Genomic DNA, 54,943 nt, shown 5'->3' on the forward strand with positions numbered 1-54,943 from the left:
CCCCGGCCGGGGGGTGGGCGGGGGGGGTGTCACAGGCTGCGGAGCAGCACCGCCGGGGATTCGACGCAGTCGGCGACGTACCGCAGGAAGCCGCCCGCCGTGCCGCCGTCGCAGACGCGGTGGTCGAAGGTCAGCGACAGCTGGACGACCTGCCGGACGGCCAGCTCGCCCTGGTGCACCCACGGCTTGGGGATGATCCGACCCACGCCGAGCATGGCCGCCTCGGGGTGGTTGATGATCGGCGTGGAGCCGTCGACCCCGAACACCCCGTAGTTGTTCAGCGTGAACGTCCCGCCCGTGAGGTCGGACGGCGTCAGCTTCCCGGCTCGCGCCAGTTCGGTGAGGCGGGCGAACTCGGCCGACAGGGACTCCGGGCTGCGCGTCTGCGCGTCCCGGACCACCGGGACCATCAGGCCGCGTTCTGTTTGCGCGGCGAAGCCCAGGTGCACGGCCGGGAGCCGGACGATCTCGTTCGCCGCGAGGTCCACGGTGGAGTTGAGCTCCGGGTACTTGGCGAGCGCGGCCGTGCAGATCCGGGCCAGCAGGGCGAGCACCGAGATCTTCGGCCCGTCCACGGCGTTCATCGCGGCGCGGGCCGCCATCAGCTCGGTGGCGTCCGCGTCGACCCAGCAGGTGGCCTCGGGGATCTCGCGCCGGCTGCGCGAGAGCTTCTCGGCCACGGCTCCGCGCAGCCCCTTGAGGGGGATCCGCTCGCCCTGCGCGGCCACGGCGCGGGCCGGAGCGGCGGGCTGGACCGCGGGCTCGGGCGCCCGCAGCGCCGCCTCCACGTCCGCCCGCAGGATCAGGCCCTCGGGCCCCGACCCGCGCAGCGCGCGCAGGTCCACCCCGTGGTCCTTGGCGAGCTTGCGCACCAGCGGCGAGACGACCGCCACCGGCCCGCTCGCGGCGGGCGCCGGAGCGACCGCGGCCGCCTTCGGCGCCGCGGACACGGCTGACACGGCGGACACGGCAGACGCCGCGGACGCCCCCGGCCGGACCCGCTTGCGCCGCGCCTGCCGGGAGTGGTCCGTGCCGTATCCGACCAGGACGTTGCCCGAACCGGAAGCCGACTCCTCGGGCTCCGGCTCCGTGACGGATCCCACCGCCACCGTGATCAGCGCAGCGCCGACCGGCAGCTCCGTGCCCTCCTCGCCGAAGCGCGCGGTGACCACGCCCCCGTACGGGCAGGGCACCTCGACCATCGCCTTGGCCGTCTCGACCTCGACCACCGGCTGGTCGATCTCGACGACATCGCCCACGGCCACCAGCCAGCGGACGATCTCCGCCTCGGTCAGGCCCTCACCGAGGTCGGGCAGCTTGAACTCCAGTACCTGCGGCATCAGTTCTCCCACTGCAGGCGGGCCACGGTGTCCAGGATCCGGTCCACACCGGGCAGGTGGTGCTTCTCCAGCATCGGCGGCGGGTAGGGGATGTCGAATCCCGTCACCCGCAGCACGGGCGCCTCCAGGTGGTGGAAGCACCGCTCCGTGACGCGGGCGGCGATCTCCGCGCCCGGTCCGCCGAAGCCGCCCGACTCGTGGACGACCACGGCACGCCCGGTCCTGCGTACGGAGGCCACGACGGTCTCCTCGTCGAAGGGGACCAGCGACCTCAGGTCCACGACCTCCAGCTCCCAGCCCTCCTCGCGCGCCGCCTCGGCCGCCTCCAGGCACACCGGCAGCGAGGGTCCGTAGGTGATCAGCGTCGCGCTCGTGCCCGTCCGCCGGACCAGCGCCTTGCCGATCCCCGGCACCGCGGCGGGCGCCTGCGGCGACCAGTCGGCCTTCGACCAGTACAGCCGCTTGGGCTCCAGGAAGACCACCGGGTCGTCGCTCGCGATCGACGCGCGCAGCAGCCCGTACGCGTCCTCGACGGTCGCCGGGGTCACGACGGTCAGGCCGGGCGTGGCCACGTAGTACGCCTCGGAGGAATCGCTGTGGTGCTCGACGCCGCCGATGCCGCCGCCGTACGGCACGCGGATGGTGATCGGCAGCGGCATCGCGCCCCGCGTGCGGTTGCGCATCTTCGCCACGTGCGAGATGAGCTGCTCGAAGGCCGGGTACGCGAACGCGTCGAACTGCATCTCGACCACCGGCCGCAGCCCGTACATCGCCATGCCCACCGCCGCGCCCAGGATCCCGGCCTCCGCGAGCGGGGTGTCGGTGCAGCGGTCCTCGCCGAACTCCTTCGCGAGCCCGTCCGTGATCCGGAAGACCCCGCCCAGCGCCCCGACGTCCTCGCCCATGACGTGGACCGTCGGGTCCTCGGCCATCGCGTCGCGCATCGCCCGGTTCAGGGCCTGCGCCATCGTCGCGGGCTTCGCCCCGGTCTTCGCTCCGGGCTTCGCCGCCACCGTCGTCACGACTGCTCCTCCGCTTCCAGCTCGGCACGCAGCATTTCCGCCTGCTCGCGCAACCGGCCGGTCTGCTCCGCGTAGACGTGCGCGAAGAGGTCCATGGGGTCCAGCACCGGATCGGCGTTCATCCGCTCGCGCAGCGTCGCCGCCATCTCCTCGGCTGCGTCGCGCGCCTCCTGGATGCCCGCCTCGTCGAGGATCCCGCGGGCCGTCAGCTCGCGCTCCAGCAGCTCCACCGGGTCGTGCGCCTTCCAGGCCTCCACCTCGGCGTCGCTGCGGTAGCGGGTCGCGTCGTCGGCGTTGGTGTGCGCCTCCATCCGGTACGTGACGGCCTCGATCAGGGTCGGGCCGCCGCCCGCGCGCGCCCGCTGGACGGCCTCGGTCAGCACCTCGTGCATGGCGGCGACGTCGTTCCCGTCGACCAGCCGGCCCGGCATGCCGTAGCCCACGGCCTTGTGGGCCAGCGTCGGGGCGGCGGTCTGCTTGGCGAGCGGGACGGATATCGCGAAGCCGTTGTTCTGGACCAGGAAGACCACCGGGGCCTGCCAGACGGCCGCGAAGTTCAGCGCCTCGTGGAAGTCGCCCTCGCTGGTGCCGCCGTCTCCGACCATGGCCAGCGCGACGACCTCGTCCCCGCGCAGCCGGGCGGCGTGCGCCAGGCCCACCGCGTGCGGCAACTGGGTGGCGAGCGGGGTGCACAGCGGGGCGATCCGGTACTCGCGCGGGTCGTACCCGGTGTGCCAGTCGCCGCGCAGCAGCGTCAGCGCCTGTACGGGGTCCAGCCCGCGCGCCACGGCGGCGAGGGTGTCCCGGTAGCTCGGGAAGAGCCAGTCCTGCTCCTGGAGGACCAGGGCGGCCGCGATCTCGCAGGCCTCCTGCCCGACGGTGGAGGGGTACACGGCGAGACGGCCCTGCCGGGTCAGCGCGGTGGCCTGGGCGTTGTAGCGGCGGCCGAGGACCAGCTCGGCGTAGTACCGGCGCATCAGCGCGGGGTCGAGGCGCTCGGCCGCCGGAGTGCCCAGCACCCGGTAGGGCTCGGGGTCCGGAAGCAGCGGCGCGGCGTCCGTACGGGGCCTCCAGGCGGGCGGCGGGGTCGGACGGTGGGACGCACCGGCACCGGGCAGCTCTTGGACCGTCATGGCGGCGTACACCTCCTCGTGGGAAGCGGGCGGGGAGAGCCCCGGGTGTGAGGCGCCTCACCTACCGATTGTTCGGTTGTCCGCGCAATTTGGCTACAGGCGGCTCCAGGCTGTGGACAAAGTGGCGCCGTGGCCCTGGGATGGGTGCAGGACGTCCAGGAGAGGGAGGCAGGGGGCAATGCCGGATGAACAAATGGCCGGAGCGGGTTCCGCACCGATTCCACCGGGGGGTGCCTCAGGGGCCTCGCCCGTCCCGCCGCGCCCGCTGGACCCGATCGACCGGTCGATCGTCCGACTGCTCCAGGCGGACGGCCGCGCGTCGATACGGTCGGTGGCCGAGCAGGTGCACGTCTCGCGCGCGAACGCCTACGCCCGGATCAACCGGCTCATCGACGACGGGGTGATCCGGGGCTTCACGGCCCGGGTGAACCACGAACGCGCGGGCCAGGGCGCGTCGGCCTACATCACCCTGAAGATCGTGCAGAACTCCTGGCGGACGGTGCGCGAGCAGCTGCGCGAACTGCCGGGAGCTGCCCACATCGCGCTGGTCAGCGGGGATTTCGACGTGCTGCTCCTGGTGCACACCCCGGACAACCGGACCCTGCGCGAGCTGGTCCTGACCCGCCTCCAGGCCATCCCGGAGGTGCTCTCCACGCGCACCCTGCTGGTGTTCGAGGAGACGGACCTCCTGGCGCCGGGCCCGCCTGCGGGCGGCCCGACGATCACGGAGGAGTAGAGGTCCAGAGGTCTACGTGGCCTACGTGGCCTACGTCGCCGTCCGCAGCCCGTCGAAGGCCAGGTGGACCACCGCGTCCGCGAGCTGGTCGTGATCCGCGCCGGGGTGCGGGCGGTACCACTCGACCAGGGAGTTCACCATGCCGAACAGCAGGCGCGTGGCGAGCCGGCTGTCCACGTCCGCGCGCAGGTCCCCTTCGGCCGCGGCGGCCTTGAGCAGGTCGGCCACCCGGTGGTCGAACTCGCGGCGGCGCTCCAGCGCCCAGCGCTCCGTGCGCGTGTTGCCGCGTACGCGCAGCAGCAGGGTCACGTAGGGCAGCTCGGTGAGCAGCACCTCGACCGTGCGCCGCGTGACGTACTCGACCCGCTCGACCGCCCGGCCGCGTATCGCCCCCGGCTCGTCGAGTACGGCGAAGAGCCCGTCGAGGGCGCGGCTGACCGCCCGCCGGAGCAGCTCCTCCTTGCCCGCGACGTGGTGGTATATGGAGGACTTGGAGATTCCGGCCGCCTTGGAGAGGTGCTCCATGGACGTGCCGTCGTAGCCGCGCTCGTTGAAGACCTGGACGGCGACGGTGAGCAGGGTCTCCGGGGTGTACGTGTCCCGTCTGGCGGTCGTCATCGCGTCTTCTCCCCCTCGTCGGCGTCCTCACCGGCGTCCTCACCAGCCGCGTAGCCCAGCTTGAACAGCGCCAGCGAGGGCGCGTAGCGGCCGCCGGGGCAGCGCTCGTCCAGGTGGTGCAGCAGGTCGTACGCCCAGTCCTGACCGAGGCGGGCGTGCCATTCGCTCGGCCCCACCGGGTAGTTGACGCCCAGCCGCATCGCGGTGTCGATGTCCTCGGCGTCGGCCACCCCGCGCGCCACGGCGTCGGCGGTGAGGTCGATCAGCATGGCGACGGTCCGCGCGACGATCATGCCGGGGACGTCCCCGATGACCGAGACCTTCTTCCCCAGCTTCTGGAAGAGGCCGACGGCCTCGGCCAGGGTCCGCTCGCTGGTGTCCTCGCTCGCCGAGAGCGCGATCCGGGTGGCGTCGCGGTAGTCGAGGGCGAGGTCGAAGTAGACGACGTCGGCGAATTCCACGGAGGTCTTGCCGTCCGCGAGCACCAGCTGGCCCTCGCCGGGGAGCTGGATGTACGGGCCCCCGTGCTCGGTGACCGTCACCGCGATCCCCGCCTCCTCGGCCAGGTCGGCCAGGACCGCGGCCGGGCCGAGGTCTCCGACGACCGTGAGGGCGGCCGGTGCCTCCTCGGGGCCGGCCGTGTGCGGGGCCGGGTCCGGCGCCTCGTCGCCGTACGGGAACCAGCCGTGGCCCGACTTGCGGCCGAGGCGCCCGGACTGGACGAGCCGGCGCTGGGCGAGCGACGGCGTGAACTTGGGGCTGCGGAAGAAGGACTCCCAGACCGAGCGGGTGACGGCCTCGTTGACGTCCTGCCCGATCAGGTCGGTCAGCGCGAACGGGCCCATTTTGAAGCCGCCGCTCTCGCGCAGCACGGCGTCGATGGTGGCCGGGTCGGCGCCCTGCTCCTCGTAGACCGCGAAGGCCTCCGCGTAGAAGGGGCGGGCGATCCGGTTGACGATGAAGCCAGGGGTGTCGGCGCAGCGGACCGGCGTCTTCCCCCAGCCGAGGACCGTGCCGTGCGCGCGCGCGGCGGCGGCCGGATCGGTCGCGAAGCCGCTGACGACCTCGACGAGCGGGAGCAGCGGCGCCGGGTTGAAGAAGTGCAGGCCGAGGAAGCGGCCGGGGTGCGCGAGGCCCGCGGCGAGCTCGGTGACGGAGAGGGAGGAGGTGTTGGTGGCCAGCAGGGTGTCCGGCGAAACCACCTCTTCGAGCGCGGCGAAGAGCGCGCGCTTGACGGTGACGTCCTCGACGACCGCCTCGATGACGAGGGCGGCCTCGGCGAGGCGGGCCAGGCTGCCGGCGGACGAATCGATCCGGCCGATCGCGTCCTCGGCCTCGGCGCGATCCAGGCGCCCCTTGGCGGCCATCCGCTCGACGCGGTCCCGCACGAGCCCGGCTCCGCTCGCCGCGAGACCGGCGTCGATGTCGTGGATCAGCACGCGGTGACCTGCGAGAAGAGCCACCTGGGCGATGCCCTGCCCCATGGTGCCGGCGCCGACGACCGCCACAGTGCGGGACCGCTCGATTGGTGTCATGTCCTGATCCTCCCGCACCGGGTTGTCCACAGGTCTCCCCGGGGCCTCTTGTCCCGACCGATCGTTCGGTTACTCTAGCTCCAGTCTGCTCTTCTTCACCCGCCCCTGCCTGATCTCAGCCTGCGAAATCAGCCTGATCCTGCCCGGCTCAACGAGGAGTTGGTCCCTGATGGCCGCCGAGCTCACCCTCCCCCAGCTGACCGAGAAGCACCGGCCCACCCTGGACCAGGCGCTGTCTGCCATCCGCAGCCGCGCCTACTGGTCCCCGCACCCCGAGCACCCCAAGGCGTACGGGGAGACCGCGCCGGCCGACGGCGTCGCCGCCTTCGAAGCCGTCCGCGGCACCCGCTTCGACCTGGGGCAGCCCGGTACCGACGGCTGGGCCGGCGGCGAGGTGTCCCCGTACGGCATCGAGCTGGGCGTGGAGTACCCGCATGCGGACCCGGACGTGCTGCTGCCCGCGATGCGGGCCGGCATGGCCGCCTGGCGGGACGCCGGACCGCTGGCGCGCGCACTCGTCTGCGTGGAGATCCTGTCCCGCATCGGGGCGCGGACGCACGAGTTCGCGCACGCGGTCATGCACACCAGCGGCCAGGCCTTCATGATGGCGTTCCAGGCGGGCGGCCCGCACGCGCAGGACCGCGGCCTGGAGGCGGTGGCCTACGCCTACGAGGAGCAGACCCGCGTCCCCGGCCAGGCCGACTGGTCGAAGCCGCAGGGCAAGCGGGATCCGCTGGAGCTCGGCAAGACCTTCACCGCCGTGCCGCGCGGCATCTCCCTGGTGATCGGCTGCAACACCTTCCCCACCTGGAACGGCTACCCGGGCCTGTTCGCCTCCCTGGCCACCGGCAACGCGGTGCTGGTCAAGCCGCACCCGCGCGCCGTGCTCCCGCTGGCGCTCACGGTCCAGGTCGCCCGCGACGTCCTCGCCGAGACCGGCTTCGACCCGAACCTGGTGGCGCTCACGGTCGAGCGGCCGGGCGAGGGCATCGCCAAGACGCTCGCCGTCCGGCCCGAGATCAAGCTGATCGACTACACCGGGTCCACGGAGTTCGGGGACTGGCTGGAGGCCAACGCCCGCCAGGCGCAGGTCTACACGGAGAAGGCGGGCGTCAACACCGTCGTCATCGACTCGACCTCCGACTACAAGGGGATGCTGTCCAACCTGGCCTTCTCGCTGTCCCTGTACAGCGGCCAGATGTGCACCACCCCGCAGAACCTGCTCATCCCGCGTGACGGCGTCGAGACGGACGCCGGCCACAAGTCGTACGACGAGGTCGTCGCGGACCTCGCCGCCTCGGTCTCGGGCCTGCTCGGCGACGACGCCCGGGCCAACGCGCTGCTGGGCGCGCTGGTCAACCCGGGCGTCAAGGCCCGGCTGGAGGCGGCGGCCGGGCTGGGCGAGGTCGCGCTGGCCTCGCGCGAGGTGGTGAACCCGGAGTTCCCGGACGCGGTCGTGCGTACGCCGGTCATGGTCAAGCTGGACGCCTCCAAGCCGGATCCGGAGGCCGCCTACTTCTCGGAGTGCTTCGGCCCGGTGTCCTTCGCGGTGGCGGTGGACTCCACCGCGGACGCGCTGGAGCTGCTGCGCCGCACGGTGCGGGAGAAGGGCGCGATGACGGTGGGCGCGTACACGACCTCGCCGGACACCGAGCGGGCCATCGAGGAGGTCTGCCTGGAGGAGTCGGCGCAGTTGTCGCTGAACCTGACCGGCGGGGTCTACGTCAACCAGACCGCGGCCTTCTCCGACTTCCACGGCTCGGGCGGCAACCCGGCGGCCAACGCCGCGCTGTGCGACGGCGCGTTCGTCGCGAACCGCTTCCGCGTGGTGGAGGTCCGCCGCCAGGCCTAGTGCGCTTCGGGGTAGGGCCCGCCCCAGTGGAACAGGGCCATGGCGACACTGGTCGCCAGGTTGTAGCTGGAGACCTGCGGCCGCATCGGCAGGGACACCAGGTGATCGGCGCGGGCGCGCAGCTCGGGCGAGATGCCGTGGCGTTCGGAGCCGAAGGCGAGCAGGGCGTCGTCCGGGAGGGTGAGGGAGCGGATGTCCTCGCCCTCCGGGTCGAGCGCGTACAGCGGCCCGGCGGGCAGCTCGTCCAGTTCGACCCGGTCCACGGTGGTGGCGTAGTGCAGCCCGGCCCCGGCCCGGACCACGTTCGGGTGCCAGGGGTCGAGGTCGCCGCGGGTCAGGACGCCGGTGGCGCCGAAGCCCGCGGCGAGACGGACGACGGCGCCGACGTTGCCGAGGTTGCGGGGATTGTCGAGCACGACCACGGGCGCGGCCCGGGGCGTCTTCGCCAGCGCGGCCCGCCGGGCCTCCTTGTCGGGCCGTACGGCGAGGGCGGCGACCCCGGTGGGGTGCACGCGGGGCAGCAGCTCCTTGAGCGGAGCCCGCCGCACCAGCCGGGCCACGTCCGCCTCCACGTCCGCGGCCAGCCCGGCGGCGAGCGCCCGCACCGCCTCGGGGTCGTCGGCGACCACCGCCAGGACGTCCGCCCCGAAGCGCAGGGCGTGCTTCAGCGTGTGAAACCCGTCGAGCAGCACGACCCCGTCCCGCCCGGCCACTTCCCGCCAGGCCCGCACCACGTCATCGCCCCTCAGCTGCTCACTCATACCGCCGACCCTACGGTCCCCCGCGTCCACGACCGGCCCGGCCCAGCCCCTGCACCCTGGCCAGCCCGCACGCAGGGCACCACACCCGCCTCATTCAGCTCCGCCAGGGGGTATCCCCGGACGGAGTCTGGGGGGTTTGAGGCGCGGCTCGGCTCCACCCTGGGCCGGGATCGGGATCGGGATCGACTCGGCGCCCAACGGGGGCACCCGTACGGCGGCCCGGCGGCGCCGCACGGCTCCGAGCCACACCAGGAACCCGGTCGGCAAGAACACCGCATCGGCGGCGATCATCGCCAGAGAAAAGAACGGCAGCCCCAGCAGCACCGCGATCCCCGCGTGCTCCAGCATCATCACCGCCAGCAGCACGTTCTTGACCCGCCGGTTGAACAGCGCGAACGGGAACGCCACCTGCACCGCCACCGTCCCGTAGGTCAGCAGCATCACCAGCGTCCCGCTCCCCGCCAGCAGCCCGGACAGTCCGGGCCACGGGCTGAAGTAGTCCAGCCCGAGGGGGTAGTACAGCGCGGTCCCGTCCTGCCACCGCGAGCCCTGGATCTTGTACCAGCCGGCCGTCGCGTAGATCAGGCACACCTCCGCCATGATCACCAGCATCCCCGCGTTGTGCAGCAGGTTCGCCAGCACGTCGAGGACCGCCCGCTCCTCCCCGCCCGCCTGCCACCGGTCGACCATCCACCACAGCGCCGACCCCACCCACACCGCCGCGAACGCCGCCAGCCAGCCACCGCTGAACCGCCCCGTCGCCGCCCCGTACGCGAAGACCCCGCCCAGCACGGCCCACAGGACCGGCCCCGCCGGCCCCGCCGACGCGGACCCCCGCAGCCTCGCCCGCCGCGCGTCCAGCGACCACACCTGCGCGCACCGTGTCAGCACCAGGTAGATCGCCATCAGGTGGATGACGTTGTCCCCTCCGTCGCCCATGAACACACTGCGGTTCTGCAGCGACAGCACCCCGACCATGAAGACCACGGACGTCGCCCGCGTCCGCCAGCCCAGCACCAGCAGCGCGCTCGCGAGCACGGAGAGGGCGTACACCGTCTCGAACCAGAGCGTGGAGTCCGACCACAGCAGCACGGTGAAGGCCCGGTTCGAGGCGATCAGCCGCTCCGCCAGCTCCCAGCTCCAGGGGCCGTCGGGCCCGTACAGCTCGTGCCGCCGCGGCAACTCCCGCAGCAGGAAGAACAGCCACGTCCCGGCGAAGCCGATGCGGACCACGGCGCTCTGGTACGGGCCCAGCGCCCGGCCCGTCACCTTCCCCAGTGCCTGTCCCACCAGGGCCCGCCCCGCCGAGATCCTCGGCCTCATACCGTCCACCACGGCAGCTCCCGGTAGTACGTCCGGGTGTCGGTCGTCTCGGTGCTCCAGCTCGGCGCGGGCACGGCCGTCGTCGCCGAGCGCAGCTGGATCCGCACGATCTCGTCACCCTCGCGGGCCGGGGGGAGCCGGTGGATCACGATCCGCCGCAGGTACTCCTGCGACAGCGCGCCGCGGTCGCCGTTCGGGTTGTCGTCCTCGTCGTGGGAGCCGGTGAAGAAGTCCCAGGCCCGCCGGAGCTCGTTCTGGTCGGTGTGGCTCGGCAGCAGGCTGTGCCGGATGGCCGCGCCGTCCTCGGCGGACAGGTCGCGCCAGTCGCTGGTGACGAGGCCGCCGCCGGCGGTGCGCACCTGGGTCCGGACCTCGACTGCGATGTTCTGCTGGAGGGGGTTGGGGGCGAAGAGCTTCCAGTTCTGTTCGAACTCGGGGTAGACCCACGAGTCGACCAGTTCCGCGTGCCGCTTGCTCAGCGTGTTGGACGGGGCGACGTGCAGGAAGACGAGGCCGAGGTGCACGCAGGCGCCGACGGCCACGGCTGCCAGGGCGAGGGCCGCCACGACCCGGTACGGGGCGGAAAGACCCGCTATGCCGGGCGGCCGGGGCGGTGGCGGAAGGGCTGTTTCCGCGAGTCCGCGCTCGTTCGAATCCATCCCGCCCCGATCATCGGCGTCCACAGGGTTGCCCACAGAGGTTGACACCCTACGGGCCGTCGTCTCACCATTGAAGAAGATGAACCGAACGATCGGTCGGTCGGGCGGACGGCAGACTCTGACAGGGGGCCGGGATGGTCGCAGTGACCCCGGAATCAGGCCCGGGCACAGCGGGCGGCGCAGGCACAGCGGGCGGCGCAGGCCCAGCGGGCATGACGGGCGCCGCGGACGAGCAGCCCGCGGACCTCGGCGCGCAGCTCGCCGCGGCCTTCGACGCCGCTGTGGCGGCGGACGAGCGCGTGGAGCCGCGTGACTGGATGCCCGACGAGTACCGCGCTTCCCTGGTCCGCCAGATGGCCCAGCACGCGCACTCCGAGATCATCGGCATGCAGCCCGAGGCCAACTGGATCACCCGGGCGCCCTCGCTGCGCCGCAAGGCGATCCTCATGGCCAAGGTGCAGGACGAGGCGGGCCACGGCCTCTACCTCTACAGCGCCGCCGAGACCCTCGGCACCAGCCGCGACGAACTGCTGGACAAGCTCCACGCGGGGAAGCAGAAGTACTCCTCGATCTTCAACTACCCCACCCTGACCTGGGCCGACGTGGGCGCGATCGGCTGGCTCGTGGACGGCGCGGCGATCACCAACCAGGTGCCGATCTGCCGCTGCTCCTACGGTCCCTACGCGCGTGCCATGGTCCGGATCTGCAAGGAGGAGTCCTTCCACCAGCGCCAGGGGTACGAGCTGCTCCTCGCCCTCTCGCGTGGCACCGAGGCGCAGCACGCGATGGCCCAGGACGCGGTCGACCGCTGGTGGTGGCCGTCGCTGATGATGTTCGGCCCGCCGGACGACGAGTCGGCGCACTCCGCACAGTCGATGGCCTGGCGGATCAAGCGCCACACCAACGACGAGCTGCGCCAGCGCTTCGTGGACATCGCCGTCCCGCAGGCCGAGTCGCTGGGCCTGACCCTGCCGGACCCGGACCTGAAGTGGAACGAGGAGCGCGGGCACCACGACTTCGGCGCCATCGACTGGGCCGAGTTCTGGGACGTGCTCAAGGGCAACGGCCCGTGCAACGAGCAGCGGATCAGCCAGCGGCGTACGGCCCACGAAGAAGGCGCCTGGGTCCGCGAGGCGGCCGCGGCGTACGCCGAGAAGCACACCAGCACCGGACGAGAGGTACAGGCATGACGCAGAACTGGCCCCTGTGGGAGGTGTTCGTGCGCTCGCGCCGCGGCCTCTCGCACACGCACGCGGGCAGCCTCCACGCCCCCGACGCGGAAATGGCCCTGCGCAACGCCCGCGACCTCTACACGCGGCGCGGCGAGGGCATCTCGATCTGGGTGGTGCCCTCCACCCAGATCGTCGCCTCCTCGCCGGACGAGCGGGACCCGTTCTTCGCCCCGTCCGCCGACAAGCCGTACCGCCACCCCACCTTCTACGAGATCCCCGAGGGGGTGCGCCACCTGTGAACAAAAACAGCACCACGAGCGGAACGCACACCGCCACCGCCACCGCCACCGGCTTCACTGCCGCCGCCGCCCTCGCGCTCGGCGACGACGCGCTGATCCTCTCCCACCGCCTGGGCGAGTGGGCGGGCCACGCCCCCGTCCTGGAGGAGGAGGTCGCGCTCGCCAACATCGCCCTCGACCTGCTCGGCCAGGCCCGCATCCTGCTGTCCATGGTGGGCGACGAGGACGAGCTGGCCTTCCTGCGCGAGGAGCGTTCCTTCCGCAACCTCCAGCTGGTCGAGCAGCCGAACGGCGACTTCGCACACACCATCGCCCGCCAGCTCTACTTCTCCGTCTACCAGCACGAGCTCTACGGGGAACTGGCCACCGGAGACGGCCCGTTCGCCCCGCTCGCGGCCAAGGCCGTCAAGGAGACCGCGTACCACCGCGACCACGCCGAGCAGTGGACGCTGCGGCTCGGCGACGGCACGGACGAGAGCCGCCGGCGGATCCGGACCGCGCTGGACGGGCTGTGGAAGTACACCGGCGAGATGTTCCAGCCGGTCGACGGGCTGGACGTGGACCTGGCCGCCCTCGAAGGACGCTGGCTGGCCGCGCTGGGCGGCGTACTGGAGCGGGCCGGGCTCGATCTGCCCGAGGGCCCGCGTACGGGGGCCTGGGCCGCCGGAGCGGGCCGGCAGGGGCTGCACACCGAGCCGTTCGGGCGGCTGATCGCCGAGATGCAACACCTGCACCGCAGCCATCCGGGAGCGTCGTGGTGACCGGCACCGGAGCCGCCGGGGCGGCGAGCACGACCCGTCTGGAGGCGGAGCTGACCGAGCTCGCCGGCTCCGTCCCCGATCCCGAGCTGCCCGTGCTCACCCTCGCCGAGCTGGGCGTCGTGCGCGGCGTGCGGATGCACGAGGACGGCCACGCCGAGGTCACCCTCACCCCCACCTACACCGGCTGCCCTGCCATCGAGGCGATGTCGGCCGACATCGAGCGGGTCCTGACCGGCCACGGCATAGCCGAGGTGCGGGTCACCACGGTGCTTTCCCCGGCCTGGTCGACGGATGACATCAGCGCCGAAGGCCGCCGGAAGCTGGCCGAGTTCGGCATCGCCCCGCCCCGCCCGCACGCCGCGGGCGGACCGGTCCCCCTCACCCTGTCGGTCCGCTGCCCCCACTGCGGATCGACCGACACCGAACTGCTCAGCCGGTTCTCCTCCACCGCGTGCAAGGCGCTGCGCCGCTGCGTCGCCTGCCGCGAACCGTTCGACCACTTCAAGGAGCTGTGAATGGCCGTGTCCGCGCCGCAGGCGTCCCCGGGCCCCGCGCGCCCTGCCCGCCACGGCGCCTTCCACCCGCTGACGGTGACGGCGGTCGACCGGCTCACCGACGACTCCGTGGCGCTGACCCTGGCCGTCCCCGAGGAACTGCGCGCCGAGTACCGGCACGCGCCCGGCCAGCACCTCACCCTGCGCCGCAACGCGCCGGAGGGCCCGGAGATCCGCCGCACCTACTCGATCTGCTCGCCCGCCCCGGCCGCCGACGGCCCGGGCCCGGCGGAGCTGCGGGTCGGGGTGCGACTGGTGGAGGGCGGCGAGTTCTCCACGTTCGCGCACAAGGAGATCGCCGCCGGGGACGTGCTGGACGTGATGGTCCCGGCCGGCCGGTTCGTGCTGGATCCGGCCGCCGCCCCCGCCGGCGCGCACTACGCGGCGGTCGTCGGCGGCAGCGGGATCACCCCGGTGCTGTCGATCGCCGCGAGCCTGCTGGCGGCGCGGCCCGACGCCCGCTTCTGCCTGGTGCGCAGCGACCGGACGGCCGCCTCGACGATGTTCCTGGAGGAGGTGGCCGACCTCAAGGACCGCTACCCGGCCCGCTTCCAGCTGGTGACGGTGCTCTCCCGCGAGGAGCAGGAGGCCGGACTGCCCTCGGGCCGGCTCGACGAGGCGCGCCTGACGTCCCTGCTGCCCGCGCTGCTGCCGGTCCCGGAGGTGACGGGCTGGTTCCTGTGCGGTCCGTACGGGCTGGTGCTGAGCGCCGAGCGGGCGCTGGGCGAGCTGGGGGTCGTACGGACCCGGGTGCACGAGGAGATCTTCCACGTCGAGGACGCCGCCGCGGCGGCCCCGGCCCGGTCCGCGGCGCCCTCCCACGGCCGGGTCACGGCCCGGCTCGACGGCCGCTCGGGCACCTGGCCGGTCCAGGACGGCGAGTCGCTGCTGGACGCCGTGCTGCGCAACCGCGCGGACGCCCCGTACGCCTGCAAGGGCGGGGTCTGCGGCACCTGCCGGGCGTTCCTGGTGGCGGGCGAGGTGCGGATGGACCGCAACTTCGCGCTGGAGGCGGAGGAGACGGAGGCCGGATTCGTCCTGGCCTGCCAGTCCCACGCGGTGACGGAGGAAGTGGAGATCGACTTCGACCGCTAGCCGTCGGCCCAGGCCTGTGCTTTTTCGGAAGCGTGCCCTATCTTGACGCCCCGTCAGAGACGAACGGGATCCGGTGCGCGCGGGAGGACAGGCAGTGGACTTCACCTTCACCGAGGAACAGCAGGCCGCCGTCGAGGCGGCGAAGGCCGTCTTCGCGGATGTCGCTCCCGACCGCGTCCCCAGCCCCGCGCTCACGCCCGGGGCCGTCGCCCAGGAGTTCGATCGCCCGCTGTGGGCCAAGCTCGCCGGATCCGACCTGCTGAGCCTCGTCCTCGCGGAGGAACACGGCGGGGCCGGGCTCGACACCATCGCGCTGTGCCTGGTCCTGCGGGAGGCGGCGAAGGTACTGGCCCGCGTGCCGCTGCTGGAGCACTGCGCCACGGCCATGGCCGTCCAGGCCCACGGCAGCGCCGAACTGGCCGCCGCCCTGCTGCCGGGAGCCGGGCGCGGCACGCTCGTCCTCACCGTCGCCGCGCACGGCCGCACCGGGCACGATCCGGCCGAACTGGCCGTCACCGCACGCCGCGAGGGCGAGCAGTGGATCCTGGACGGGGTGCAGACCTCCGTCCCGTGGGCGCACAGTGCCGACTGGATCGCCGTACCCGCCCACCGCGGCGACGGCGAGGCGGTCCTCGCGCTCGTGCCGCGGCTCACCGAGGGGCTTGACCTCGCCGACCAGTACTCCACCAGCGGCGAGCGGCTCGCCGAACTCAGCCTGGACGGCGTCAAGGTGCCCGGGAACCACCTCGTCGACACCCCCGGCGCCTGGGACCGGCTCCACCAGCTCCTGGCCACCGGCACCTGCGCCCTCGCGCTCGGCCTCGGCGAGGCCGTCCTCACCATGACCAGCCAGTACACCGGCAAGCGCGAACAGTTCGGCTTCCCGGTGGCCACCTTCCAGGCCGTGGCCGTGCAGGCCGCCGACCGCTACATCGACCTGCGCGCCATGGAGGTCACCCTCTGGCAGGCCGCGTGGCGGCTCGACGCGGCGACCGGCGGCGCGGGCGGACCGCTGCCCAGCGCCGGTGATGTCGCGGTCGCCAAGATCTGGGCCTCCGAAGGCGTACGCCGGGTCGTGCAGACCGCACAGCACCTGCACGGCGGCTTCGGCGCCGACACGGACTACCCGCTGCACCGCTACCACGCCTGGGCCAAGCAGCTGGAACTCCAGCTCGGGCCGGCCGCGGCGCACGAGGAGGCATTGGGCGACCTGCTGGCCGCCCACCCCCTCGCCTGATCCGCTGACCGCTACAGCACGAAGGCCGGGGTCCCGTTGTCCGTGACCATGGGGCGCCCGGCGCTCTCCCAGGCCTGCATCCCCCCGTCGACGTTGACGGCGTCGATGCCCTGACGCACCAGGTACTGGGTGACCTGCGCCGAGCGCCCGCCCACCCGGCACATCACGTGCACCCGGCTGTCCTCTGCGACGGCCTCCGTGAGCTCGCCGAAGCGGGCCACGAAGTCACTCATCGGGATGTGCAGCGCGCCCTCGACATGCCCGGCCGCCCATTCGTCGTCCTCCCGGACGTCCAGGACAAAGCCCTCGGAGGGCACCGCGGCGGCGTCCACCGAGGGAAGCGGTCCGAAGTTCATAGCTGTCGCCTTTTCTCTTCGCGGATCTGGCTTGCCAACCTATCCGAGGAGGGTGGCCCGACACCCCCTACTCGGTGCCGAGGGCCGCGAGCTCCGCCTCGCGTTCGGAGACCTGCGCCAGCAGCTGCTCCGCGATCTCCTCCAGCAGCCGGTCCGGGTCGTCCGGAGCCATCCGCAGCATCGACCCGATGGCGCTGTCCTCCAGCTCCCGGGCCACCGCCGCCAGCAGCTCCTTGCGCCGCGCCAGCCACTCCAGCCGGGCGTACAGCTCCTCGCTCTCGCTCGGCCGCACGGCCTCCGGCGCGGGACCGGCCGCCCACTCCTCGGCCAGCTCCCGCAGCAGCTGCTCCTCACCGCGCCCGTACGCGGCATTGACCCGCGCGATGAACGCGTCACGCCGGGCCCGCTCGGCCTCGTCCTGGGCCAGATCCGGATGCGCCTTGCGCACCAGCTCCCGGTAGAGGCGGCGGACCTCCTCCGGAGGACGCACCCGCTCCGGCGGCCGCACGGGCCGGTCGGTGAGCATCGCGGCGGCGTCGTCGGAGATCCCGTCGGAGCCGAGCCAGTCGTGGAACAGTTCCTCCACCCCGGGCATCGGCATGACCAGCGCGCGCGCGTCGCGCGCCCGCCGCAGATCCTCGGGGTCGCCACTGCGGGCCGCCTTCGCCTCCGCGATCAGCGCGTCCAGCTCGTCCAGGCGCGAGTACATCGGGCCCAGCTTCTGGTGGTGGAGCCGGGAGAAGTTCTCGACCTCCACCCGGAAGGTCTCCACCGCGATCTCGAACTCGATCAGCGCCTGCTCGGCGGCCCGCACGGCCCGGTCGAGCCGCGCCTCGGGCCGCTCGTCACCGGCGTCACTGAAGGCCCCGGCTGACCCGTCGGTCCCGGAGGTCGGGGAGGCCGGGGATGCCGCGGAGTCCCCGGGGACTGTCTGCTCGGGCTGCTCGGTCTGCTCGCTCACCCGGCCAGCCTACGGCCCGCCCGCACGGGCGATGTTTCACGTGAAACATCGCCCCGGAAGCGACGGGCGGGAAGAAGGGGGCCCGACCCGCCTCGAGGCGCCCGTCAGACCCCGGCCTCCGCCGCGATCCGCCCGCTGCGTACCGCCGCCACCAGGTCCGCGTGGTCGGCCTCGGTCCGGTCGGCGTAGGCCACGGCGAAAGCGGCCATCGCCTCGTCCAGCTCCTCGTTCTTGCCGCAGTAGGCGGCCAGCAGCCGCGGATCGGCGCTGTGCGCGTGCGCCCGGGCCAGCAGGGCGCCGGTCATCCGCCCGTAGTCGTCGATCTGCTCCACGGCCAGCGCCGCCGGGTCCACGCTGCCCTTGCGGTTGCGGAACTGGCGTACCTGGAAGGGCCGCCCCTCCACCGTGGTCCAGCCCAGCAGGATGTCGGAGACCACCTGCATCCGCTTCTGCCCGGCCACCACCCGGCGGCCCTCGTGCTCCTCCACCGCGGCGTGGAAGCCCAGCGCGGGCAGGTACGGCAGCAGCACCGACGGCCGCGCCTCCTTCACCTGGAGCACCAGCGGCTCCCCCCGGTGGTCCAGCAGCAGCACCACGTACGAGCGGGTGCCCACGCTTCCCGTGCCGACGACGCGGAAGGCCACGTCGTGGATCGCGTACCGGGCCAGCAGCGGCAGCCGGTCCCCCGGCAACGTCTTCAGGTACGGGCCGAGCGCGGCGGCCACGGCCGCCGCCTCTCCGTCGCCTACACGGCGCAGCACCGGCAGCGCGTCGACGAACCGCCGCTGGGCCGATTCGCCGTCGGGCCGGTTCCCGTCGGCCTCGCCGTCGGGAACCACCTCGGTCGACTTGGCGGCGAAACGCGCCGAGGTGTTGTTGCGGGCCTTCGCCGAGACCCGTTCCAGGGTGCCCAGCAGGTCGCGGGCGTCGGTGTGGGAGACCAGTTCCTCATCGGCGATGGCGTTCCACGCGTCGAGCGCGGGGAGCCTCGCCAGCAGCCGCATGGTGCGCCGGTACGCGCCCACCGCGTCCAGCGCCGCCGCCCGGCAGGTGTCCTCGTCGGCGCCCGCCACCCGCCCGGCCAGCACCAGCGAGGTCGCCAGCCGCTTCACGTCCCACTCCCACGGGCCGAAGACGGTCTCGTCGAAGTCGTTCAGGTCGATGACGAGCCGGCCGCGCGCGTCCCCGTACAGGCCGAAGTTGGCGGCGTGCGCGTCTCCGCAGATCTGCGCGCCCACCCCCGTCACCGGACCGCCGGACAGGTCGTGCGCCATCAGCCCGGCCGCACCGCGCAGGAACGCGAAGGGGTTCGCGGCCATCCGGCCCACCCGTATCGGGGTCAGCTCGGCGACCCGGCCGACGTTGGACTCCTCCACCGCCCGCACGGCGTCCGGCCGCCCGGCCGGAGCCTCGAACCGTGCGTGCGCCGCGCGCGGTACCCGCACCCGCAGCGCCTTCCCGGCGTCCTTCGGCGAACTCGCCACGGTCCGGCGCGCGAAGCCCTCGACGCGCGGTATCCGCCCGCCGCCCGGGCCCGCCGCCCCGTCCACGCCGCCCACGCCGCCCACCGCGCACTGCTCCGGTACCGTCACCATCCGCGCCGCCCCCACCCACACCTGTCGCGCCACACCGGCCGCCCCGGCCGATCTTCGGCCCGAACCGTATCTACAGCCCGGCGTCCCTGGCCAGCAGGGCGGCCTGGACCCGGTTCTCGCACTCCAGCTTCGCGAGGATCCGGCTCACGTACGTCTTCACCGTGCCCTCGCTCATGTGCAGCCGCCGGCCCGCGTCCGCGTTCGACAGCCCCTCCCCCAGCAGCGCCAACACCCCGCGCTCCCGTTCGCTGAGCTCCGCCACACGCCGCCGGGCCGCCTCGCCGCGACCCGCGGCCTGACCGGCCGCCAGCTGGTCGACCACGTGCCGGGTCGCCGAGGGCGAGAGGTACGCGTCCCCGGCGGCCGCCGCCCGGACCGCGCCGATCAGCTCACCGGGCGCCGAGTCCTTCAGCAGGAAGCCGGCGCCTCCCTGGCCCAGCGCCCGCAGCACGTTCTCCTTCTCCCCGAAGGTGGTCAGGATCAGCGCCCGCACGCCCGGCACCGTCCGCACCAGCTCGCCCAGCGCCGTCAGCCCGTCCATCACCGGCATCTGGATGTCCAGCAGCACCACGTCCGGGGCGTGCGACCGGACCAACTCCACCGCCTCCCGGCCGTTCGCCCCCTCCGCGACGACCTCGATGTCCGGAGCCGAGGTCAGGATCATCCTGATCCCGGCCCGGATCAGCGGCTCGTCGTCAGCGATCACCACTCGGATCACCTTGGCTGTCACCCGCGCTCCTACTGCTTGACCTCGTAAGCCTGCTTCTCGACGAGCTTGCCGTCCTTGAAGCAGAACCGGAAAACGGCGTCGGTGGTCAGCTCCGGCGTGCTCTGCGTCGACAACAGCACCAGACAGTCCGTCCCCGGCGGCTGCTTCGGTCCCTTGCCGCCCAGGCCCGTCGTCAAAAGACTGTCCCCGTCCGGCAGCCGCTCGCGCACGGCCTGCTCCGGCTCGCCCACGTGCACCGCGTCGTACTGCTCCTCGGAGATCATCGCCTTGTCCGCCGAGCCCACCAGCATCACCACTCCGGCCCCGAGCACGATGATCAGCAGCACCATCGCCGCGACGGCGATCCCACAGCCCATCGCGACGCCCCCGCTCCGGCTGCGCACCGGACCCGTCAGCTCGCGGTCCACCGCCGCCCAGTCCATCGTCGGCACGCCCGCCGCCCTCTGCGCCTGGACCTGGTACTGGGCCTGCGACTGCTGGCCGAAATCGTCGGCCACGTCCTCGACGAGCCCGGCCGGCTCCGTCCCGTACGGCAGCACACCGGCCACCCGGAATCCCCCGCCCTCGGCGGCGCCGGCGTGCACCATGCCGCCGACCAGCCGCGCCCGCTCCCGAAGCCCCGTCAGACCCTGCCCGCCGGACACCACCTCACCGGCGCCCGGTCCGACCGCCGGGCCGTTGGCGATCTCCACCACCAGCGAGTCGTCCTCGTACCGCAGCGCCACCGTGATCGCGGCCCCCGGTGCGTGCTTGTAGGCGTTGGTCAGCGCCTCCTGCACGATCCGGTAGGCCGCGTGGTCGCAGGCCGCGACGAGCGGCCGGGGCCGGCCCGCCGTGGTGAGCCGTACGTCGGTCCCCGAACCCCGCGCCGCTTCGACGATGCCCGCGATTCCGGCCACCCCGCGCGCGGCCGGCTGCGGCTCCTCCACGGGGACCGGTGCCTCCACGCCGTCCCGCAGGATCCCGACGACCTCGCGCAGTTCGTGCATCGCCGCCACCGAGGCCGCCCGCAGCACCCCCACCGCCTCGCGCTGACGGTCGGTGAGCACGGGGTCCACCTCCAGTGCCCCCGTGTGCACCGAGATCAGCGCCAGCTGGTGGCCCAGGCTGTCGTGCATGTCCTGGGCGATCCGCTGCCGCTCCCGCAGCCTGGCCTGCCCGGCCACCATCGTCCGCTCGCGCAGCAGACGGCTGTTGCGCTCCTGGAGCGCGCTCAGCAGCGTCCGGCGCTGATGCCAGTACCGGCTGGCCAGCCCCGGCATCGCCGTCAACGCCAGGAACATGAGGGTGGAGAACACGATCAGCAACAGGGCCCGCGTCTGCGACCACTCGGCGACCAGGCCGAGACCGACCGCCGCGAGGAAGGCCAGGACGAAGGCGCCCAGTGCGCGGCCCACTCCGACGATCCGGTGGCCTGCGGACCAGCCCAGCAGGATCGTCACCAGGAGCACCCCGGGCAGGAACGCCGTCGCCGCCGACGCCGCGACCAGCGTGGTCGCCGGCAGGCGTCGGCGCAGCAGCGTCAGCACCACGACGGTCACGACGGCCGCGACCATCTCCGGCCGGGAGCTGTTGCTCAGCTCGTCGAGACCGACGCCGAGCAGCGCCATCACCGCGGCAACGGTCAGATCCCCCGCCACCCTGCGCCGGGACCAGGGCTCCGGGCCCTTCAGCCAGTCCCAGCCCGCACGCATCCTCGCCGTCGCATCCACGCGACCGACCCTAGACACGGGGGTACGCCGACGGCCGCCCTCTTTCGTCGTGCGCCGCGCGACGAAAGTCGGACGGCCGGAAAACGTGTCCAGGCCCACAATGCGAGAAGCCCCGATCCGGATTCCGGATCGAGGCTTCCCCGATGTGGGCGAGGGGGGATTTGAACCCCCACGTCCCGAAGGACACTGGCACCTGAAGCCAGCGCGTCTGCCGTTCCGCCACTCGCCCGAGCAGCTCCCCAGTGGTTCTTCCCTTTCGGGCCGTTCCCCTGGCGACGTCGAAACATTAGCACGTAGAACGGGGTGGAATCACATCGCTTTCCCGCACCTCCGCACCCCCGCCACGAAGGCCCCTCCCGCAGTCCGCGCCGGGTGCGGGACACTGTCCCTGGAGCCCCCCTACGATCCCTTGTGAGGACCAACACTCCTGCACACAGGACTGATGGGGAACCAGCCGAATCCGCCACGCGTGGATACGATCAGTAAGCAGTACAGGGCGACAACGACGGAGGAGGTGCCCCATGGGAGTCCTGAAGCGGTTCGAGCAGCGACTCGAAGGTCTGGTGAACGGCACCTTCGCCAAGGTGTTCAAGTCCGAGGTCCAGCCGGTGGAGATCGCCGGCGCCCTCCAGCGTGAGTGCGACAACAACGCCACCATCTGGAACCGCGAGCGGACCGTCGTCCCCAACGACTTCATCGTGGAGCTGAGCGCCGGTGACTACGACCGCCTGAGCCCCTACTCCGGCCAGCTCGGCGACGAGCTCGCGGGCCTCGTCCGCGACTACGCCAAGCAGCAGCGCTACAGCTTCATGGGGCCCATCAAGGTCCAACTGGAGAAGGCCGACGACCTCGACACCGGGCTCTACCGGGTCCGCAGTCGTACCCTGGCCTCCAGCACCTCCCAGGCGGCCCCGCAGGCCCCACAGGGCCAGCAGCAGGGCGGTTACGGCTATCCACCGCCGGTCGCCGCCCCGCCCATGCCTCCCGGACCGCCCCCGGGCGGACCGGGTGCCCGTCCCGGCGCGGGTGCTCCCGCACCCACCGGTGCCCCAGGCACCACGCGCCGCTGGATCGAGATCAACGGCAACCGCCACCAGATCTCGCGCCCCACGCTCGTACTCGGCCGAAGCACCGAGGCCGATGTGCGGATCGACGACCCCGGCGTATCGCGCCGGCACTGTGAGATCCGGACCGGAACACCCCCGACGATCCAGGATCTCGGGTCCACCAACGGCATCGTGGTGGACGGACAGCACACCACCCGCGCTACGCTCCGCGACGGCTCGCGGATCGTCGTGGGCAGCACCACCATCATTTATCGGCAAGCCGAAGGGTGAAGCGGGGGCAATGTCAGAGCTGACCCTGACGGTCATGCGGTTGGGTTTCCTGGCCGTTCTGTGGCTGTTCGTCATCGTGGCCGTACAGGTCATCCGCAGCGACCTCTTCGGAACGAGAGTCACGCAACGCGGCTCCCGCCGTGGCGGCGCCACCAGCGCGCCGCAGCAGACGGGGCGGCAGGCCGCCGCGCCTCCGCAGCAGCGCCAGCGCCGCGGTGCGCCGACCAAGCTGGTCGTCTCCGAGGGCACCCTCACGGGAACCACGGTGGCCCTCGCCGGCCAGACGATCACGCTGGGCCGTGCCCACGACTCCACGATCGTGCTGGACGACGACTATGCCTCCAGCAGGCATGCCAGGATCTACCCCGACCGTGACGGCCAGTGGATCGTCGAGGATCTCGGGTCCACCAACGGCACGTATCTCGACCGGACCCGGCTGACCACCCCGACGCCCATTCCGCCGGGCGCACCGATCCGCATCGGCAAGACCGTCATCGAGCTGCGGAAGTAGTAACAGAATGAGCGAGCGGAGCGAGCGAGCCGCGGCGGTCCGTCCCCCCGGGGACACGGACCTGTGCGCGCTCCCGACCGGAGGGTGGGCAGTGTGGCTCGAGACCGGTTGTACCCGGAGCCGACAGGCGAGGTGCGCATGAGTCTGTCCCTGCGCTTCGCCGCCGGATCGCACAAAGGCATGATCCGCGAGGGCAACGAGGACTCCGGCTACGCCGGTCCCCGGCTCCTCGCGATCGCCGACGGCATGGGCGGCCAGGCCGCCGGCGAAGTGGCCAGCTCCGAGGTGATCTCGACGCTCGTGCAGCTCGACGACGACGTCCCGGGCTCCGACATCCTCACCGCGCTCAGCGTCGCCGTGCAGCGCGCCAACGACCAGCTGCGGCTCATGGTCGAGGAGGATCCCCAGCTCGAGGGCATGGGCACCACGCTCACCGCCCTGCTGTGGACCGGCCAGCGGCTCGGGCTCGTCCACGTCGGCGACTCCCGCGCGTACCTGCTGCGCGACGGCGTCCTCACGCAGATCACCCAGGACCACACCTGGGTGCAGCGCCTCGTCGACGAGGGCCGGATCACCGAGGAAGAGGCCACGACCCACCCGCAGCGCTCCCTCCTCATGAGGGCGCTCGGCAGCGGCGACATCGTGGAACCGGACCTGTCCATCCGCGAGGTCCGGGCGGGCGACCGCTACCTCATCTGCTCCGACGGCCTGTCCGGCGTGGTCTCCCACCAGACCCTGGAAGAGACCCTCGCCGACTACCACGGCCCCCACGAGACGGTGCAGTCCCTGATCCAGCTCGCCCTGCGCGGCGGCGGTCCGGACAACATCACCTGCATCGTGGCGGACGTGCTCGACACCGACAGCGGCGACACCCTCGCCGCCCAGCTGAGCGACACCCCGGTCGTCGTCGGCGCGGTCGCAGAGAACCAGCACCAGCTCTTCGACGGCGGCAACGCCATGCAGACCCCGGCCGGCCGCGCCTCGGGCCTCGGCCGCCAGGCCGCGCCGCCCGCCGGCGCCTTCGGCCCTCCCGGCAGCGGCGAGACCCCCGGCTACGGATTCCCCGACCAGAGCCAGGGCGGCGGCGCGTACGGAAGCTTCGGCGAAGCGGACGCCTACGACGGCGACTCGAGTTACGAGGACACGTACGACCACCCGCGCAGGCGTCGCGGCAAAGGGCGCAAGTGGGCCACCCGCACGCTGATCCTGCTCCTCGTGGCCGGTGTCGTCGGCGGCGGCCTCTATGCCGCGCACCGCTGGACGCAGACCCAGTACTACGTCGGGATCAAGGGTGATCACGTCGCGCTGTACCGCGGCATCAGCCAGAACCTGGCCTGGATCCACCTCTCCAAGGTGGAGACCGACCACCCCGACATCGAACTGAAGTACCTACCGCCCTTCAAGCGCAAACTGGTCGAGGCCACCATCAGCGAGGACAGCCTCGACGGCGCCCGCAAGAAGATCGACGAGCTCGGCACCCAGGTCTCCGCCTGCAAGAAGGACGAGGCCCGCCGCGCCGCCGAAGCGCAGAACACCCAGCCACCCGGCCCCGGCCTGACCCCTGCGGAGCAGCAGCTGGTCGGCCTGTGCGAAAAGCAGTAGACATACGCGGGCACAGGGGGCCTGCCACACCATGAGCGTTGTCACCAACACGACCACCATCGGCGCCATCGAGGCGCCGAGCCGGCGGAACACCGAGCTCCTGCTGCTCGGCTTCGCCGTGGTCATCCCGATCTTCGCCTACGCCAATGTGGGCCTGGCCATCCACGGCGAGCTGCCCCCGGGCATGCTGCTCTACGGACTCGGCTTCGCCGTTCTCGCCGGCATCGCCCACCTCGTCGTACGCCGCTACGCCAAGTACGCCGACCCGTTGCTGCTGCCGCTCGCCACCCTCCTCAACGGACTCGGCGTCGTACTGATCTGGCGGCTCGACCAGTCCGAGCGGCTGCAGAACCTCGCCAAGAACAGCTTCGGCGCCTTCACGGAGTCCGCCCCGCGCCAGATGCTCTACACGGCGCTCGCCATCGCCCTGTTCGCCGTGGTGCTGCTGGTCCTGAAGGACCACCGCGTCCTCCAGCGGTTCACGTACATCTCCATGGCGGCCTCGCTGATCCTGCTGATCCTGCCCGTCATCCCGGGTCTCGGCGCGGACGTCTTCGGCGCCAAGATCTGGATCAGCGTCGGCGGCTTCTCCATCCAGCCCGGCGAGTTCGCGAAGATCGTCATCGCGATCTTCTTCGCCGGCTACCTGATGGTCAAGCGCGACGCCCTGGCCCTGGCCAGCCGCCGGTTCATGGGCCTCTACCTGCCGCGCGGCCGCGACCTCGGCCCGATCCTGATGATCTGGGCGATGAGCCTGCTCGTCCTCGTCTTCGAGAACGACCTCGGCACCTCGCTGCTCTTCTTCGGCATGTTCGTGATCATGCTGTACGTGGCCACCGAGCGGACGAGCTGGATCGTCATCGGCCTGCTCATGTCGATGGGCGGGGCCGTGGTGGTGGCCTCTTTCGCCAGCCACGTCCAGGCCCGCGTGGACGCCTGGCTCGACCCCTTCGGCTGCTACGCCGACTCCGGTGCCTGTGAGCAGGTCGGCCAGTCGATCATGAGCTTCGGTTCGGGCGGAGTGCTCGGCACCGGCTGGGGACAGGGCAACTCCGACCTCATCGGATTCGCCGCCAACTCCGACTTCATCTTCTCCACCGTCGGCGAAGAACTCGGCCTCACCGGCGTCATGGCCTTCTTGCTGCTCTACGGGCTGATCATCGAGCGGGGTGTCCGCACCGCCCTCGCCGCCCGCGACCCCTTCGGCAAGCTCTTCGCCATCGGGCTGTCGGGCGCCTTCGCCCTCCAGATCTTCGTCGTCGCCGGCGGGGTCATGGGCCTCATCCCCCTGACCGGCATGACCATGCCGTTCCTCGCGTCGGGCGGCTCCTCCGTCCTCGCGAACTGGATCCTCATCGCCGTCCTCATCCGGATCAGCGACACCGCACGCCGCCCGGCCCCGGCCCCCGCCCCGTCCCCCGACTCCGAGATGACCCAGGTGGTCCGCCCGTCATGAACAAGCCCCTGCGCCGCATCTCGCTGTTCTGCGGGCTGCTCGTCCTCGCGCTGCTGATCCGGACCAACTGGCTGCAGTACGTCCAGGCCGAGGAACTCAGCACCCGCAAGGAGAACCGCCGGGTCCAGATCGCCCAGTACGCCACCGAGCGCGGCAACATCATCGTCGAGGGCCAGCCCATCACCGGCTCGGCCGTCACGGACGGCAGCGACTACAAGTTCAAGCGGACCTACCTCGACGGCCCCCTCTGGGCGCCCGTCACCGGGTACGCCTCGCAGGCCTACGGCTCCACCCAGCTCGAGTCCCTCGACGACGGCATCCTCACCGGCAACGACGACCGGCTCTTCTTCGACCGGACCATCGGCATGTTCACCGGCGAGAAGAAGCAGGGCGGCAACGTCGTCACCACCCTGAACGCCGCCGCGCAGAAGGCCGCCTACGAGAAGCTCGGCAGCAAGAAGGGCGCCGTCGCGGCCATCGACCCGCGCACCGGCGCCATCCTGGCCCTGGTCAGCACGCCGTCCTACGACCCGTCGAGCTTCGCCGGCAACTCCAAGAACGACGAGAAGGCCTGGATCGCGCTCAAGGACAGCGAGGACAAGAACCTCGTCAACCGCGCCCTGCGCGAGACCTACCCGCCGGGCTCCACCTTCAAGGTGGTCACGGCCGCCGCCGCCCTGGAGAACGACGTCGTCACCGACATCGACGCCCCCACGGACACCCCTGAGCCGTACATCCTGCCCGGCACCAGGACCCCGATGGTCAACCACGCCACCGGCTGCGAGAAGTCCAGCCTGAACAACGCGCTGCGGGTCTCCTGCAACTCGGTCTTCGCCAACCTCGGCGACAAGGTCGGCCGCGACAAGATGGTCGAGACGGCCCAGAAGTTCGGCTTCAACAACGACAAGATCGACACCCCGGTCCGCGCCTTCGCCAGCGTCTACGACAAGACGATGGGCAAGGACGGCAACGCCCAGAGCTCCATCGGCCAGTTCAACACCGCCGCCACCCCGCTCCAGATGGCCATGGTCACCGCGGCCATCGCGAACGACGGCAAGCTGATGAAGCCGTACATGGTCGACCAGCTCACCGCGCCGAACCTCGACGTGATCGAGAAGCACGAGCCGGCCGAGATGAGCCGTCCGCTCAGCGCCGCCAACGCGCAGAAGCTCCAGCAGATGATGGTCAACGTCGTCGAGAACGGCACGGGCGACAAGGCCAAGATCAAGGGCGTCACCGTCGGCGGCAAGACCGGCACCGCCCAGCACGGCGAGAAGAACGCCAAGCGCCCCTACGCCTGGTTCATCTCCTACGCCGAGAACCCCGACGGCTCCTCGCCCGTCGCCGTCGCCGTCGTCATCGAGGACAGCGCCGCCGACCGCGAGGACATCAGCGGCGGCGGCCAGGCCGCGCCGGTCGCCAAGGCCGTGATGGAAGCCGTGCTGAAGAGCAAGGCATGAGGAGCCGAGACAGGATCCGAGCGCTCGGTACCGGTCCGATATCAGCCTGTGGTCACGAACCGATCACCCTCGATCGGCCGGTAGCCTTGCCGCGAACAGCACACCGCCGGACCACACACCGGTGCGGTCGGGACTGACGGAGAGGGCTGCAAGTTATGGAAGAGCCGCGTCGCCTCGGCGGCCGGTACGAGCTGAGCCACGTGCTCGGCCGTGGTGGCATGGCCGAGGTCTACCTCGGTCACGACACCCGGCTCGGCCGTACCGTCGCCGTCAAGACCCTGCGCGCCGACCTCGCCCGCGACCCGTCCTTCCAGGCCCGGTTCCGCCGCGAGGCCCAGTCGGCCGCATCGCTCAACCACCCGGCGATCGTCGCGGTCTACGACACCGGCGAGGACTACGTCGACAACATCTCCATCCCGTACATCGTGATGGAGTACGTCGACGGGTCCACCCTGCGCGAGCTGCTGCACTCCGGCCGCAAGCTGCTGCCCGAGCGGACCCTGGAGATGTGCATCGGCATCCTCCAGGCCCTCGAGTACTCGCACCGCGCCGGCATCGTGCACCGCGACATCAAGCCCGCCAACGTCATGCTCACCCGGACCGGCCAGGTCAAGGTCATGGACTTCGGCATCGCCCGCGCCATGGGCGACTCCGGCATGACCATGACGCAGACGGCCGCCGTCATCGGCACCGCCCAGTACCTCTCCCCGGAGCAGGCCAAGGGCGAGCAGGTCGACGCGCGCTCCGACCTCTACTCCGCGGGCTGCCTGCTCTACGAACTGCTCAGTGTCCGGCCGCCGTTCGTCGGGGACTCCCCCGTGGCCGTCGCCTACCAGCACGTACGCGAAGAGCCCCAGCCGCCGTCGAACTTCGACCCCGAGATCACGCCCGTGATGGACGCCATCGTCCTCAAGGCACTGGTCAAGGACCCCGACTACCGCTACCAGTCGGCCGACGAGATGCGGGCCGACATCGAGGCCTGCCTCGAAGGCCAGCCCGTCGCCGCCACCGCCTCCATGGGCGTCGGCGGATACGGCTACCCCGACCAGGGCCACGGCTACGGTCACCAGGGCTACGACCAGCCCACCACCGCCCTGCGCTCCCCCGACGCCGGCCAGACCTCCATGCTCCCGCCGATGCCTCCGGGCGACGGCGGATACAGCGGGTCCGCCGGGTACGCGGGCCAGGGCCACGGCGGGTACGACCAGGGCCACGGCCGCCGCCAGAAGAAGAGCCGGGCCTCGACGATCCTGCTCGTCCTCGCCGGTGTCCTCGTGCTGGTCGGGGCCATCCTGATCGGCCAGTCCCTCTTCGGCGACAAGGCGGACAACCGTCCCAACGTGCCCAAGCTCATCGGCGAGACCCTCGAGGCGGCGCAACAGCGCGGTACGAGAGTCGGCCTCAAGGTGGAGAAGGAGGGGGACGAAGCCTGCGACGGCCAGCCCAAGGGTCGCATCTGCTCGCAGAACCCACCCCCTGACACCAAGGTCGACTCCGGCTTCACGATCAAGGTCAAGGTCTCCTCGGGCGCGCCCAAGGTCAAGGTGCTCGACGTCCTCAGCATGAAGTTCGAGCAGGCCGAGGCCGAGCTGAGGGAGAAGGGCTTCCAGGTCGAGAAGAAGACCCAGGAGTCCGAGCGGACCGTCGACACCGTGCTGGACCAGGACCCCAAGAGCGGCAGCGAGGCCGAGAAGGGTTCGGTCGTCACGCTGACCGTGGCCAAGGCGGTGTCGAAGGCCGCTGTGCCCGACCTCACCGGCAAGACCAAGGAGCTGGCCTCCAAGGCCCTCACGGACGTGGGCCTCAAGCTCGGGAGCGTCACCGAGGCCGACAACCCGGCGGTCGCGCCGAAGACGGTCTTCTCCCAGCAGTTCCCGCCCGGCGAGCAGGTCAAGCCGGGCAGCTCGGTCAATGTCACGATCTCCAAGGCCGCCGCGGCGCCGACCACCGTCCCGCCGCTGGCCGGCAGGACCGTCGCGCAGGCGAGGGCCATCCTGATCAGCAAGGGCCTGGTCTTCGGCACGGTCCTGGCGGGCCCGAACGACGAGAACGCCAGGGTCCTGACCTCCGACCCGCCGGTCAACGCCCCGGTCCAGCCGGGCTCGGCCGTCAACGTCACCACCATGGCGGGCGGCGGCGGCCAGGACGACGGCGGCAACAACAACGGCGGCAACAACGGCGGCTTCTTCGGAGGCATCGGCGGCCGCTAGCCGGTCCCCCCACCCCCGCGATGCGACACAGCGCCGTCGGGCCCGGCTCCCCGCTCCGCGGGGGCCGGGCCCGACCCGTTGTCGCGCCAGCCTCGGCTCAGCGCAGCTCGGCCGGTAGCGTGCGCTTCGCGTCCACCTTCTCGGTCCGTACCAGCTCGCCCCACACGATGTAGCGGTACTTCGAGGTGTACACCGGCGTGCAGGTCGTCAGGGTGATGTAGCGCCCGGGGCCGGTCTTGCCCGACTCCTTCGGGACCGGGTTGAGGACGTCCACGTTGTACTTCGAGGTCTGGCGCAGCTCGGCGAAGACCTTGTACACGTACCAGGTGTCCCGCGTCTCGAAGACGATCGCGTCGCCGTTCTTCACCTTGTCGATGTTGTGGAACTTCGCCCCGTGCCCGTCCCGGTGCGCGGCCAGCGAGAAGTTGCCCTTCTGGTCCCAGGGCAGCGCCGACTTCACCGGCTCCGTGTAGTACCCGGCCACGCCGTTGTTCAGGGTCTCCGGCGCCGTGCCCGGCTTGACGAGCACCTCGCCGCTGTCCATCGCCGGCACGTGCAGGAAGCCGATCCCGTCCTTGGTGTCGAGGGCCCCCGGCTGCGCGGGCGCGTCCGGGGCGGGCGCCGACGTCTGCCACTGCCGGCGGATCGCGTCGCCGCGCGCCGACGCCTGCCGGTCGGCGAGGACGTTCGTCCACCACAGCGAGTACGCCACGAACAGGGCCAGGACCAGGCCCACCGTGATCAGAAGCTCCCCCAGCAGACTCAGGAAACCGGCGGTCACACTGCGGTTGCGGGGCGGCGCTGCGGAGCGGCGGCGGGCACGAGACACTGCGGATTCGTCCTTACGGGCTGGTCAGCGCGGGCGGAGCACCCTGGCTGCGGGGGCGTTCTTCGGTCATCCTGCCCCATACGATCATCCGGTAGGTGCTCGTGAACTCGGGAGTGCAGGTCGTCAGCGTGATGTACCGGCCCTCGCCGGTGAATCCGGACCCGTCGGGCACCGGCTTGATCACCGAGACGTTCGTCGGCGGGGTCTGCGGCAGCGCCGAGGTCATCTCGTACGTGTAGTACGCGTCCCGCGTCTCCACCACGATCGGATCCCCCGGCACCAGCTTGTTGATGTAGCGGAACGGCTCGCCGTGCGTGTTCCGGTGCCCGGCGACCGCGAAGTTGCCCTGCTTGTCGGACGGCATCGCCGTCTTCAGGGCGCCCTCGCCGTAGTGTCCGACCATCCCCCGGTCCAGCACCTTCGGCTTGCTGATCCCCTCCGCCACCGGCACCTTCAGGTCCAGCTTCGGGATGTGCAGGATGGCGAAACCCTGCCCCGGCTCGAAGGCCGTCACCGGCGGCGCCGCGGCGGTCCCCGCGCCCTGCGGAGCCGGATCCCGTTCCCAGGTCTGCCGCAGCGAGCCCGCGGCGCCGTTCGCGGTCCGCTCCGCCAGCAGGTTGGTGTACCAGAGCTGGTAGGTGACGAACAGCAGCATCACCAGGCCCGTGGTGATGAAGAGCTCCCCGACCGCGCGGCTCAGCACCACAACCGGCCCGCCGGAGCGTGGGCGGGCCCTCCTGCGGCCCCGCCCGCGCCCACCGAAGGCCGAGCCGCGCGCCCGCGCGTGCGTACGCTTCGCGGCCTCCTGCGCTGCCTTGCGCCGCGCGGCCCGGCCCCCGGTGGGCGCGGACGGCGCGACCGTCGTCACGCGACGGCCTTGCCCACCACCGGGGCCAGCCCCACCGACCGCTCGACGGCGCCGGCGTCACCGCAGCGCACGAGCCAGTTCGCGAGCATCCGGTGGCCCCACTCGGTCAGCACCGACTCGGGGTGGAACTGCACACCCTCCACGTCGTGCTCGCGGTGCCGCAGGCCCATGATGATCCCGTCCTCCGTGCGCGCCGTGACCTCCAGCGCGTCCGGCAGGGTCCCGGGCTCGGCCGCGAGCGAGTGGTAGCGGGTCGCGGTGAAGGGCGACGGGAGCCCGGCGAAGACGCCCAGCCCCTCGTGCACCACGGGCGAGGTCTTGCCGTGCAGCAGCTCGGGAGCCCGGCCCACGACGCCTCCGTAGGCGACCGCCATGGACTGCATGCCGAGGCAGACTCCGAAGACCGGGACGCCCGTGTCCGCGCAGTGGCGGACCATGTCGACGCAGACGCCCGCTTCCTCCGGCGTGCCCGGTCCCGGGGAGAGCAGCACGCCGTCGAAGCCGTCCTGGGCGTGCGCCGGCTCGACCTCGTCGTTGCGCAGCACCTCGCATTCGGCGCCGAGCTGGTAGAGGTACTGCACGAGATTGAAGACAAAGCTGTCGTAATTGTCGACAACCAGAATGCGCGCGCTCACGGAGTGGCTCCCGATCCCTCGTCCACCGTCACATCGTTGAACGGAAGGAGCGGCTCGGCCCACGGGAAGACGTACTGGAACAGCACGAACACCACCGCCAGGGCCAGTACGAGAGAGATCGCCGCGCGTACCCACGCGTTGCCCGGCAGATGCCGCCAGATCCAGCCGTACATTCCGTCCGCGTCCCTCTCGCTCCACGCACCGCGGGGGCGGTACCGCAACAGCCTAAAGGCAGCGGCCCCACGGAGGGGGTCACCTGGGCAATCCCTCTGTTCTGACCGGCGCCGCCCTGCGGCTTCCCGTGAGCTCGGCCCAGACGATCAGCCGGTGGCTGTGGCCCCACTCCGGCTCGCAGGTGGTCAGGGTCAGATACCGGCCGGGAGTGGTGAAGGGGGATTTCTCCGGCACCGCTTCGACCACTCCGACGTCGGTGGGCAGGGTGCGCAGCGGCTCGGCCCGGACCGTGTACGTGTACCAGTCGGTCGCGTCCCGGACGATCACGGTGTCCCCGGGGCGCAGCCGGGGGATGTCCTTGAAGGGGTCCCCGTACGTCCGCCGGTGGCCCGCGACGGCGAAGTTGCCGGCGCCGCCGGGGCGGGCGGTGCCCGTGTAGTGGCCGAGGCCCTTCTTCAGCAGTTCGGCGTCCGTGCCCTCCAGGACCGGCTTGCTCCAGTCCCGGCCGAAGCGGGGGATGTACATCTCGGCGAAGGCCTGTCCCGCCGGGTGGGCCGGGGGCGGCGGCTCGGGGGACGCCCGCACCGGGGCAGCAGCGGGGGCCGGGGCCGCCGCCCAGCGGTCGCGCAGCCCGTCCCGCTCGGCGTCCATGGCCCGGTCGGCCTTCACGCCGGTCCACAGCAGCACGTAGGCCACGAACAGCACGATCAGCGTCCCGGCCGTCAGGCACACCTCGCTGAACGTCCGTACCACCAGGCGCAGTACGACGTCAGGGTGCGGCGGACTCCAGCGGCTTCGCATAGTGGAGGTCCACTGTGCCGGAGTAGCCCGGCAGTGTCAGCGCCTTGTGCTCGTCCACTTTCCAGCCGAGCCCGTACGCGTTCACGTACAGCTGGTAGTTCTGCAGGGCGGGCGAGGCATCGAGGGCCTTGCGCAGCTCACCCGGGTCGCCGACCGCCGCCACCGTGTACGGGGGCGAGTACACCCGGCCCTGGAGGATCAGGGTGTTGCCCACGCAGCGCACGGCGCTGGTGGAGATCAGCCGCTGGCCCATGACCTCGATGCCCTGGGCCCCGCCCAGCCACAGGGCGTTCACCACGGCCTGGAGGTCCTGCTGGTGGATCACCAGGTCGTTCGGCTGCGGCTCGGGGACGCCCGGGACACGGGCGGTGGCGTTCGGCGGCGCGTCGTTGAGGGTCACCCTCAGACCCTTGCCGGAGAGCTCCTCGGTGCCCGAGGCGGTGCGCAGGGCGGCCAGCCTGGCGTCCTCGGCCTTGGTGCTGCCGTCGTCCCGTTCGGCGAGGGAGTCCACCTGGCCGCGCAGGGCCGCGGCGCTCTTCTCGAGCGCGGCGTTGTTCGCGCTGCGCTCGTGGATGAGGTCGGACAGCTTCAGGAGTGATGCGTCCGTGCGGATGTTCGTACCCTTGGAGGTGTTGAAACTGGTGACGAAGATGAGACCGGCCAGGGCGAAAACGGCGGCCGTCAGCAACCGGACCGGTCTGGCCCGGCGACGGGGACCCGCGGAGGAGTCGTCGGAATCGCTCAACGTACCCTTCTCCTTCTACGCCACAGGTCCACTACGCTAACGGACGCCCGGGGCGGGCAAGGTCCCCAGCGCATCGACAGGAGAGCCCCTCGTGCCGAAGTCACGTATCCGCAAGAAGGACGACTACACGCCGCCGCCGGCGAAGCAGATGCAGACGATCAGGCTGACGAACCGCAGCTGGGTCGCCCCGGTCATGCTGGCGTTCTTCCTGATCGGCCTCGCGTGGATCGTCGTCTTCTACGTGACCGATACCCAGCTGCCCATCGAGACTCTGGGCAATTGGAACATTGTGGTCGGTTTTGGATTCATCGCGGCGGGATTCGGCGTCTCCACGCAGTGGAAGTAGCGCCGTAAAGCAAGCTCTCCCCATGAGTTATCCACAGCGTCATCCACACCTGAGGAAAAGACAGAAGATCTGTGGATAACCCTGTGGAGAGTTGACGCCGGTGTGATCAGGTGAGTTCGGCGGTCCGGGCCACGATCAGGGCCACTGCCAGCAGGAACACCGCCACGCAGGTCCCCCCTTGGACGAGTGTGCGGTTCCTGCCGGTGGTGGTCGTGAGCATGCCCACAGCGACCAGCGCGCCGGTCACCAGACCGCCCATGTGGGCCTGCCAGGACACCGACCAGCCACCGAACGGCACGAAGGTCACCAGCAGCATGAACCCGAGCGTGATCATGACCGGCCGCATGTCGTACCGCAGCCGGCGGGTGAGCACCACGGTGGCGCCCAGCAGCCCGCAGACGGCGCCCGAGGCGCCGAGCGTCGGGGTGTTCGGCGCCGTCAGCAGGTAGACCACGGCGCTTCCGCCCAGCCCTGACAGCAGGTAGAGGACCAGGTAGCGGGCGCGGCCCAGGGCCGCCTCCAGCGGCCCGCCGATCACCCACAGGGCCAGCATGTTGCCGATGACGTGCCACCACTGGACATGCAGGAACACCGAGGTCAGCAGCCGGTGGTACTGGCCGGTGGCCACCCCTTCCACAGGGGCGCCGAAGTACTCGACGTAGCGGCCGAGCAGCTCCAGCTGGATGGCCAGCTCCGGCATCCGGTACACGGCGAGGAACACCACCGCATTGATCCCGATCAGGATCTTGGTGACGAGGTGCGGGTCGGCGGTGACCAGGCCGCCCGCGATCGTGCGCGGCGCGTTCGCGACGCGGGCGTGACCGGCGGCGGAACCTCCCCGCACGCACTCGGGGCACTGGTAGCCGACCGAGGCGCTGATCATGCACTCCGGGCAGATGGGACGCTCACAGCGGGTGCAGCTGATCCCCGTGTCGCGGTCCGGGTGGCGGTAGCAGCCCGGCAGACGGTCGGTGTCCATCGGTCCCCTCGGTCGGCGGCGGGAGGCAGGGGTGCGCCCCTCGGTCCGGTACGGCGTGCCGTCTCCGGCTACATGACGTACGGACGGGCAGGGCGGAAAGGTTCCCGGCGTCGGCGTTCGGCGGCGTCAGCGCTTCTCGACGACGACCGAATGGATGATCACGTCGTCCAAGGGGCGCTCGGTGCGCGGGTTGGTGGCGCTGGCGGCGATCTCGTTCACGACCTTGCGGCTCTCCCCGTCGGTGACCTCGCCGAAGATGGTGTGCTTGCGGGTCAGCCAGGCGGTGGGCGCGACGGTGATGAAGAACTGCGAGCCGTTGGTGCCCGGGCCCGCGTTGGCCATCGCGAGCAGGTAGGGCTTGGTGAAGGCCAGGTCGGGGTGGAACTCGTCGGCGAACTGGTAGCCGGGACCGCCGGTGCCGTTGCCCAGGGGGTCCCCGCCCTGGATCATGAAGCCGCTGATGACGCGGTGGAAGACGGTGCCGTCGTAGAGCGGGGCGGTGGTCTTCTGGCCGTCGGTGGGACGGGTCCACTCGCGGGCGCCGGTGGCCAGCTCCACGAAGTTGCGGACCGTCTTCGGAGCGAAATTCTCCAGCAACTCGATCTCGATGTCGCCGTGGCTGGTCTTCAAGGTGGCGTAGAGCTTCTCGGCCACGGTTCTGCCTTCCATAGTCATCGCTTGTCGGTTCCGATCCTCCCATGCGGGGCAGGAGGGGGACAGAAATCGTCCGTATGCCCTGTCACGCATGCCACGCGGCGTTATGACAGGCATGATCCGACAAAGGGTGGAAAGGTGAACTGTGTCCGCCACCGAGGAGGAGGATCCCGTGACCCGCAAGGACAGCGTGCGCCTGGCCGCCGAGAGCGCCAGGGAGAGTGTCCGGCACGCGGCGGAAGTGGTGGCGCCGTACGCAGAATCCGCCAAGGATGCCGCGGTCCACTACGCGCATGAGGCGAATGAGCGGTTGGCGCCCAGGGTTTCGCATGCGGCCGAGGAAGCCGCGCGGCAGGCCCGAACGACGTACGACAGGCATCTGTATCCCAGGATGAAGTCGGCGCGCTGCCACGTGCCGCCCCAGGTGGACCGGGCGGCGACCAAGGCGGTCAAGCAGACCCGCCGGGCCGCGCGCCAGGCGGCCGCGTACACGCAGCCGCGCATCGAGAGCGCGCTCGCCGCGGCCACTCCGGTGGCCGAGGAGGCCGCTTCCCGGTCGACGGCGGCGCTGGCGGCGCTGCGCGGCCAGGTGTCGGCGAAGGAGGTGCGGCGGCTCGTACGGCGCCATGAGCGGCGGGCGCGCACCGGCCGGCTGCTCCGCGGTATCGCGGTGGTCGGCGTACTGGCCGGCGGCGCCTACGCGGCGTGGAAGTGGTGGGACCAGCAGTCGAACCCGGACTGGCTCGTGGAGCCGCCGGCGGCCACCGAGCTGTCGGCGCAGGACAGCGAGCCCGCCGGACTCGACGAGGAGCTGGCCGAGAAGGAGCGCGAGACGGGGGGGCCGGGTCCGACGACTTCCGAGGACGGGCGGCCCTGACGCACGCGGCGGGCAGAACGAGGGGCCCGGATCCACCAGGATCCGGGCCCCTCGGTCGCGCCCTGTCCGGTGCGGCTCAGCCGGGGAGCGTGAGCTCCATCCCCGGCTGGATCATGTCGGGGTTGGAGCCGATGACGCGCTCGTTGAGGGCGTAGAGCTCACGCCAGCGGCCCTCGTTGCCGAGTTCCTCCCGGGCGATCGAGGAGAGCGAGTCCCCCGCCTTGACCGTGTACGTACGCCGCACCGCGCTCGCCGGCGGTGCGGGCGGTACGGGGACGGCCTTGTGCGCGGCGGACGCGGGGGTCGGCATCGCGGGCCCCGTGGGCCTGGGCGGCATCGCGGGCGCCGCCTTGGGCGGAGCCGGGGCGGCCATCCGATCGGTGGCGGCCTTGTTGGCCGCGGCGTCGGTGTACCTCGTGCCGGTGCCGGAGGGCGCGTTCGGAGCGGCGGGCCCGGCCTGGGCCCGCTGCTCCCGCTGCTCCTTCGCCTTCTCGGCGGCCTCGTGTTCCTTCTTCTTCTCGGACTTCAGAAAATCGAACAGTCCCATGTGTCCATGCCTCCGGCGTGGTGGTGCCCCCTGGCTCGGTGCCTGCACCCACTCTCGGCCACCCGGCGCGGGGCGGCCCTGCGGCGCGGCCGTCCGGGGGACGGCGGGGCGGTCGCTACTGGCGGGCCCGCCGGGCCGGGCGGGGGCTCTCGGCTGATGTTTCACGTGAAACCTCGTTTCGGCGCGTGAAGTTCTCATGTGGGCGGAGGCGTTGCTTCACGGCCAAGTGGTGTCGGCGTAACTGTCCCGACGGTGGGTGCGGGTGGGAGCCTGATGACGTCACCGAAGGGAGAGTGGGCACATGGAGCGGCTGGAAATCGGGCTGTTGGGACCTCTCATCGTCACGGTCGGCGGCAGGTCCGTCGTCCCCAGCGCCGCGAAGCAGCGCAGCCTGCTCGCGCTGCTGGCCGTGAACCTGGGGCGGGAGGTGAGCATGGGGGCGATCGTCGAGGAGTTGTGGGGCGGGTGCCCGCCGAACGGGCCGGCCGCCGCCGTGCAGACCTACGTGAAGCACCTGCGGCACCGGATCGGACAGGTCTGCGGCGCCGACCCCAAGGAGGTCATGGCGCGCGGCCACAGCGGGTACCGGCTGGGGTCTGCCGGGGCCGGCATCGACGCCAAGGACTTCGAGGCGGCCGTGTCGGAGGCCCACCGGGCGCTCGCGGCCGGGGACGACGAGCAGGCTGCGCGGCTGCTGGGGGCCGGACTCGCCATGTGGAGGGGGCCGGCGCTGGACGACGTACAGCAGAGCGGGGCGCTGCGGGCCGAGACACTGCGGCTGGAGGAGGTGCGGCTGGCCGCGCTGGAGGCGCGGATCGGCGCGGAGTTGCGGCTCGGTGCGCACACCCGGCTGGTGAGTGAGCTGACCGCACTGACGACGCTGTACCCGCTTCAGGAGAACCTGCACGCCCAGTTGATCCTGGCGCTGTACCGCAGCGGACGGGCGTCGCGGGCGCTGGAGGTGTTCAGGCGGCTGCGGTCGACGTACGTGCAGGAGTTGGGGATCGAGCCGTCACGGCGGTTGCAGGAGCTCCACCGCTCGGTGCTGGGCTGCGATCCGACGCTGGACGTCCCCGCGTCACGCCTGGTCGCGATCTGATGGGCGTGCGCGCCCGACGTGAGAAGTTCATGGTCACTGTATGACTCAGTGGCTGTCGTGAGGCTCGGGCCGGGCCTCATACTCGACGAATCCCGCCGCCGGGCAAGAGAGGTGCGATATGCGGCGCACGACTGGGGATGCCCCAACCGTCCACCTCTGGTCGCTGTCCGAGGACGTGGTCGTCGACCAGGCCACGGGCGGCGACTCCTTGCTCCTCACCAGCCGCTGGGGTCAGGAACGCCTTGAGCGGCCGGCTCCGGTGGTACGTGAGGTGCTGCGGCGGATGGAGCTGGGGCCGGTCCTGCTGGCCAACGCCCTGAGCGGGCCCGAGGACCTGTACGTGCTCATGCTGCCGACGCTGAGCAGGCTGTCGCACCTGGTGGTGCGCACGCTCGGGGTGGACGATCTGAGGGGACCGCTGCTGTCGGTCTTCCCGTTGTCGCCGGGCGCCTCCTTCGTGCTGGCGCGCCAGCCGGGTGAGCGGCGCGTACGGCTGCCCCGGCACGTGGCGTTCAAGGTGCCGGAGTCGGGCATCGGGTGTGTGCTGGAGTCGGTGAACTCGCCGCACCGGGTGGTGCTGCACCGGCCCGAGGCGGCGTGGGTGGCGACGATGCTGGCCTGGCCGACCACGCCCGACGCGGCGTCGGCGGCGCTACCGCTGCCGCGGGAGGTGACCGAGGACATCATCGGGTACCTGTCCGCCGCCGGGATGGTGGCACCCGTGGACGACCTGGTGGACGAGCCCGTCACCGGCCACGGCAGCGCCCCGGGCGGCGGACGCCAGGCCGTCTGACAGCCTTAGACCAGCCAGCCCGCGTCCCGGGCGATGCGGATGGCATCGACCCGGTTGCGCGCGTTCAGCTTGGCCACGACGGTCGTCAGGTAGTTGCGCACCGTCCCGGTGGACAGGTGGAGTTCCGCGGCGATCTCGGTGGCCTCCGAGCCCTGGGCCGCCATCCGCAGCACCTCCGTCTCGCGCTCCGTCAGAGGGCTTTCCAAGCCGCTCCACGCGGCCAGGGCCAGCTTGGAGTCGATCACCCGCTGGCCGGCCACCACCCTGCGGACGGCACTGGCCAGTTCCTTCGGCGAGTCGTCCTTGAGGAGGTACCCGGACACCTGGGCGGCCAGGGCGCGGCGCAGCGTTCCGGGACGGCCGAGGCTGGTGAGTATCAGCGTCCGGCATTCCGGCAGGTTTTCGTGCAACTGGACGGCGGCGCTCAGCCCGTCGAGCCCCGGAAGGTCGATGTCGATGATCGCGATGTCCGGCTTCACCTCGAGCGCCGCGGCCAAAATCGCGTCTCCGCGCTCCAGTTCGCAGACGACTTCGAGGTCGTCTTCCAGGTTGAGCAGGGCGACGAGCGCCCCGCGCACCATGTTCATGTCTTCGGCCAACAGAATTCTGATCACCGTTGCGAGCTCCCCCGTCCGCGCGGTCGATCTTGTTCTCGCGAGCATATCAAGGGGGCTGGTTTCGGCTACCTGTTGACCGGTGCCCGATGGGAAGACGAGATGCGCGTCAGACGGCGAGCGGGGCCCCTTCGTCCTCCGGATCGCGGGCGTCGTAGTCCCCTTGGGCGGGCACTCGCGCGACCACCCGGAAGCGGTCGGGTCCCCGGTCGACCGTCAGCACCCCGCCGACGGCACGCAGCCTCAGCTCCAGGTTGCCCAGGCCACTGCCGCTGTGCGGGGAGCTGTCCCGGTAGCCCGCGGTGACGCCGTCGTTGGTGACCGACAGGGTCATCAGGCCGTCGTGTTCGACGGCGGTGATCTCGCAGCGGCCGGCCCGGCTGTGCCGCAGGACGTTGGTGACGGCCTCCCGCAGCACGGTGGCCAGAACCGTATCCACCGGACGGCTGACCTCGCTCAGCCGGATGTCGGTGACCGTCTCGACCTCGGCGGCGCTGAGCACCGACCGGGCCGAGCCGATCTCCTCCTCCAGGGACATGTCCCGGTAGCCGCTGGCGACCCGGCGCACATCGGCCAGTGACTGCCGGGAGATGGCCAGGACGTCCTCGATCTCCTGCTTGGCCTTGGCCGGGTGGGCCGCGATCAGCCGGTGGATCAGCTCGCCCTTGAGGGTGATCGCGGACAGGCTGTAGCCGAGCAGGTCGTGCAAGTCGCGTGCGAAGCGCAGGCGTTCACGGGTGACGGCGGCCCGGGTCAGCTCGCCGCGGCTCTCGTGCAGTACCCGGACCAGCTCCGCCAGCCGGGTCAGGCCGAAGGTGACCAGTCCGGTCAGCAGGGTGGTCTGGACGAGATAGACGCTCTCGACCGGCGTCCGGCCCTCCAGCACCGGCGGCACCAGCATGCTGACACCCACCAGGCCGTACAGGGTCCAGCCGAGGCGTGGGGGCAGGAGGAGCAGGAGGGAGCCCGCGAGGAATCCCGCCATGGCGCCCCATTGCGACTTCAGCGTGATGAGCGGCAGATAGGTGAAGAGGGCCTGCGCGCTCAGGGTCAGGGCCTTGCGGGCGGCCGGGACGTGTCGGGCTCCCTGCCGGGAGTGCAGGAGCTGGAGTGCGAAGACCGCGCCGAGGCAGCCCACGGCCGCCGCGAGGCCCCGGCCCTCGACTCCGGCACTGAGGATGTTGAGGGTGGTGACTCCCACGTAGCACGAGATCGCGACGATCAGGATGACTTGGGCCATCCGCGGTGCCGGGAGGTCCCGGCTGCGCCGCAGAATGCCCTCGACTCTCACCGCCTCCGCCACTTCACCCGCGGAGTCGTGGCGGTGCGTCATGTCAATCCCCCTTCGACACATCCTGTTTTCAAGTCCAGCGCGAGCATAGGCGAATGACGTGAAAAGGGGGGTGAAAATCGACCCTTCAGACGAACAGCGGGATGGGGTTGAGCTGGTCGTATGGCGTAGGCTCGGCCAGCCGCCCGAGAGCGACCGGTACGTCGAAAAGTCGGCCAGGGGCATATCTCGCCCAGAAGTGCCGCAGCCCCGGAACGATTACTTTCACAACTGGAAGACTTAAATCCGGGCGGGTCTGGTCCAATACCAACAGGTCCATCCCCTTATTCCGCACCAGTTCCGTGATCGCGTGAACGTCGTCGAGCAGATCTCCGCCGCGCGGGGCCGGCCAGTGCGCCGGGACCCTGGGCGCCACCACCGGATCCGGCACCAGATATGGCTGATTCACGACGGTCGCCAGATGCCACCAGGACAACGGCTCCGGATCGGTGATCCGGTATCCGGAACCGTCCGGCCGTACTCCGGACACCGTGGGCAGCAACTGCCCCATTTCGGACAGGGCACGGCGCAGCGCCACCCGGGGGTCGAAGTGCGCGCCGAAGCCGAAGATCACGTCCTGCTCGGGCTTGTCGGTACGGCGGGACAGCGCCGCCATGACCGGGATCCCCAGGTCCGAGGTCAGGTCGAGGACCCACACCTCGCGGTCCGCCCGCCGGTACCCCTCCCGCACCCGCTCGATCCACTCCTCGCCGAAGGCGTCGAGGTCCACCTCCGGCTGACGGGTGCGGTTGTACCACCACAGGGCGACCGCGTCCCGCTCCACCAGCTCCAGGAAGCCCTGGACCAGCGCGTCCTCGGGGCTGCTGCCCGCCGCGTTGCCGTTGGAGTCGGCCCACAGGCCGTCCTGCGGCCCGCCCGCCGAGGTCTCGCCGCGCGCGAAGTACAGCATCGAGGTGGGCAGCAGCCGCTGGGCGCCCTCGGTGAGCGACCACACCGGGGTCCATTCGGTGGGCCGCCGCTCGTCGAACGGCGTGGAGACGTAGTGGAACCGGGAGTGCTGCGCGTTCCAGTAATCCCGCGAGGCGTACTGGCGGCCGTCGTACAGCTGGCAGGCGTTGGGATGCAGGGCGGTCGCGCCCAGGCCGCGCAGGGAGTCGCGCACCACGGGTTCGTCGCCGTGGCGGGTGCCGCTGTAGCGCTCCACCGCCTCGCACAGGGCGCTGGTGCGCGCCTCCTCGTCGGTGCGGCCCTTGCCGCCGTTGAGGGCGCGCAGCCCGGAACTCAGGCCGGCGAAGGACGCCGCCTCCATGGCCAGGTTGTGCCCGGATATGTAGGAGTTGACGAAGTCGGGGGCGCCGGGGGCCCGGCGGATCTCCTTGACCACACCGGTCACCGGGTCCACGAGGTGGCCGTACGCGCGCAGCATCTGCGCGGGGGTCAGGGCGCGGTCCCCGCTCCCCGTGGCTTCCGCCTTGGGGCGCGGGCGGGGGACGAAGGGGGCCCCGACCCGGCGTGCCACGAGCCCGGGGTCTCCGCATGCCCCGCACTGCGGGCGCCGGCTCACGGCGTGGGAGGCGGTCCGCAACCGCAGCGTGTCCAGGGTCTGGATGTGCCCCTGCTCGGGGGTGCGCAGCCCGGCCAGCCACTTCGCGGTCTCCAGCACGGCCAGGTTCACGGCGAGGGCGATCCCGGCGGCCAGCCCGGTGGCGGGCCGCGGAACCGGCCCGGCCAGGCCCAGCGCGCGGCGCACCGGCAGCTCCGAGTGGCGGTGCCCGCGCAGCCGTACGGCGAGGCAGTGCCAGCAGGGTCCGGTCCCGGGCTGGAAGAACGGGCCCACCCAAGGGTCCGTGCCGCACAGCTTCACCGGCAGCCAGGGACGGCCGGCGGCCCGGTGCGCGGCGTCGGCGGCCGCGAGTTCCGGAGAGAGGTAGTCGTCGCACAGGACGAGGGCCAGGCCGGCCGCGAGGGGGTCCCGGGTGACCGTGATGCCGGACTGCCGGCAGGCCTCGGCCACCGCTTCGGGGCCCAGGCCGGCCTGGGCCTCGATGGTGACGGCGGCCAGGGCCAGGGCGGCGGTGGCCTGTCCGCCGTCCAGGCCGGCCAGGTCCCAGTAGGCCTCGGCTTCGGCCTTGCGGGGCGTCGGCACCCGGCCTGCCGCCGCCGCGGCACCCGTACCGGCCGCTCGGGCGGTGAAGCGGATCAGCCCGGCGTCGGCCAGGGCGAGGAGGGCCGTCTCGATGTCCTCGGTGTCCAGCGTCCGTGAGGCTTCCCGCTGGACGGCGGCCAGGGTGCGCGTCCCGTCGAGCAGCGGCACGAGGATCTCGGCCTCGCTGCCGTGCAGGGCGGTCACACCGCGGCGGGACATGAGATAGGTGGCGTCATCGGGTACGACCATCGGTCGCAGATGGGATTTGAAGCCCACCAGTACGTCGTCGTCCGCGAGCGGCGCTCTCGGCCGCTCACTCCCGGCAGCGGTCATGCCCCCAGCCGTCCGGCGGGCGGGGCCACCGGGCCCGTCACCTGCGTCACGGCGCAGATGCTGAGCAGGACGAGCGGGTTGTCGGGCAGGGCGTCGAGATGCTCGATCACCAGGCCCCGTCCGAAGGAACGGGCGGGCCCGAGGGCGGATTCGGTGGAAAGAATACCGGCGCCGGCCGAAATGCTGGTCATGGCGGTGAGTTCCCTCTAGTCGTCGTTGAGCGGTTCCTGACCGTTCGTTGACGATTCTGCGAGGAACGGCTGACCCCTGACAGTGCCGCGCTCACCACCGCGAGATGAAGTTTTCACATGGGCCCCACGGGCCGCGCGCCGCGCCCGGCGCGGGCGGGGCCCGGCCCGTGCCACGGCGGGGCGGTGCCCGGGACCGCGGCGGACGGCGGGACGGCGGTACGGCGGTGACCGGGCGGCCACGGGCGATTAAGTGAGCGCTTGATGAGGATGCCGCCCGAACGCCGACTCTTTACGCTCGAATTCGCATTCCGGCGCCTGCCGTCTCATTTCCCCCTTGTATTCGCAGAAGCCGCGTCTCTGCGAGGAAGAAGGCCCACGTGAACGCCACCTCCGACGCCCCTCCGTACGGCCGGATCCTGCGGCTCGAAGAGCTCCTGGAGGCCGCCCGCGTCCGCGAGGACGACGTGGAGCGGGTCCTGTTCCTCGCCACCCACCAGTCCTGCGAGATCTTCTTCGCCGTGGTGCTGCGCCACCTCGAGGACGTACGGGAGGCCCTGGACGCGGGCGACGGCGTGCTGGCGGCCCGCCGCGCGGCCCCGCTGCCGGTCATCTTCCGCACGCTCATCGGGCAGTTCGACGGGCTGGCCACCCTCACCCCGACGGCCTTCGAGGTCATCCGCACCGCCCTGGGCGAGGCCAGCGGCTTCCAGTCCGCGCAGTTCCGCGAGATCGAGTTCCTCTGCGGACTGCGCGACACCCGCTTCCTGAACACCGCCGGGTTCAGCGCCGCCGAGCGCGACCGGCTGCGGACCAGGCTGGAGGAGCGGTCCGTGCAGGAGGCGTACCGCGACTACGTGGCGGGCGGGCCGGACCGGGAGAGCGCCGACACCGCGCGCCGGCTGCTGCTCGACTTCGACGAGGCGATGGCGATGTGGCGGGCCCGCCACGCGGTGCTCGCCGAGCGGTTCCTCGGCGGCGGTTCCGGTACGGCCGGCTCCGACGGGGCCTCGTACCTGTGGATGGCGGCCCGCCGCCGGGTGCTGCCCGAGGTCTGGGCGGAACTGGCGTGAGCACGACGGGCCTCGACCTCGACTACTCCCCCAGTTCCCTGGTCCCCGACCTCGACGTCCACCTGGCCCGCTACACGACGGACAGCGCGCGGGCGCGCGCGACCTTGACGGTGCACCGCGACCTGCCGTGCGGGCCGCTGCCCGAGCAGCGCCTCGACCTGTTCCCGGCGGCCGGACCGGGGGCTCCGCTCATGGTGTTCGTGCACGGCGGCTACTGGCAGGAGCTCAGCAAGTCCGAAGCCGCCTTCGCGGCGGCCCCGTTCGTCGCCGCCGGGGTGTCGTTCGCCGCCCTCGGGTACGGGCTGGCGCCCCGCCACGGGATGCGCGCGATCACCGCCATGGCCGCCGACTCGGTACGCCGGATCTGCGCGGGCCGCGCCGAACTGCCTGGTGCCCCGGGCTCCGTGCACCTCAGCGGACACTCCGCCGGGGCCCACCTGGTGGCCTCGGCGCTCCTCGACGCGGCGGGCTGGCGGGCCGCCGGGCTGGACCCCGCGGCCGAGATCGCCTCGGCGACGCTGATCAGCGGGGTGTACGCGCTGGAGCCGCTGACGCACACCTACGTCAACGACGCCCTCGGCATGGACGCGGCCCAGGCCCGCGAGCTCAGCCCGCTGGGGCGGCTGCCCGCCGGGGCCGGGGCACTTCCACCGCTGGTGGTGGCGCGCGGGTCGCGCGAGACCGAGGCGTTCGGCCGCCAGCAGGAGGCCTTCGCCGAGGCGGCGCGGGCGGGCGGCGCGGACGTGACGGAGCTGGTGGTGTCCGGCCGGCACCACTTCGACCTGCCCTTCGACCTCGCGGATCCCGCCACCGAGCTCGGTGCGGCGGTCGCCCGCCTGATCCGGGGATGATCGCGCGGCTGCTGCCCGGCGCGGCCGTGGGCGTGGACGCCTTCGCGGACGCGCCGCCGGGGGTGCTGCTGCCCGCGGAGGAGGCGGTGGTGGCCGGGGTCGCGGCGGGCCGGCGGCGGGAGTTCGCCACCGTCCGGCACTGCGCCCGCCGGGCTCTGCGGGCCCTGCCCGGCGGAACGGGCGGCCCGGCCGTGGCGCTGCTGCCGGACCCGGACGGACTGCCCCGGTGGCCCGCCGGGGTGGTGGGCAGCATGACCCACACCCGGGGGTACCGGGCCGCCGCCGTGGCCCGCGCGGCGGACGTGGCGCGGCTGGGGATCGACGCGGAGCCGGACCGGCCGCTGCGGGCCGGGGTACTGGAGACCATCTCCACACCGGGTGAGCGGGCCGCGCTGCCGTGGCCGGGCGGGGCGTCCGTCGACGCGCCCGGCGCCGTCCCCGGCGGGGTGTGCTGGGACCGGCTGCTGTTCTGCGCCAAGGAGGCGGCGTACAAGGCGTGGTTCCCGCATGCCCGCGTCCGCCTCGCCTTCCCCGACGTGGAGGTCTTCTTCGACGGCCCGGCCGGGCGCGGCTTCACCGCGCACGTGCGGGGCGCCGCCGGTCCGGGCGCCGGGGAGCGGCTGCGCGGGCGCTGGGGAGCGGGCCGCGGGCTGCTCGTCGCGGCCGTGGCGATGCCCGCTCTGGGGTGCCGGTGAGGGGCGTTGGCCGCCGCCCCCGGCGACCGGACGCGGGAGGCCGGGCGCCCGCCGCCCGCCGCCCGCCGCCCGCTCCGGCCCGGAACAGGACGGCCGATCGCCACCCGCCGCGCGCATCCGGCGCGGCCGTTGGCGGGGAGCCTCGCCCCGGCTCCGGCCCGGCGGACCCGGTGGCGTGACGCGCTCGCCTCCCGCTCCCGCCCGGAGCACGACGGCACGGCCGTCGGCCGGGCGCCACGCGCATCCGGCGCGACCGTCGGCGGCCAGTCGCCTCGCCCGGCCCCGTCCCGGCGACAGGAACCCCGCCGCCCCCGGCTCCGGCCCGGCCGGACAGCCCAGCCGCCGCCTGGGCGGCGCGCGCATCCGGCGCGGTCATTGGCGGGGAACCTCGCCCAAGCTCCGGCCCGGCCGGACAGCCCAGCCGCCGCCCGGGCGGCGCGCGCATCCGGCGCGGTCATTGGCGGGGAACCTCGCCCAGGCTCCGGCCCGGCGACAGGACCCGGTGGCACGACGCGCTCGCCTTCCGCTCCGCCCGGAGCGGGACGGCCCGGAACGGCCCTGGCGCCGGGCGGGTGTTGGCGGGGGAGCTTGGCACGGGCGATGTCCGGGTGGTCGGACCCGGTGGCCGGCGCCGGCCCGCGGCCGTACGGGCGGGCAGGGTGTGGACCGCAGACATTAGCCGGGCGCTTAAGAGCCTGGTGGGGCCCGGACCGGCACTCCTAGCCTCGCGGGGAACGAGGTCCTTGCGAGACGGCCAGGGCCGCCACGGCGAACCCAGGAGGAGCGATGGTCCCAGCACCCCACCCCAGCTCGATCGCCGGCGAGGTCCGGCCGGTCGCGGCGGAATCGATCGTGCACCTGGTGCGCGGCCACGCGCGGACCCGGCCCGACGCGGTGGCGGTCCACCGCGGCCAGGAGCAGGTCACCTACCGGCAGTTGTGGCAGCGGACGCTCGCCGTCGCCGCCGCGCTCGCCGAGGCGGGGGCCGGCCCGGGGGACCGGGTCGCGCTGTGGGCCGACCGCACCGCCGGCGCGGTGGCCGGCGCCCTGGGGGCGATGGCCCTCGGCGCGGCCTACGTCCCGATCGACCCGGCCCACCCCGGCGAGCGGACCGCCTCCGTACTCGCGGGCGCCACGCCGGCCGCGCTGCTCCACGACGGCGCCGGCCCGGCCGGGGCGCTGCCCCCGGTGGGCGTGCCCGTGATCGACGTACGGGAGCTGCCCGAGCACCCCGGGCTGCCGGAGCCGGCGCTGCCTCGGGCGGGTGACATCGCGTACGTCGTGTTCACCTCCGGCTCCACCGGCACCCCGAAGGGGGTCATGGTCGAGCACGGTTCGCTCGTCAACTACACGGGGTGGTGCGGCGATCTGGTGGGCGGCGCCGGCGCCGGCAGCCCGCTCTTCGGCAGCCTCGGCTTCGACCTGGCCATGACCTCGCTGTGGGTGCCGCTGGCCCAGGGCAACGCGGTGACCACGGTCGCCGGGATCTGGGACCAGGCGACGCTGTTCGGCGAGCGGGAGCGCGAGGCGGCCTACACCTTCGTGAAGATGACGCCCTCGCACGCCCGGTTCTTCGACGTGCTGGCCGAACCGCCGCGCTACGACCGGGTGACGCGGCTGCTGATGTTCGGCGGGGAGGGCCTGGACCCGGCGCTGATCGCCTCGCTCGGCGCCCGACTGGACGGGGTCCGGCTGGTCAACCACTACGGCCCGACCGAGACGACGATCGGCTGCTGCGCGTACCGCTTCGACCGCCACAGCGTGCCCGCCACCCCGACCGTGCCCATCGGCCGGCCCGCCTGGAACACCCGGGCGTACGTGGTGGACGAGCAGCTGCGCCCGGTGGCGCCGGGCGCGCCCGGTGAGCTGGTGATCGCCGGGCGGGCGGTGGCCGCCGGGTACCTGGGGGGCGGCGCGGTCGCCGGGAAGTTCCTCGACGAGCGGGAGCTGGGCGGCCCGGCGGGGGGACGCGCGTACCGCACCGGGGACACCGTGGAGCTGCTGGCGCAGGGCGCCCTGCTGTATCTGGGGCGCGGTGACGACCAGTTGAAGGTGAACGGGCACCGGGTGGAGCTGGGTGAGCTGCGCCATCACGTCCTGGCCGTGCCGGGGGTGGCGGACGCCGCCTTCGACATCGTGCGCGGGCCGGTGGACACGCTGGAGCTGTTCGTACGGCTCGGCGGGCAGGGACCGCGGACCGGCGCCGAGGAGTTCGCGGCGCTGGTCCGCAAGACGCTCGCGGAGGTGCTGCCCTCGGCCCTGGTGCCGGGCGCCGTGCACGTGGTGGACGAGATCGTGGTGAACGCCAACGGGAAGACGGACCTCGCCGCGACCCGCGCCCGGGCGGCCCGGTAACCGGAATATTTCACACCGGAGGGGTTACGAGGTCACCCCCGGGCGTCAGACACAGCTCAGCGGACCGTCAGAGCGGTCCGGGATTCTCACAGGGCGGGCCATGGCCCCCTGCCGTTGCCACGGCAGGGGGCCGCGCCCGTCCCTGACGACTCGGATGACGGAGTGAGCGACGTGTCGAACCCCTTTGACAACCCGGACGGAACCTTTCTCGTGCTGGTGAACGACGAGGGCCAGCACTCCCTCTGGCCTGCCTTCGCCCAGCGCCCCGACGGCTGGACGGTGGCTCTCCCCGAGGGGCCCCGGGAGGCGGCCCTGGCCTACGTCGAGGAGCACTGGACGGACATGCGTCCGGCCTCGCTCCGCGAAGCCGCCGCCGCCGCGGGATCCACCGCCGATTCCGCCGCCTGATCCGGCGCCGGTCCGGGGCGGAGGAGGAACTGTGGACGTGGACATGGCGATACGCGCGGAAGGACTGCGCAAGAGTTACGACAGCCACGAGGCGCTCGGCGGTGTGGACCTGGAGGTCCCGGCCGGCACCGTGCTGGGCCTGCTCGGGCCGAACGGCGCGGGCAAGACCACCACCGTACGGATGCTCGCGACGCTGCTCGAACCGGACGGCGGCCATGCGACCGTCGCCGGTTACGACATCGTGCGCGAGCCCCACGAGGTGCGCCGCCGGATCGGCCTGGCCGGCCAGTACGCGGCCGTGGACGAGATGCTCACCGGCCGCGAGAACCTCGAACTGATCGGCACGCTCGTGCACCTGGGCCGGGCCGGTGCCCGTGCCCGGGCCCAGGAACTGCTGGAGCGGTTCGACCTGACCGAGGCGGGCGACCGTATCGCCCGCACCTACTCGGGCGGTATGCGGCGCCGACTGGACCTGGCCGTGTGCCTGGTCGCCACCCCGTCGGTGCTGTTCCTGGACGAGCCGACCACCGGGCTGGACCCGGTGAGCCGGATGGGCCTGTGGACGGTCGTACGGGACCTGGTCGAGGACGGCGTGACCGTCCTGCTGACCACCCAGTACCTGGAGGAGGCCGACTTCCTCGCCGACCGCATCGCGGTCATCGACTCCGGCCGCGTGATCGCGGAGGGGACCCCGGACGAGCTGAAGCGGAAGGTCGGCGAGGAGCGGCTGGAGGTGTCCGTGGCCGTGCCCGGACGGCTGGCGGACGCGGTCACGGCGCTGCGCCGGGTCGCGGCGGCGGAGCCGTCTGTGGACAGCGGCCGGGCCGTGGTCTCCATCCCCGTCGGCGACGGGCTGGGCACCATCGCGGCGGCTGCCGAGGCGCTGCGGCAGGAGGGCGTGGAGGTCGCGGACTTCGCCCTCCGCAGGCCCACCCTCGACGACGTCTTCGTCACTCTCACCGGCACGCCGGCCTGACCTGGCGCCGGCCGGCCGCGCGCGGCGCACGCTCTTCGGTCAAGCGCGGCCTTTCGATCAAAGCGGGACTACGGGGGCTTCACTGTGCAAAGAATCCATTTCACCGCTGCTGATGTCGCCCGGACCCGCCTGAAGATCACCGCGGGCCCGCTGGTCGAGTCGGCCTTCGCCTACGGGCTGCTCGGACGGGGCGTCAGCGCCCCGTTCGCACGGTGGCGCAGCCAGGTCGGGGACCGGCTCTCGCCGTGGCCCGGCCGACTGCCCGCCGCGACGGCCGGGCCGGGCGGCCCGAGCCGTCCCGGCGCCGGTCCCGGCGCCGACGCCGACGCCGGTCTCGGCGCCCTGCTGCGGATCATCGAGCAGGGCGCCGCGGGCGGTGAGCTGACGCGGGTCTGGCAGGCCGCGGTGGCCCCGTACTGGGAAGCGCTGCTGGCCTTCCTGGAGGTCGAGTGCGAGGCCCGGGGCAGGGTGCTGATGGGCGGCGGAGCCGAACTGCTGCTGGCCACCCTGCACTCCCGGATCACCTGGAACGCGCCGGTGCTGGAGATCCACGACGGCCCCGACGAGGACATCCACCTGGAGGGCCGCGGCCTCGTGCTCGCCCCCTCGGTGTTCCTCGCGCACCGGGCGGGCCGGGTCACCCGGCGCCTGGACCGGAGCGCGCCGGTGGTGCTGGCGTTCGCCGCGCCGCCTGACACGTACCAGGCAGCCGGGCTGTGGGACAAGGCGGACGGCAGCGGTCAGTCGCTGGGCGCGCTGGTCGGGCAGACCCGGGCGGCCGCACTGCACGTGCTGCGGGCCAGCTGCACCACCACCCAGCTCGCGGACCGGCTCGGCATCTCGGCGGCCGGCGCCAGCCAGCACACCGCCGTGCTGCGGCGGACCGGGCTGATCACCACCCGGCGGATCCGCAACACCGTGCTGCACACCCTGACCCCGCTCGGCGCGGCGCTGCTCAAGGGCATGGCCGCGCAGTCCCCGGCGGTCGCCCCGCACCGGGTGCCGGCCGTGTCCGCCGCCTTGCAGCACGCGTCCTGAACACCGGCCCGGCGCGGGCCCTGTCGTCGAAGTAGCACCGTCGAAGTGGCACCGCACCCGTACGAACAGCCGCCCCCGGCACGGATCTCCGTGCCGGGGGCGGCTGTTCGTGGTGCCCGCGCGGGCAGGCGGGTCACTCCTTGATGCCCGCCAGGTCGCCGGGGCGGCTGCGCAGGACCGCGCCCGCCGACAGCAGGGTGGTGACCAGGGTCAGGCCGAGGGCCCCGCCGACCACCGTGACGAAGATCCACGGGGAGCCGGTCGGGAGGGTGGTGCCCAGCACGCTCATGCTGAACGGCACCAGGGTCAGCCCCGCCACGATGACGCCGAGCACGATGCCCGCCACCGAGACCAGGACGGCCTCCATCGCCATCATCTGCATCACCTGCCGGCGGGTGGCGCCGATCAGCCGCTGGAGCATGAACTCCCGCCGCCGCTCGGTGGTGGCCAGCACCTGGGTGTTGACCAGCGCGATGATCGCGTAGCCGACGACCACCGCGAGGACCAGGTACGCCATCCACGCCTGGGTGTCGCCCTCGTCCGCCGCCACGGCGGTCAGTGCCTGCCGGTCGGTGACCCGCAGTCCGGGCTGCCGGTCGGCGAGGGTGGCCAGCGAGGCCTCCAGCGCGGCCCGGTCCGTGCCCGGGGCGGCGCTCACCATGATCTGCGGGACCAGGCCCGCGTCGGTGTGGCCGACCAGGACGGACGCCGGGACCAGGGCGGTCTCGTAGCCGCGCCGGCCGTCGACCGTGGCGACCAGCTTCAGCTCCACCCGGGTGCCGTCGCCCAGCCGCATCGGAACGCCGTCGCCGATCTTCCGGTCACCGGCGTACCGGGCCGGCAGGGCGATCGTGTCACCGCGCAGTCCGTCGAGGCTGCCGGAGGCGGCCGTGAAGGAGGTCGTCCTCGCGATGCCCTCGGGGGTGACGCCCTGCAGGGACACCTCGGTGGGCTGCGGTGCGGAGGACTCCCCGTCACCGCCGTTCAGCGCCGGGTCGATCGGTACGTCCGGCTCGATGAAGCCGAGGCTCGGGACCTGGGCGGAGGCCGCCGCGACCCCGGGCAGCGCGCGGATCGCGTCCACCGTCTCCAGCGGCATGCCGCCCGCGACGGAAGTGACCACCGCATCGGCCCGCAGGCTCTCGTCGAACGCCTGCTTGGCGCCCTTGGACTGGGTCGTCTGCATGTAGACCAGGCCGATGGCCAGGCCCGTGGCGAGCATCACCGGCATCACCGCCGCCGCCAGCCGGGCCGTACGGGCCTTGGCGTTGCGGTTGGCGAGGTGGCCGGAGAGGCCGGCCGCGCTCACCGGGCGGCGCAGTCCGGCCGTGATGCCACGGGCCAGAACCGGGCCGAGCAGGCCGAAGCCGGCCGTCCAGACCATCGCCGCCGGGGTGGCGACGCTGCCCGCGTGCGGGCCGTCCATGCCCGCCGTGCCGACGGCCAGGGCGACCCCGCCGATCAGGCACAGCAGGCCCACGATCGACCGGAACCCGCTGAACCAGCGGCGCTGCAGGCCCGCTTCGGCCAGGGCCTCGGTGGGCCGGGTCCGGGCGGCGCTGTTGGCGGCGATGAACGCGGCGCCGACCGCGGTGACCAGGGCGGTGCCCACGCCGACGATCAGCGGTACCGAACCGGCCCGGTAGACGATCGAGTCCGGCACCACGCCGGCGTCGGCGAAGGCGCCGAGCAGCCAGCGGCCCACGCGGGGGCCCGGGATGCAGGCCAGAGCGGTGGCGATGGCCGCCAGCAGCACCGTCTCTCCGAGGATCAGCCGGCGCAGCTGCCCGGGGGTGGTGCCGATGGCCCGCAGCAGCGCCATCTCGCGCTGCCGCTGCTGGATGGAGAGGCCCAGGGTGGAGGAGGCGACGAACACGGTGACCATCGCGGAGAGTCCGCCGAACGCCGCGGCCAGCGGGATCAGGTCGGCGCCGTCGTCGATCACGCCCGGGTTCTCGGCGCGGCCGCGCTCGTCACCGGTCAGGACCGACACCGGCTGTCCGCCGACCGCCGTGCGGATCCCCTCGGCGATCGCGGCGAGGTCGGCGCCGGAAGCCGGGAAGACCCCGATGTTGTCCAGCGTGCCGGGCAGCCCGGCGGCGGTCTGGGCCTCCAGCGCCGCGGAGTCGGAGAGGAAGACGCCGTTCGCCTCGCCGTCACCGGCCGCCAGGCCCGAGACCTCGTACGACTTCGACGTGCCGCCGGAGCGGAGCTCGACGCGGGAGCCGGGCTCCAGGCCCGCCTTCCGCGCGAGCCGGGTGTCGAGGACGACCTGTCCGGCCGTGGCCGGCGCGGCGCCCTCGGTGATCTCGTACGGGGTCAGCGCGGCGGAGGACCAGCCGTGGCCGGTGACCTCCCCGGCCCGCCCCTTGCCGCCGGCGGGCGCCAGGGCCGCGGGGAAGGACACGTCCGCCGCGGTGCGCTCGACCCCCGGCACCGCCGCGATCTTCCCGGCCAGGGCCGCGTCGAGGCGCACCCGCTCGGGGAAGACCAGCTCGTGCGAGGTGCCGAGGTAGCGCTGCTCCCCCGTGACGACGATGGGGGCCGCGGCCAGCCGCTGGGGCGGGGCCGCGTTGTGCACGCCCGTCTCCAGCAGTCCGCCGCAGGCCACGACGATGGTCGCGCCGAAGAACAGCGCGATGAACGAGGCGATGAAACCGCCCTTGTGGAAGCGCAGGGTGCGCAGCGCGATCCTGATCACCGCTGCGCCCCGTGTCCTGCCGGGGCGGCCGCCGGGCGGGTGCCCCAGGCACCCAGGTGGGTCATGCGCTCGGCGACCTGGTCGGCGCTGGGCCGGTCCAGGTGGTCCACGATCCGGCCGTCGGCCAGGAACAGCACGCGGTCGGCGTGCGAGGCGGCGACCGGGTCGTGGGTGACCATCACGATGGTCTGGCCCGCCTGCTCGACGGACTCGCGCAGCAGGGTCAGCACCTCGCGCGCGGTGTAGGTGTCCAGCGCGCCGGTCGGCTCGTCGCCGAAGATGACGGCGGGCCGGGTGATCAGCGCGCGGGCGATGGCCACGCGCTGCTGCTGACCGCCGGACAGTTCGCCGGGGCGCCGGTTCTCCCGGCCCCCCAGACCGACCCGCTCCAGCACCTCGGCGACCGCGCCCTTCTTGGGGCGGCTGCCGGCGAGCCGCAGCGGCAGGGTGACGTTGTCGAGGACGGTCAGCGCGGGCAGCAGGTTGAACGCCTGGAAGATGAAGCCGATCCGCTCGCGCCGGAATTTGGTGAGCTCGCGCTCCTTGAGCCGGGCCAGGTCCACGCCGTCCAGCAGCACCGAACCGGCGGTGGGCCGGTCCAGGCCCGCCGCGCAGTGCAGGAAGGTGCTCTTGCCGGAGCCGGAGGGACCCATCACCGCGGTGAAGGTCCCCCGGTCCAGGCCGATGCTGACGTTGTCGAGCGCGGTGACCTCGTTCTTCGAGCCGCCGTAGACCTTGCGTACGGATTCCAGGCGGACGACGTGGCGACCCTGCGGGTCCGGTGTCCCTGTCATGGCTTTTCCTTCTGCTGGGCAGCCGGACCACGCCGGGCCGACTGGAAACGTGAGGGGTCAGGTCTGGAAGCGGCTCAGGTCTGCGACCAGGAACGGAATTGGCGCT

General features: G+C 72.4%; 53 protein-coding genes, 1 tRNA gene and 1 pseudogene (1 of these 55 cut by a window edge). 25 read left to right on the top strand and 30 right to left on the bottom strand.

Annotated elements, in window-relative coordinates:
- Positions 1-29 precede the first annotated feature (29 nt).
- The 3 genes from ACWDYJ_RS00005 to pdhA are packed head-to-tail and all read right to left on the bottom strand — an operon-like array spanning position 30 to position 3,495.
- A complete protein-coding gene (locus tag ACWDYJ_RS00005; RefSeq protein ID WP_451563120.1) occupies positions 30-1,340 on the bottom strand; it encodes a dihydrolipoamide acetyltransferase family protein in 1,311 nt (436 codons plus the stop codon).
- A complete protein-coding gene (locus ACWDYJ_RS00010) occupies positions 1,340-2,308 on the bottom strand; it encodes an alpha-ketoacid dehydrogenase subunit beta (protein ID WP_451563348.1) in 969 nt (322 codons plus the stop codon). The genes ACWDYJ_RS00005 and ACWDYJ_RS00010 overlap by 1 nt, the downstream gene beginning before the upstream one ends.
- Before the next feature lie 50 nt (positions 2,309-2,358).
- Positions 2,359-3,495: a pyruvate dehydrogenase (acetyl-transferring) E1 component subunit alpha gene (pdhA, locus tag ACWDYJ_RS00015; protein ID WP_451563121.1), complete on the bottom strand. Its 1,137-nt coding sequence runs from the start codon at positions 3,493-3,495 to the stop codon at positions 2,359-2,361.
- 178 nt (positions 3,496-3,673) lie between these two features.
- Between pdhA and ACWDYJ_RS00020 the strand changes: the two genes are divergently transcribed.
- On the top strand, positions 3,674-4,231 hold the full coding sequence (locus ACWDYJ_RS00020) for an Lrp/AsnC family transcriptional regulator (RefSeq protein WP_451563122.1): 558 nt from the start codon (positions 3,674-3,676) through the stop codon (positions 4,229-4,231).
- Between the two features lie 30 nt (positions 4,232-4,261).
- Here the strand turns inward: ACWDYJ_RS00020 and ACWDYJ_RS00025 are convergent, their stop codons facing one another.
- Both ACWDYJ_RS00025 and ACWDYJ_RS00030 read right to left on the bottom strand, forming a co-directional pair.
- Positions 4,262-4,849, bottom strand: a complete 588-nt coding sequence (locus ACWDYJ_RS00025) for a TetR/AcrR family transcriptional regulator (protein ID WP_451563123.1) — start codon at positions 4,847-4,849, stop codon at positions 4,262-4,264.
- Complete coding sequence (locus ACWDYJ_RS00030) at positions 4,846-6,384, bottom strand: 3-hydroxyacyl-CoA dehydrogenase (RefSeq protein ID WP_451563124.1); 1,539 nt, start codon at positions 6,382-6,384, stop codon at positions 4,846-4,848. The genes ACWDYJ_RS00025 and ACWDYJ_RS00030 overlap by 4 nt, the downstream gene beginning before the upstream one ends.
- A 169-nt stretch (positions 6,385-6,553) precedes the next feature.
- Between ACWDYJ_RS00030 and paaN the strand changes: the two genes are divergently transcribed.
- Positions 6,554-8,236: a phenylacetic acid degradation protein PaaN gene (gene paaN / locus ACWDYJ_RS00035; protein ID WP_451563125.1), complete on the top strand. Its 1,683-nt coding sequence runs from the start codon at positions 6,554-6,556 to the stop codon at positions 8,234-8,236.
- Here the strand turns inward: paaN and ACWDYJ_RS00040 are convergent.
- From ACWDYJ_RS00040 to ACWDYJ_RS00050, 3 genes are all read right to left on the bottom strand, one after another.
- Positions 8,233-8,997: a TrmH family RNA methyltransferase gene (locus ACWDYJ_RS00040; RefSeq protein ID WP_451563126.1), complete on the bottom strand. Its 765-nt coding sequence runs from the start codon at positions 8,995-8,997 to the stop codon at positions 8,233-8,235. The genes paaN and ACWDYJ_RS00040 overlap by 4 nt on opposite strands.
- Positions 8,998-9,087: 90 nt before the next feature.
- The gene (locus ACWDYJ_RS00045) at positions 9,088-10,320 is read right to left on the bottom strand and encodes an HTTM domain-containing protein (protein ID WP_451563127.1); all 1,233 of its coding nucleotides are present in this window, start codon (positions 10,318-10,320) and stop codon (positions 9,088-9,090) included.
- Complete coding sequence (locus ACWDYJ_RS00050) at positions 10,317-10,979, bottom strand: DUF5819 family protein (RefSeq protein ID WP_451563128.1); 663 nt, start codon at positions 10,977-10,979, stop codon at positions 10,317-10,319. Before ACWDYJ_RS00050 ends, ACWDYJ_RS00045 begins: the two co-directional genes overlap by 4 nt.
- Before the next feature lie 134 nt (positions 10,980-11,113).
- Between ACWDYJ_RS00050 and paaA the strand changes: the two genes are divergently transcribed.
- From paaA to ACWDYJ_RS00080, 6 genes are all read left to right on the top strand, one after another.
- Positions 11,114-12,169, top strand: coding sequence for a 1,2-phenylacetyl-CoA epoxidase subunit PaaA (paaA, locus tag ACWDYJ_RS00055; RefSeq protein ID WP_451563129.1), 1,056 nt, complete (start codon positions 11,114-11,116; stop codon positions 12,167-12,169).
- Complete coding sequence (paaB, locus tag ACWDYJ_RS00060) at positions 12,166-12,450, top strand: 1,2-phenylacetyl-CoA epoxidase subunit PaaB (RefSeq protein WP_451563130.1); 285 nt, start codon at positions 12,166-12,168, stop codon at positions 12,448-12,450. Before paaA ends, paaB begins: the two co-directional genes overlap by 4 nt.
- 92 nt (positions 12,451-12,542) lie before the next feature.
- A complete protein-coding gene (gene paaC / locus ACWDYJ_RS00065) occupies positions 12,543-13,211 on the top strand; it encodes a 1,2-phenylacetyl-CoA epoxidase subunit PaaC (protein WP_451563349.1) in 669 nt (222 codons plus the stop codon).
- Entirely contained in the window at positions 13,205-13,726 is a 522-nt protein-coding gene (gene paaD, locus ACWDYJ_RS00070) for a 1,2-phenylacetyl-CoA epoxidase subunit PaaD (RefSeq protein WP_451563131.1), read from the top strand. The genes paaC and paaD overlap by 7 nt, the downstream gene beginning before the upstream one ends.
- Positions 13,727-14,860: a 2Fe-2S iron-sulfur cluster-binding protein gene (locus ACWDYJ_RS00075; protein ID WP_451563132.1), complete on the top strand. Its 1,134-nt coding sequence runs from the start codon at positions 13,727-13,729 to the stop codon at positions 14,858-14,860.
- Between the two features lie 94 nt (positions 14,861-14,954).
- Positions 14,955-16,097 (top strand): acyl-CoA dehydrogenase family protein, encoded by a 1,143-nt coding sequence (locus ACWDYJ_RS00080; protein WP_451563133.1) that lies wholly within the window; start codon positions 14,955-14,957, stop codon positions 16,095-16,097.
- Between the two features lie 11 nt (positions 16,098-16,108).
- On the opposite strand, the gene ACWDYJ_RS00085 is transcribed toward ACWDYJ_RS00080, so the two are convergent.
- The 6 genes from ACWDYJ_RS00085 to ACWDYJ_RS00110 form a co-directional block, all read right to left on the bottom strand.
- Positions 16,109-16,453, bottom strand: a complete 345-nt coding sequence (locus tag ACWDYJ_RS00085; RefSeq protein WP_451563134.1) for a rhodanese-like domain-containing protein — start codon at positions 16,451-16,453, stop codon at positions 16,109-16,111.
- A gap of 67 nt (positions 16,454-16,520) precedes the next feature.
- Positions 16,521-17,414, bottom strand: coding sequence for a J domain-containing protein (locus tag ACWDYJ_RS00090; protein ID WP_451563135.1), 894 nt, complete (start codon positions 17,412-17,414; stop codon positions 16,521-16,523).
- Positions 17,415-17,518: 104 nt separating this feature from the next.
- Positions 17,519-19,009: a DUF2252 domain-containing protein gene (locus ACWDYJ_RS00095; RefSeq protein WP_451563136.1), complete on the bottom strand. Its 1,491-nt coding sequence runs from the start codon at positions 19,007-19,009 to the stop codon at positions 17,519-17,521.
- A 70-nt stretch (positions 19,010-19,079) separates the two neighbouring features.
- Positions 19,080-19,739 (bottom strand): response regulator transcription factor, encoded by a 660-nt coding sequence (locus tag ACWDYJ_RS00100; RefSeq protein ID WP_451563137.1) that lies wholly within the window; start codon positions 19,737-19,739, stop codon positions 19,080-19,082.
- Between the two features lie 8 nt (positions 19,740-19,747).
- Positions 19,748-21,433: a sensor histidine kinase gene (locus ACWDYJ_RS00105; RefSeq protein WP_451563350.1), complete on the bottom strand. Its 1,686-nt coding sequence runs from the start codon at positions 21,431-21,433 to the stop codon at positions 19,748-19,750.
- 164 nt (positions 21,434-21,597) lie between these two features.
- A tRNA-Leu gene (locus tag ACWDYJ_RS00110) sits at positions 21,598-21,680 on the bottom strand.
- Between the two features lie 292 nt (positions 21,681-21,972).
- On the opposite strand from ACWDYJ_RS00110, the gene ACWDYJ_RS00115 reads away from it, so the two are divergent.
- From ACWDYJ_RS00115 to pknB, 6 genes are all read left to right on the top strand, one after another.
- The gene (locus ACWDYJ_RS00115; protein ID WP_451563138.1) at positions 21,973-22,788 is read left to right on the top strand and encodes an FhaA domain-containing protein; all 816 of its coding nucleotides are present in this window, start codon (positions 21,973-21,975) and stop codon (positions 22,786-22,788) included.
- 10 nt (positions 22,789-22,798) lie between these two features.
- Positions 22,799-23,299, top strand: coding sequence for an FHA domain-containing protein FhaB/FipA (locus ACWDYJ_RS00120; RefSeq protein ID WP_451563139.1), 501 nt, complete (start codon positions 22,799-22,801; stop codon positions 23,297-23,299).
- 138 nt (positions 23,300-23,437) lie between these two features.
- Positions 23,438-24,901, top strand: a complete 1,464-nt coding sequence (locus ACWDYJ_RS00125; RefSeq protein WP_451563140.1) for a PP2C family protein-serine/threonine phosphatase — start codon at positions 23,438-23,440, stop codon at positions 24,899-24,901.
- Positions 24,902-24,932: 31 nt separating this feature from the next.
- Entirely contained in the window at positions 24,933-26,357 is a 1,425-nt protein-coding gene (locus tag ACWDYJ_RS00130; RefSeq protein WP_451563141.1) for an FtsW/RodA/SpoVE family cell cycle protein, read from the top strand.
- Complete coding sequence (locus ACWDYJ_RS00135) at positions 26,354-27,817, top strand: peptidoglycan D,D-transpeptidase FtsI family protein (RefSeq protein ID WP_451563142.1); 1,464 nt, start codon at positions 26,354-26,356, stop codon at positions 27,815-27,817. The genes ACWDYJ_RS00130 and ACWDYJ_RS00135 overlap by 4 nt, the downstream gene beginning before the upstream one ends.
- Positions 27,818-27,972: 155 nt before the next feature.
- Positions 27,973-30,027, top strand: a complete 2,055-nt coding sequence (pknB, locus tag ACWDYJ_RS00140; RefSeq protein ID WP_451563143.1) for a Stk1 family PASTA domain-containing Ser/Thr kinase — start codon at positions 27,973-27,975, stop codon at positions 30,025-30,027.
- Between the two features lie 97 nt (positions 30,028-30,124).
- Here pknB and ACWDYJ_RS00145 read toward each other — a convergent pair whose 3' ends face one another.
- The 6 genes and pseudogenes from ACWDYJ_RS00145 to ACWDYJ_RS00170 all read right to left on the bottom strand — a co-directional run bounded on the left by ACWDYJ_RS00145 (position 30,125) and on the right by ACWDYJ_RS00170 (position 34,079).
- On the bottom strand, positions 30,125-30,856 hold the full coding sequence (locus ACWDYJ_RS00145; RefSeq protein WP_451563144.1) for a class E sortase: 732 nt from the start codon (positions 30,854-30,856) through the stop codon (positions 30,125-30,127).
- Positions 30,857-30,869: 13 nt separating this feature from the next.
- Positions 30,870-31,562: pseudogene (locus ACWDYJ_RS00150) on the bottom strand (class E sortase); the annotation flags it as partial.
- 158 nt (positions 31,563-31,720) lie between these two features.
- Positions 31,721-32,359: an aminodeoxychorismate/anthranilate synthase component II gene (locus ACWDYJ_RS00155; RefSeq protein ID WP_451563145.1), complete on the bottom strand. Its 639-nt coding sequence runs from the start codon at positions 32,357-32,359 to the stop codon at positions 31,721-31,723.
- A complete protein-coding gene (locus tag ACWDYJ_RS00160; RefSeq protein ID WP_451563146.1) occupies positions 32,356-32,532 on the bottom strand; it encodes a hypothetical protein in 177 nt (58 codons plus the stop codon). Before ACWDYJ_RS00160 ends, ACWDYJ_RS00155 begins: the two co-directional genes overlap by 4 nt.
- Before the next feature lie 79 nt (positions 32,533-32,611).
- A complete protein-coding gene (locus tag ACWDYJ_RS00165; RefSeq protein ID WP_451563147.1) occupies positions 32,612-33,334 on the bottom strand; it encodes a class E sortase in 723 nt (240 codons plus the stop codon).
- Entirely contained in the window at positions 33,303-34,079 is a 777-nt protein-coding gene (locus ACWDYJ_RS00170) for a DUF881 domain-containing protein (protein WP_451563148.1), read from the bottom strand. Before ACWDYJ_RS00170 ends, ACWDYJ_RS00165 begins: the two co-directional genes overlap by 32 nt.
- 91 nt (positions 34,080-34,170) lie before the next feature.
- Here ACWDYJ_RS00170 and crgA point away from each other — a divergent pair, with 91 nt between their 5' ends.
- On the top strand, positions 34,171-34,425 hold the full coding sequence (gene crgA / locus ACWDYJ_RS00175) for a cell division protein CrgA (protein WP_451563149.1): 255 nt from the start codon (positions 34,171-34,173) through the stop codon (positions 34,423-34,425).
- Positions 34,426-34,531: 106 nt separating this feature from the next.
- On the opposite strand, the gene ACWDYJ_RS00180 is transcribed toward crgA, so the two are convergent.
- Both ACWDYJ_RS00180 and ACWDYJ_RS00185 read right to left on the bottom strand, forming a co-directional pair.
- Positions 34,532-35,404 carry a rhomboid family intramembrane serine protease gene (locus ACWDYJ_RS00180; RefSeq protein ID WP_451563150.1) on the bottom strand — a complete coding sequence of 291 codons (873 nt, stop codon included), beginning with the start codon at positions 35,402-35,404 and terminating at the stop codon, positions 34,532-34,534.
- A gap of 126 nt (positions 35,405-35,530) precedes the next feature.
- Positions 35,531-36,058 (bottom strand): peptidylprolyl isomerase, encoded by a 528-nt coding sequence (locus ACWDYJ_RS00185; RefSeq protein WP_451563351.1) that lies wholly within the window; start codon positions 36,056-36,058, stop codon positions 35,531-35,533.
- A gap of 172 nt (positions 36,059-36,230) precedes the next feature.
- On the opposite strand from ACWDYJ_RS00185, the gene ACWDYJ_RS00190 reads away from it, so the two are divergent.
- The gene (locus ACWDYJ_RS00190; RefSeq protein ID WP_451563151.1) at positions 36,231-36,935 is read left to right on the top strand and encodes a DUF5324 family protein; all 705 of its coding nucleotides are present in this window, start codon (positions 36,231-36,233) and stop codon (positions 36,933-36,935) included.
- Between the two features lie 76 nt (positions 36,936-37,011).
- Here the strand turns inward: ACWDYJ_RS00190 and ACWDYJ_RS00195 are convergent, their stop codons facing one another.
- Positions 37,012-37,482, bottom strand: a complete 471-nt coding sequence (locus tag ACWDYJ_RS00195; RefSeq protein WP_451563152.1) for a LysM peptidoglycan-binding domain-containing protein — start codon at positions 37,480-37,482, stop codon at positions 37,012-37,014.
- Between the two features lie 301 nt (positions 37,483-37,783).
- Here ACWDYJ_RS00195 and ACWDYJ_RS00200 point away from each other — a divergent pair, with 301 nt between their 5' ends.
- Both ACWDYJ_RS00200 and ACWDYJ_RS00205 read left to right on the top strand, forming a co-directional pair.
- The gene (locus ACWDYJ_RS00200) at positions 37,784-38,581 is read left to right on the top strand and encodes an AfsR/SARP family transcriptional regulator (protein ID WP_451563153.1); all 798 of its coding nucleotides are present in this window, start codon (positions 37,784-37,786) and stop codon (positions 38,579-38,581) included.
- Positions 38,582-38,699: 118 nt separating this feature from the next.
- The gene (locus tag ACWDYJ_RS00205) at positions 38,700-39,374 is read left to right on the top strand and encodes an NADH oxidase (RefSeq protein WP_451563154.1); all 675 of its coding nucleotides are present in this window, start codon (positions 38,700-38,702) and stop codon (positions 39,372-39,374) included.
- 5 nt (positions 39,375-39,379) lie between these two features.
- Here the strand turns inward: ACWDYJ_RS00205 and ACWDYJ_RS00210 are convergent, their stop codons facing one another.
- The 4 genes from ACWDYJ_RS00210 to ACWDYJ_RS00225 form a co-directional block, all read right to left on the bottom strand.
- Positions 39,380-39,988: a response regulator transcription factor gene (locus tag ACWDYJ_RS00210; protein ID WP_451563155.1), complete on the bottom strand. Its 609-nt coding sequence runs from the start codon at positions 39,986-39,988 to the stop codon at positions 39,380-39,382.
- A gap of 109 nt (positions 39,989-40,097) precedes the next feature.
- On the bottom strand, positions 40,098-41,321 hold the full coding sequence (locus ACWDYJ_RS00215) for a sensor histidine kinase (protein WP_451563156.1): 1,224 nt from the start codon (positions 41,319-41,321) through the stop codon (positions 40,098-40,100).
- 85 nt (positions 41,322-41,406) lie between these two features.
- Positions 41,407-43,758, bottom strand: a complete 2,352-nt coding sequence (locus tag ACWDYJ_RS00220; RefSeq protein WP_451563157.1) for a TOMM precursor leader peptide-binding protein — start codon at positions 43,756-43,758, stop codon at positions 41,407-41,409.
- Positions 43,755-43,949 carry a hypothetical protein gene (locus ACWDYJ_RS00225; RefSeq protein ID WP_451563158.1) on the bottom strand — a complete coding sequence of 65 codons (195 nt, stop codon included), beginning with the start codon at positions 43,947-43,949 and terminating at the stop codon, positions 43,755-43,757. Before ACWDYJ_RS00225 ends, ACWDYJ_RS00220 begins: the two co-directional genes overlap by 4 nt.
- A gap of 377 nt (positions 43,950-44,326) precedes the next feature.
- Here ACWDYJ_RS00225 and ACWDYJ_RS00230 point away from each other — a divergent pair, with 377 nt between their 5' ends.
- The 7 genes from ACWDYJ_RS00230 to ACWDYJ_RS00260 all read left to right on the top strand — a co-directional run bounded on the left by ACWDYJ_RS00230 (position 44,327) and on the right by ACWDYJ_RS00260 (position 51,342).
- Positions 44,327-45,019: a tryptophan 2,3-dioxygenase family protein gene (locus ACWDYJ_RS00230; protein ID WP_451563159.1), complete on the top strand. Its 693-nt coding sequence runs from the start codon at positions 44,327-44,329 to the stop codon at positions 45,017-45,019.
- Positions 45,016-45,870: an alpha/beta hydrolase gene (locus ACWDYJ_RS00235; protein ID WP_451563160.1), complete on the top strand. Its 855-nt coding sequence runs from the start codon at positions 45,016-45,018 to the stop codon at positions 45,868-45,870. Before ACWDYJ_RS00230 ends, ACWDYJ_RS00235 begins: the two co-directional genes overlap by 4 nt.
- On the top strand, positions 45,867-46,565 hold the full coding sequence (locus ACWDYJ_RS00240) for a 4'-phosphopantetheinyl transferase family protein (protein ID WP_451563161.1): 699 nt from the start codon (positions 45,867-45,869) through the stop codon (positions 46,563-46,565). The genes ACWDYJ_RS00235 and ACWDYJ_RS00240 overlap by 4 nt, the downstream gene beginning before the upstream one ends.
- A 786-nt stretch (positions 46,566-47,351) precedes the next feature.
- The gene (locus ACWDYJ_RS00245) at positions 47,352-48,920 is read left to right on the top strand and encodes an amino acid adenylation domain-containing protein (protein WP_451563162.1); all 1,569 of its coding nucleotides are present in this window, start codon (positions 47,352-47,354) and stop codon (positions 48,918-48,920) included.
- A 171-nt stretch (positions 48,921-49,091) separates the two neighbouring features.
- Positions 49,092-49,328, top strand: coding sequence for an MbtH family protein (locus ACWDYJ_RS00250; RefSeq protein ID WP_451563163.1), 237 nt, complete (start codon positions 49,092-49,094; stop codon positions 49,326-49,328).
- A 43-nt stretch (positions 49,329-49,371) separates the two neighbouring features.
- Positions 49,372-50,304, top strand: a complete 933-nt coding sequence (locus tag ACWDYJ_RS00255; protein ID WP_451563164.1) for an ATP-binding cassette domain-containing protein — start codon at positions 49,372-49,374, stop codon at positions 50,302-50,304.
- Positions 50,305-50,388: 84 nt separating this feature from the next.
- A complete protein-coding gene (locus ACWDYJ_RS00260) occupies positions 50,389-51,342 on the top strand; it encodes an ArsR/SmtB family transcription factor (RefSeq protein ID WP_451563165.1) in 954 nt (317 codons plus the stop codon).
- A gap of 133 nt (positions 51,343-51,475) precedes the next feature.
- Here the strand turns inward: ACWDYJ_RS00260 and ACWDYJ_RS00265 are convergent, their stop codons facing one another.
- From ACWDYJ_RS00265 to ACWDYJ_RS00275, 3 genes are all read right to left on the bottom strand, one after another.
- A complete protein-coding gene (locus ACWDYJ_RS00265) occupies positions 51,476-54,043 on the bottom strand; it encodes an FtsX-like permease family protein (RefSeq protein WP_451563166.1) in 2,568 nt (855 codons plus the stop codon).
- On the bottom strand, positions 54,040-54,837 hold the full coding sequence (locus ACWDYJ_RS00270; RefSeq protein WP_451563167.1) for an ABC transporter ATP-binding protein: 798 nt from the start codon (positions 54,835-54,837) through the stop codon (positions 54,040-54,042). Before ACWDYJ_RS00270 ends, ACWDYJ_RS00265 begins: the two co-directional genes overlap by 4 nt.
- A 74-nt stretch (positions 54,838-54,911) precedes the next feature.
- A protein-coding gene (locus ACWDYJ_RS00275) for a flavin reductase family protein (RefSeq protein ID WP_451563168.1) crosses the window boundary here: on the bottom strand, positions 54,912-54,943 show its 3' end. It continues 487 nt past the right edge of the window; the window shows 32 of its 519 coding nt (coding positions 488-519); the start codon falls outside the window, past its right edge; it ends in the stop codon at positions 54,912-54,914.

It is taken from the genome of Streptomyces sp. NPDC003042, from assembly GCF_053591315.1.

What these genes read in the sequence shown, in the direction of transcription:
- ACWDYJ_RS00215 (WP_451563156.1), bottom strand. Translation starts at nt 41,321, where the DNA reads ATGACGCACCGCCACGACTCCGCGGGTGAAGTGGCGGAGGCGGTGAGA.
- ACWDYJ_RS00105 (WP_451563350.1), bottom strand. Translation starts at nt 21,433, where the DNA reads ATGCGTGCGGGCTGGGACTGGCTGAAGGGCCCGGAGCCCTGGTCCCGG.
- ACWDYJ_RS00165 (WP_451563147.1), bottom strand. Translation starts at nt 33,334, where the DNA reads ATGCGAAGCCGCTGGAGTCCGCCGCACCCTGACGTCGTACTGCGCCTG.
- ACWDYJ_RS00255 (WP_451563164.1), top strand. Translation starts at nt 49,372, where the DNA reads ATGGCGATACGCGCGGAAGGACTGCGCAAGAGTTACGACAGCCACGAG.
- ACWDYJ_RS00075 (WP_451563132.1), top strand. Translation starts at nt 13,727, where the DNA reads ATGGCCGTGTCCGCGCCGCAGGCGTCCCCGGGCCCCGCGCGCCCTGCC.
- ACWDYJ_RS00120 (WP_451563139.1), top strand. Translation starts at nt 22,799, where the DNA reads ATGTCAGAGCTGACCCTGACGGTCATGCGGTTGGGTTTCCTGGCCGTT.
- ACWDYJ_RS00010 (WP_451563348.1), bottom strand. Translation starts at nt 2,308, where the DNA reads ATGGCGCAGGCCCTGAACCGGGCGATGCGCGACGCGATGGCCGAGGAC.
- ACWDYJ_RS00050 (WP_451563128.1), bottom strand. Translation starts at nt 10,979, where the DNA reads ATGGATTCGAACGAGCGCGGACTCGCGGAAACAGCCCTTCCGCCACCG.
- ACWDYJ_RS00020 (WP_451563122.1), top strand. Translation starts at nt 3,674, where the DNA reads ATGCCGGATGAACAAATGGCCGGAGCGGGTTCCGCACCGATTCCACCG.
- ACWDYJ_RS00045 (WP_451563127.1), bottom strand. Translation starts at nt 10,320, where the DNA reads ATGAGGCCGAGGATCTCGGCGGGGCGGGCCCTGGTGGGACAGGCACTG.
- ACWDYJ_RS00025 (WP_451563123.1), bottom strand. Translation starts at nt 4,849, where the DNA reads ATGACGACCGCCAGACGGGACACGTACACCCCGGAGACCCTGCTCACC.
- ACWDYJ_RS00135 (WP_451563142.1), top strand. Translation starts at nt 26,354, where the DNA reads ATGAACAAGCCCCTGCGCCGCATCTCGCTGTTCTGCGGGCTGCTCGTC.
- ACWDYJ_RS00245 (WP_451563162.1), top strand. Translation starts at nt 47,352, where the DNA reads ATGGTCCCAGCACCCCACCCCAGCTCGATCGCCGGCGAGGTCCGGCCG.
- ACWDYJ_RS00240 (WP_451563161.1), top strand. Translation starts at nt 45,867, where the DNA reads ATGATCGCGCGGCTGCTGCCCGGCGCGGCCGTGGGCGTGGACGCCTTC.
- ACWDYJ_RS00040 (WP_451563126.1), bottom strand. Translation starts at nt 8,997, where the DNA reads ATGAGTGAGCAGCTGAGGGGCGATGACGTGGTGCGGGCCTGGCGGGAA.
- paaA (WP_451563129.1), top strand. Translation starts at nt 11,114, where the DNA reads ATGGTCGCAGTGACCCCGGAATCAGGCCCGGGCACAGCGGGCGGCGCA.
- ACWDYJ_RS00095 (WP_451563136.1), bottom strand. Translation starts at nt 19,009, where the DNA reads ATGGTGACGGTACCGGAGCAGTGCGCGGTGGGCGGCGTGGGCGGCGTG.
- pdhA (WP_451563121.1), bottom strand. Translation starts at nt 3,495, where the DNA reads ATGACGGTCCAAGAGCTGCCCGGTGCCGGTGCGTCCCACCGTCCGACC.
- ACWDYJ_RS00005 (WP_451563120.1), bottom strand. Translation starts at nt 1,340, where the DNA reads ATGCCGCAGGTACTGGAGTTCAAGCTGCCCGACCTCGGTGAGGGCCTG.
- ACWDYJ_RS00125 (WP_451563140.1), top strand. Translation starts at nt 23,438, where the DNA reads ATGAGTCTGTCCCTGCGCTTCGCCGCCGGATCGCACAAAGGCATGATC.
- paaB (WP_451563130.1), top strand. Translation starts at nt 12,166, where the DNA reads ATGACGCAGAACTGGCCCCTGTGGGAGGTGTTCGTGCGCTCGCGCCGC.
- ACWDYJ_RS00195 (WP_451563152.1), bottom strand. Translation starts at nt 37,482, where the DNA reads ATGGGACTGTTCGATTTTCTGAAGTCCGAGAAGAAGAAGGAACACGAG.
- ACWDYJ_RS00180 (WP_451563150.1), bottom strand. Translation starts at nt 35,404, where the DNA reads ATGGACACCGACCGTCTGCCGGGCTGCTACCGCCACCCGGACCGCGAC.
- ACWDYJ_RS00270 (WP_451563167.1), bottom strand. Translation starts at nt 54,837, where the DNA reads ATGACAGGGACACCGGACCCGCAGGGTCGCCACGTCGTCCGCCTGGAA.
- ACWDYJ_RS00115 (WP_451563138.1), top strand. Translation starts at nt 21,973, where the DNA reads ATGGGAGTCCTGAAGCGGTTCGAGCAGCGACTCGAAGGTCTGGTGAAC.
- ACWDYJ_RS00220 (WP_451563157.1), bottom strand. Translation starts at nt 43,758, where the DNA reads ATGACCGCTGCCGGGAGTGAGCGGCCGAGAGCGCCGCTCGCGGACGAC.
- ACWDYJ_RS00205 (WP_451563154.1), top strand. Translation starts at nt 38,700, where the DNA reads ATGCGGCGCACGACTGGGGATGCCCCAACCGTCCACCTCTGGTCGCTG.
- ACWDYJ_RS00130 (WP_451563141.1), top strand. Translation starts at nt 24,933, where the DNA reads ATGAGCGTTGTCACCAACACGACCACCATCGGCGCCATCGAGGCGCCG.
- ACWDYJ_RS00030 (WP_451563124.1), bottom strand. Translation starts at nt 6,384, where the DNA reads ATGACACCAATCGAGCGGTCCCGCACTGTGGCGGTCGTCGGCGCCGGC.
- pknB (WP_451563143.1), top strand. Translation starts at nt 27,973, where the DNA reads ATGGAAGAGCCGCGTCGCCTCGGCGGCCGGTACGAGCTGAGCCACGTG.
- ACWDYJ_RS00085 (WP_451563134.1), bottom strand. Translation starts at nt 16,453, where the DNA reads ATGAACTTCGGACCGCTTCCCTCGGTGGACGCCGCCGCGGTGCCCTCC.
- ACWDYJ_RS00200 (WP_451563153.1), top strand. Translation starts at nt 37,784, where the DNA reads ATGGAGCGGCTGGAAATCGGGCTGTTGGGACCTCTCATCGTCACGGTC.
- ACWDYJ_RS00160 (WP_451563146.1), bottom strand. Translation starts at nt 32,532, where the DNA reads ATGTACGGCTGGATCTGGCGGCATCTGCCGGGCAACGCGTGGGTACGC.
- ACWDYJ_RS00225 (WP_451563158.1), bottom strand. Translation starts at nt 43,949, where the DNA reads ATGACCAGCATTTCGGCCGGCGCCGGTATTCTTTCCACCGAATCCGCC.
- paaN (WP_451563125.1), top strand. Translation starts at nt 6,554, where the DNA reads ATGGCCGCCGAGCTCACCCTCCCCCAGCTGACCGAGAAGCACCGGCCC.